The 55502-nt window shown below is 74.2% G+C and carries 54 protein-coding genes (1 of these 54 running past the window's edge); 28 read left to right on the top strand and 26 right to left on the bottom strand.

What is annotated here, in order from left to right; translation table 11 throughout:
• From ACZ501_RS05415 to ACZ501_RS05400, 4 genes are all read right to left on the bottom strand, one after another.
• Positions 1–862: the 5' end (the start) of an N-acyl-D-amino-acid deacylase family protein gene (locus ACZ501_RS05415; RefSeq protein ID WP_468792803.1), read on the bottom strand. 875 nt of this gene lie to the left of the window's left edge; 862 of the gene's 1737 nt are visible here — the first part of the coding sequence; it begins with the start codon at positions 860–862; its stop codon lies beyond the left edge, outside the window.
• 351 nt (positions 863–1213) lie between these two features.
• Positions 1214–2347: an LLM class flavin-dependent oxidoreductase gene (locus tag ACZ501_RS05410; RefSeq protein ID WP_362458732.1), complete on the bottom strand. Its 1134-nt coding sequence runs from the start codon at positions 2345–2347 to the stop codon at positions 1214–1216.
• A 125-nt stretch (positions 2348–2472) separates the two neighbouring features.
• Positions 2473–3270, bottom strand: a complete 798-nt coding sequence (locus ACZ501_RS05405; RefSeq protein WP_468792800.1) for an SDR family NAD(P)-dependent oxidoreductase — start codon at positions 3268–3270, stop codon at positions 2473–2475.
• A gap of 9 nt (positions 3271–3279) precedes the next feature.
• The gene (locus ACZ501_RS05400; protein ID WP_468792797.1) at positions 3280–4227 is read right to left on the bottom strand and encodes an LLM class F420-dependent oxidoreductase; all 948 of its coding nucleotides are present in this window, start codon (positions 4225–4227) and stop codon (positions 3280–3282) included.
• A 135-nt stretch (positions 4228–4362) separates the two neighbouring features.
• Here ACZ501_RS05400 and ACZ501_RS05395 point away from each other — a divergent pair, with 135 nt between their 5' ends.
• Positions 4363–5058, top strand: coding sequence for a transmembrane-type terpene cyclase (locus ACZ501_RS05395; protein ID WP_468792795.1), 696 nt, complete (start codon positions 4363–4365; stop codon positions 5056–5058).
• On the opposite strand, the gene ACZ501_RS05390 is transcribed toward ACZ501_RS05395, so the two are convergent.
• The 3 genes from ACZ501_RS05390 to ACZ501_RS05380 are packed head-to-tail and all read right to left on the bottom strand — an operon-like array spanning position 5030 to position 7991.
• Positions 5030–5965, bottom strand: coding sequence for a L,D-transpeptidase family protein (locus tag ACZ501_RS05390; protein ID WP_468792792.1), 936 nt, complete (start codon positions 5963–5965; stop codon positions 5030–5032). The two genes, ACZ501_RS05395 and ACZ501_RS05390, sit on opposite strands and share 29 nt — an antisense overlap.
• A gap of 23 nt (positions 5966–5988) precedes the next feature.
• Positions 5989–7299 carry a sensor histidine kinase gene (locus ACZ501_RS05385; RefSeq protein ID WP_468792789.1) on the bottom strand — a complete coding sequence of 437 codons (1311 nt, stop codon included), beginning with the start codon at positions 7297–7299 and terminating at the stop codon, positions 5989–5991.
• Positions 7296–7991 carry a response regulator transcription factor gene (locus ACZ501_RS05380; protein ID WP_361609269.1) on the bottom strand — a complete coding sequence of 232 codons (696 nt, stop codon included), beginning with the start codon at positions 7989–7991 and terminating at the stop codon, positions 7296–7298. Before ACZ501_RS05380 ends, ACZ501_RS05385 begins: the two co-directional genes overlap by 4 nt.
• A gap of 90 nt (positions 7992–8081) precedes the next feature.
• Here ACZ501_RS05380 and ACZ501_RS05375 point away from each other — a divergent pair, with 90 nt between their 5' ends.
• The 6 genes from ACZ501_RS05375 (at position 8082) to ACZ501_RS05350 (ending at position 13240) form a co-directional block, all read left to right on the top strand.
• On the top strand, positions 8082–8549 hold the full coding sequence (locus ACZ501_RS05375) for a hypothetical protein (protein WP_468792786.1): 468 nt from the start codon (positions 8082–8084) through the stop codon (positions 8547–8549).
• The gene (locus ACZ501_RS05370) at positions 8534–9676 is read left to right on the top strand and encodes a peptidoglycan-binding protein (protein WP_468792784.1); all 1143 of its coding nucleotides are present in this window, start codon (positions 8534–8536) and stop codon (positions 9674–9676) included. The genes ACZ501_RS05375 and ACZ501_RS05370 overlap by 16 nt, the downstream gene beginning before the upstream one ends.
• Complete coding sequence (locus tag ACZ501_RS05365; RefSeq protein ID WP_468792782.1) at positions 9673–10380, top strand: ABC transporter ATP-binding protein; 708 nt, start codon at positions 9673–9675, stop codon at positions 10378–10380. The genes ACZ501_RS05370 and ACZ501_RS05365 overlap by 4 nt, the downstream gene beginning before the upstream one ends.
• The gene (locus ACZ501_RS05360) at positions 10377–11594 is read left to right on the top strand and encodes an ABC transporter permease (protein WP_468792780.1); all 1218 of its coding nucleotides are present in this window, start codon (positions 10377–10379) and stop codon (positions 11592–11594) included. Before ACZ501_RS05365 ends, ACZ501_RS05360 begins: the two co-directional genes overlap by 4 nt.
• Before the next feature lie 113 nt (positions 11595–11707).
• Positions 11708–12148 (top strand): NUDIX hydrolase, encoded by a 441-nt coding sequence (locus ACZ501_RS05355; protein WP_361605675.1) that lies wholly within the window; start codon positions 11708–11710, stop codon positions 12146–12148.
• A 186-nt stretch (positions 12149–12334) separates the two neighbouring features.
• On the top strand, positions 12335–13240 hold the full coding sequence (locus tag ACZ501_RS05350; RefSeq protein ID WP_468792778.1) for a hypothetical protein: 906 nt from the start codon (positions 12335–12337) through the stop codon (positions 13238–13240).
• 64 nt (positions 13241–13304) lie between these two features.
• Here the strand turns inward: ACZ501_RS05350 and ACZ501_RS05345 are convergent, their stop codons facing one another.
• Entirely contained in the window at positions 13305–14156 is an 852-nt protein-coding gene (locus ACZ501_RS05345; protein WP_468792775.1) for a trypsin-like serine peptidase, read from the bottom strand.
• 140 nt (positions 14157–14296) lie between these two features.
• Entirely contained in the window at positions 14297–15517 is a 1221-nt protein-coding gene (locus tag ACZ501_RS05340; RefSeq protein ID WP_361605684.1) for an amidohydrolase family protein, read from the bottom strand.
• A gap of 154 nt (positions 15518–15671) precedes the next feature.
• Here ACZ501_RS05340 and afsR point away from each other — a divergent pair, with 154 nt between their 5' ends.
• The 3 genes from afsR to ACZ501_RS05325 all read left to right on the top strand — a co-directional run bounded on the left by afsR (position 15672) and on the right by ACZ501_RS05325 (position 20066).
• Positions 15672–18686, top strand: coding sequence for an SARP-family global regulator AfsR (afsR, locus tag ACZ501_RS05335; protein ID WP_468792773.1), 3015 nt, complete (start codon positions 15672–15674; stop codon positions 18684–18686).
• A gap of 191 nt (positions 18687–18877) precedes the next feature.
• Entirely contained in the window at positions 18878–19087 is a 210-nt protein-coding gene (locus ACZ501_RS05330) for a hypothetical protein (RefSeq protein WP_361605690.1), read from the top strand.
• A 253-nt stretch (positions 19088–19340) separates the two neighbouring features.
• A complete protein-coding gene (locus tag ACZ501_RS05325) occupies positions 19341–20066 on the top strand; it encodes a class I SAM-dependent methyltransferase (protein WP_361605693.1) in 726 nt (241 codons plus the stop codon).
• 28 nt (positions 20067–20094) lie between these two features.
• Here ACZ501_RS05325 and ACZ501_RS05320 read toward each other — a convergent pair whose 3' ends face one another.
• From ACZ501_RS05320 to ACZ501_RS05310, 3 genes are all read right to left on the bottom strand, one after another.
• Positions 20095–21984 (bottom strand): exo-alpha-sialidase, encoded by a 1890-nt coding sequence (locus tag ACZ501_RS05320; RefSeq protein ID WP_468792770.1) that lies wholly within the window; start codon positions 21982–21984, stop codon positions 20095–20097.
• Positions 21985–22118: 134 nt separating this feature from the next.
• Positions 22119–22853 carry a hypothetical protein gene (locus ACZ501_RS05315; RefSeq protein WP_468792768.1) on the bottom strand — a complete coding sequence of 245 codons (735 nt, stop codon included), beginning with the start codon at positions 22851–22853 and terminating at the stop codon, positions 22119–22121.
• A 65-nt stretch (positions 22854–22918) separates the two neighbouring features.
• Entirely contained in the window at positions 22919–24667 is a 1749-nt protein-coding gene (locus tag ACZ501_RS05310; protein ID WP_468792766.1) for a FadD3 family acyl-CoA ligase, read from the bottom strand.
• Positions 24668–24761: 94 nt separating this feature from the next.
• Here ACZ501_RS05310 and ACZ501_RS05305 point away from each other — a divergent pair, with 94 nt between their 5' ends.
• The 3 genes from ACZ501_RS05305 to ACZ501_RS05295 are packed head-to-tail and all read left to right on the top strand — an operon-like array spanning position 24762 to position 27144.
• Entirely contained in the window at positions 24762–25913 is a 1152-nt protein-coding gene (locus tag ACZ501_RS05305) for a lipid-transfer protein (RefSeq protein ID WP_361605705.1), read from the top strand.
• Between the two features lie 11 nt (positions 25914–25924).
• Positions 25925–26371 carry a Zn-ribbon domain-containing OB-fold protein gene (locus ACZ501_RS05300; protein ID WP_468792764.1) on the top strand — a complete coding sequence of 149 codons (447 nt, stop codon included), beginning with the start codon at positions 25925–25927 and terminating at the stop codon, positions 26369–26371.
• Positions 26368–27144 (top strand): enoyl-CoA hydratase/isomerase family protein, encoded by a 777-nt coding sequence (locus ACZ501_RS05295; RefSeq protein WP_468792761.1) that lies wholly within the window; start codon positions 26368–26370, stop codon positions 27142–27144. Before ACZ501_RS05300 ends, ACZ501_RS05295 begins: the two co-directional genes overlap by 4 nt.
• Here the strand turns inward: ACZ501_RS05295 and ACZ501_RS05290 are convergent, their stop codons facing one another.
• A complete protein-coding gene (locus ACZ501_RS05290) occupies positions 27145–27798 on the bottom strand; it encodes a hypothetical protein (RefSeq protein ID WP_468792758.1) in 654 nt (217 codons plus the stop codon).
• A gap of 261 nt (positions 27799–28059) precedes the next feature.
• Here ACZ501_RS05290 and ACZ501_RS05285 point away from each other — a divergent pair, with 261 nt between their 5' ends.
• Positions 28060–28503: an SRPBCC family protein gene (locus tag ACZ501_RS05285; RefSeq protein WP_468792755.1), complete on the top strand. Its 444-nt coding sequence runs from the start codon at positions 28060–28062 to the stop codon at positions 28501–28503.
• Positions 28504–28575: 72 nt separating this feature from the next.
• Positions 28576–29076, top strand: a complete 501-nt coding sequence (locus ACZ501_RS05280) for a hypothetical protein (protein ID WP_361605720.1) — start codon at positions 28576–28578, stop codon at positions 29074–29076.
• Between the two features lie 31 nt (positions 29077–29107).
• On the opposite strand, the gene ACZ501_RS05275 is transcribed toward ACZ501_RS05280, so the two are convergent.
• From ACZ501_RS05275 to ACZ501_RS05265, 3 genes are all read right to left on the bottom strand, one after another.
• Complete coding sequence (locus ACZ501_RS05275) at positions 29108–29602, bottom strand: peptidylprolyl isomerase (RefSeq protein WP_361605723.1); 495 nt, start codon at positions 29600–29602, stop codon at positions 29108–29110.
• 182 nt (positions 29603–29784) lie between these two features.
• Entirely contained in the window at positions 29785–32241 is a 2457-nt protein-coding gene (afsK, locus tag ACZ501_RS05270; RefSeq protein WP_468792753.1) for a protein serine/threonine kinase AfsK, read from the bottom strand.
• A 98-nt stretch (positions 32242–32339) separates the two neighbouring features.
• Positions 32340–33173, bottom strand: coding sequence for a VOC family protein (locus ACZ501_RS05265; RefSeq protein ID WP_361610797.1), 834 nt, complete (start codon positions 33171–33173; stop codon positions 32340–32342).
• Positions 33174–33582: 409 nt separating this feature from the next.
• Between ACZ501_RS05265 and ACZ501_RS05260 the strand changes: the two genes are divergently transcribed.
• Positions 33583–34230 (top strand): TetR family transcriptional regulator, encoded by a 648-nt coding sequence (locus tag ACZ501_RS05260; RefSeq protein ID WP_362459352.1) that lies wholly within the window; start codon positions 33583–33585, stop codon positions 34228–34230.
• Positions 34231–34296: 66 nt separating this feature from the next.
• On the opposite strand, the gene ACZ501_RS05255 is transcribed toward ACZ501_RS05260, so the two are convergent.
• Both ACZ501_RS05255 and ACZ501_RS05250 read right to left on the bottom strand, forming a co-directional pair.
• Positions 34297–34770, bottom strand: coding sequence for a nitroreductase family deazaflavin-dependent oxidoreductase (locus ACZ501_RS05255; RefSeq protein WP_468792750.1), 474 nt, complete (start codon positions 34768–34770; stop codon positions 34297–34299).
• A complete protein-coding gene (locus tag ACZ501_RS05250) occupies positions 34770–35969 on the bottom strand; it encodes an acyl-CoA dehydrogenase family protein (RefSeq protein WP_468792748.1) in 1200 nt (399 codons plus the stop codon). The genes ACZ501_RS05255 and ACZ501_RS05250 overlap by 1 nt, the downstream gene beginning before the upstream one ends.
• Positions 35970–36258: 289 nt before the next feature.
• On the opposite strand from ACZ501_RS05250, the gene ACZ501_RS05245 reads away from it, so the two are divergent.
• From ACZ501_RS05245 to ACZ501_RS05230, 4 genes are all read left to right on the top strand, one after another.
• Positions 36259–37458 carry a thiolase C-terminal domain-containing protein gene (locus ACZ501_RS05245; protein ID WP_468792745.1) on the top strand — a complete coding sequence of 400 codons (1200 nt, stop codon included), beginning with the start codon at positions 36259–36261 and terminating at the stop codon, positions 37456–37458.
• Positions 37459–37783: 325 nt separating this feature from the next.
• Positions 37784–38317, top strand: a complete 534-nt coding sequence (locus ACZ501_RS05240; RefSeq protein WP_468793805.1) for an NUDIX hydrolase — start codon at positions 37784–37786, stop codon at positions 38315–38317.
• A gap of 643 nt (positions 38318–38960) precedes the next feature.
• Positions 38961–39467, top strand: coding sequence for a DinB family protein (locus ACZ501_RS05235; RefSeq protein ID WP_361601024.1), 507 nt, complete (start codon positions 38961–38963; stop codon positions 39465–39467).
• Between the two features lie 41 nt (positions 39468–39508).
• On the top strand, positions 39509–40174 hold the full coding sequence (locus tag ACZ501_RS05230; protein WP_468792742.1) for a pyridoxine/pyridoxamine 5'-phosphate oxidase: 666 nt from the start codon (positions 39509–39511) through the stop codon (positions 40172–40174).
• On the opposite strand, the gene ACZ501_RS05225 is transcribed toward ACZ501_RS05230, so the two are convergent.
• The 3 genes from ACZ501_RS05225 to ACZ501_RS05215 all read right to left on the bottom strand — a co-directional run bounded on the left by ACZ501_RS05225 (position 40123) and on the right by ACZ501_RS05215 (position 41924).
• On the bottom strand, positions 40123–40638 hold the full coding sequence (locus ACZ501_RS05225; protein WP_468792740.1) for a Zn-ribbon domain-containing OB-fold protein: 516 nt from the start codon (positions 40636–40638) through the stop codon (positions 40123–40125). The genes ACZ501_RS05230 and ACZ501_RS05225 overlap by 52 nt on opposite strands.
• The gene (locus ACZ501_RS05220) at positions 40635–41087 is read right to left on the bottom strand and encodes a DoxX family membrane protein (RefSeq protein ID WP_468792737.1); all 453 of its coding nucleotides are present in this window, start codon (positions 41085–41087) and stop codon (positions 40635–40637) included. Before ACZ501_RS05220 ends, ACZ501_RS05225 begins: the two co-directional genes overlap by 4 nt.
• 66 nt (positions 41088–41153) lie before the next feature.
• Positions 41154–41924, bottom strand: a complete 771-nt coding sequence (locus tag ACZ501_RS05215; RefSeq protein ID WP_361601012.1) for a maleate cis-trans isomerase family protein — start codon at positions 41922–41924, stop codon at positions 41154–41156.
• A 159-nt stretch (positions 41925–42083) separates the two neighbouring features.
• On the opposite strand from ACZ501_RS05215, the gene ACZ501_RS05210 reads away from it, so the two are divergent.
• The 3 genes from ACZ501_RS05210 (at position 42084) to ACZ501_RS05200 (ending at position 46810) form a co-directional block, all read left to right on the top strand.
• Positions 42084–43235: a flavin-containing monooxygenase gene (locus tag ACZ501_RS05210; RefSeq protein ID WP_468792734.1), complete on the top strand. Its 1152-nt coding sequence runs from the start codon at positions 42084–42086 to the stop codon at positions 43233–43235.
• Between the two features lie 162 nt (positions 43236–43397).
• Entirely contained in the window at positions 43398–45632 is a 2235-nt protein-coding gene (locus ACZ501_RS05205; RefSeq protein ID WP_361601006.1) for an acetate--CoA ligase family protein, read from the top strand.
• A 362-nt stretch (positions 45633–45994) separates the two neighbouring features.
• Positions 45995–46810 (top strand): enoyl-CoA hydratase/isomerase family protein, encoded by an 816-nt coding sequence (locus ACZ501_RS05200; RefSeq protein WP_468792732.1) that lies wholly within the window; start codon positions 45995–45997, stop codon positions 46808–46810.
• Positions 46811–46862: 52 nt separating this feature from the next.
• On the opposite strand, the gene ACZ501_RS05195 is transcribed toward ACZ501_RS05200, so the two are convergent.
• The gene (locus ACZ501_RS05195) at positions 46863–47657 is read right to left on the bottom strand and encodes a VOC family protein (RefSeq protein WP_468793802.1); all 795 of its coding nucleotides are present in this window, start codon (positions 47655–47657) and stop codon (positions 46863–46865) included.
• 124 nt (positions 47658–47781) lie between these two features.
• Entirely contained in the window at positions 47782–48393 is a 612-nt protein-coding gene (locus ACZ501_RS05190; RefSeq protein WP_468792729.1) for a hypothetical protein, read from the bottom strand.
• Between the two features lie 118 nt (positions 48394–48511).
• Here ACZ501_RS05190 and ACZ501_RS05185 point away from each other — a divergent pair, with 118 nt between their 5' ends.
• Positions 48512–49126, top strand: a complete 615-nt coding sequence (locus tag ACZ501_RS05185) for a flavin reductase family protein (RefSeq protein ID WP_468793799.1) — start codon at positions 48512–48514, stop codon at positions 49124–49126.
• Between the two features lie 53 nt (positions 49127–49179).
• The gene (locus ACZ501_RS05180; protein WP_468792727.1) at positions 49180–50079 is read left to right on the top strand and encodes a hypothetical protein; all 900 of its coding nucleotides are present in this window, start codon (positions 49180–49182) and stop codon (positions 50077–50079) included.
• 18 nt (positions 50080–50097) lie between these two features.
• Here the strand turns inward: ACZ501_RS05180 and ACZ501_RS05175 are convergent, their stop codons facing one another.
• From ACZ501_RS05175 to ACZ501_RS05165, 3 genes are read right to left on the bottom strand one after another with little or no spacing between them, the layout of a single operon-like run.
• Complete coding sequence (locus tag ACZ501_RS05175) at positions 50098–51165, bottom strand: Zn-dependent alcohol dehydrogenase (RefSeq protein ID WP_468792724.1); 1068 nt, start codon at positions 51163–51165, stop codon at positions 50098–50100.
• Entirely contained in the window at positions 51162–52364 is a 1203-nt protein-coding gene (locus ACZ501_RS05170) for an acyl-CoA dehydrogenase family protein (protein WP_468792721.1), read from the bottom strand. The genes ACZ501_RS05175 and ACZ501_RS05170 overlap by 4 nt, the downstream gene beginning before the upstream one ends.
• Before the next feature lie 12 nt (positions 52365–52376).
• On the bottom strand, positions 52377–53288 hold the full coding sequence (locus tag ACZ501_RS05165) for an SDR family NAD(P)-dependent oxidoreductase (protein WP_468792719.1): 912 nt from the start codon (positions 53286–53288) through the stop codon (positions 52377–52379).
• Positions 53289–53376: 88 nt separating this feature from the next.
• On the opposite strand from ACZ501_RS05165, the gene ACZ501_RS05160 reads away from it, so the two are divergent.
• The 3 genes from ACZ501_RS05160 to ACZ501_RS05150 form a co-directional block, all read left to right on the top strand.
• Positions 53377–54303, top strand: a complete 927-nt coding sequence (locus tag ACZ501_RS05160; protein WP_361600982.1) for a cyclase family protein — start codon at positions 53377–53379, stop codon at positions 54301–54303.
• Between the two features lie 266 nt (positions 54304–54569).
• Positions 54570–55097 (top strand): hypothetical protein, encoded by a 528-nt coding sequence (locus ACZ501_RS05155; RefSeq protein ID WP_361600979.1) that lies wholly within the window; start codon positions 54570–54572, stop codon positions 55095–55097.
• A gap of 177 nt (positions 55098–55274) precedes the next feature.
• Positions 55275–55502: hypothetical protein (locus ACZ501_RS05150; protein WP_468792716.1), on the top strand; the 228-nt coding region annotated here is incomplete at its 3' end.

Below are 55502 nucleotides of genomic sequence, written 5' to 3'. Positions count from 1 at the left end.
GCACCAGCTGGCGCGGGACGCGCTCGGGGACGGCGGCGTCGATGGTGAGGACGTTCCAGTTGAGGGGCCGGCCGGCGGCGGCGCTCATGTCGACGAAGAGGTCGATCTCCTCGTCGGAGAACTGGTCGAGGCAGCCGGCGACGATGGCTTCGAGCTGGGTGCCCTCGTGTTCGCCGACGGCGCGGGAGAGGGCGAGCAGCTCGGCGGGTCCGGCGTGGCGGGAGGCGACGGGGGCGCCGGCGCCGTCGGAGTGGGTGGAGGACTGGGTGGTGGACAGGCCCCAGGCGCCGGCGTCCATGGCCTCGTGGAGGAGGTCGGTCATCTCCCGCAGCTGCTCGGGGGTGGGCTGTCCGCCGGTCGCCTCCTCGCCCATGACGTGGCGGCGCAGGGCGCAGTGGCCGACCATGAAGCCGGCGTTGACGGCGATGCGGCCCTCCAGGGCGTCGAGGTACTCGCCGAAGGTGGACCAGGTCCAGTCGACGCCTTCTTCGAGGGCCTTGAGGGCCATGCCCTCGACCTTGCTCATCATGCGGCGGGTGTAGTCGGCGTCCTCGGGGCGGGCGGGGTTGAGCGGGGCCAGGGTGAAGCCGCAGTTGCCGCCGGCGACGGTGGTGACGCCGTGGTTCATGGAGGGGGTGGCGTAGGGGTCCCAGAAGAGCTGGGCGTCGTAGTGGGTGTGCGGGTCGATGAACCCGGGGGTGAGGACGAGGCCGGCGGCGTCCTCGGTGGTCACCGCCGCCGCGTCCGTGCCGGGCTCGGCGATGAGGGCGATGCGGCCGTCCTTGATGCCGACGTCCGCGGTGTACGCGGGGGCGCCGGTGCCGTCGACGACGGTCGCTCCGCGGATGAGGTGGTCGAGCATGACGGTCCCCTCCTGGGTGGTTCCTGTCGCCCTGGCCCGTTGCCCTGGCCGGGCGTGTTCCGTATCCCCTGCCGGGGTGTCTCCCCCCGCCCCTCCCCCGGCCCTGCGGGGCCCCTCCGGGGGCGGTCATGCCGTTCGAGCGCCGGGGCGGTGCGGGGCCGTGCCGGGCGTCGCGCCCTGCGGGGCCGTCCCCTACCCGCCCTTCCACCGTTCCCAGGGGCGCTGCCCCTGACCCCGCACGGGCGCTCCGCGCCCGTCGCCTCGAACGCCGGCGGGGCTGTTGCAGCCCCGCCGGCGTTCGAGGCGCGGAGCCGGTGAGGCGCCCCGGCGCTGCACCGCGCGAGCGGCGCGTCAGGAAGAGGTGGCGGCGGCCTGGCGGAAGCGGGTCGTGCGGTGGACCGGGTCCGTGTCGATGTGCGGGATCACGTGTTCCCCGATCAGCTTGATCGTGGTCATCGTGTCCTCGTACGACACCCCCGTCGGCAGTCCGAAGGACAGCTGGTCCGCCCCCGCCTGCTCCCACCGCTTGCACTGCGCCCTGACCTCCGACGGGTCCCCGCAGATCAGCAGCTCCTCCGCGATCAGCAGCTCGATGATCTCCGCGTTGTACTCCGGCAGCGTCTCCGGCCACTGCGGGATCGCCTCCGGCCGCGGGAAGGTGTCGTGGTAGCGGAACACCAGCGACTGGAAGCGGTTCATGTTCGCGTTGACCGCGATCTCCACCGCCTTGTCGTGGGTCTCCGCGCAGATCGCGGTCGAGGTGACCATCACGTTGTCGTTGACGAAGGCCCCGATCGCCTTCGCCTCCCGGATCGCCGTCTTGTACTGCTCCAGCACCCACTCCATGTCGGAGACCTTCTGGACGCTGAAGCCCAGCACCCCCAGGCCCTTCTTCGCCGCCATCGCGTACGAGGCGGGCGAGCCGGCGGCGTACCACATGGCGGGGTGGGCCTTGCCGTACGGCTTGGGGAAGATCTTCCGGGGCGGCAGCGACCAGTGCTTGCCCTGGAACCCCTCGTACTCCTCCTGGAGGAACATCTTGGGGAATTCCGCGATGGTCTCCTCCCAGATCTCCTTGGTGTGGTTCATGTCCGTGATGCCCGGCAGGAAGCCGAGGATCTCGTGGCTGCCGGCGCCGCGCCCGGTGCCGAACTCGAAGCGGCCCTGGGAGAGGTGGTCGAGCATGGTGACCTTTTCGGCCACCTTCACCGGGTGGTTGACCGGGGCGAGCGGGTTGAAGATGCCGGAGCCGAGGTGGATGCGCTCGGTGGCGGCGGCGAGGTAGCCGAGGAAGACCTCGTTGGCGGAGAGGTGGGAGTACTCCTCCAGGAAGTGGTGTTCCGAGGCCCAGGCGTACTTGAAGCCGGACTGGTCGGCCTGGATGACGTACTGGGTCTCCTCGAGCAGCGCCTTGTGCTCCGCCTCGGGGTCGACCTTGGACCGCGCCTCAGGCACGTATCCCTGCACGAAGAGCCCGAATTCCAAGGGGTTCACCGTCCTTAGGTTTCTGACGTTCCGTCAGATTTGATGGGTCCGACTGTTCCACCGCCGGGGCGGGACCGTCAAGAGAGCCGGAAGGCCTTGTCTGACGTACCGTCAGACAAGGGGGGTCAGAGCACGCTCACGCCCGCCATCCAGCCGCCGTCCACCACGAACGGCTGCCCGGTGATGTAGGAGGAGTCCTCTCCCGTCAGGAAGAGGGCCAGCTTCGCGACCTCCTCCGGCCGCCCCACCCGCCCCAGCGGGACCACCCGCTTGTACAGCTCGGCCATCGCGTCCCGGGCCTCGTCCGTCATCCCCGCCGGGTCGAGCAGCCCGGGGTTGGCCATGGGGGTGTCCACCGCGCCCGGGCACATGGCGTTGACCCGGATGTTCTTCGCCGCCAGCTCCAGCGCCGCCACCCGGGTCAGCCCGAGGATCGCCGCCTTGGTCGCCGCGTACGCCCCCACGTACGCCATGCCCGTCAGCCCGGTGTAGGAGGAGGTGTTGACGATGGTCCCGCCGCCGGCCGCCTCGATCTCGGGGGCGGCCGCCCTGATGCCGAGGAAGGCGCCGATCTGGTTGACCTCGACCACCTGGCGGAATTCCTCCAGCGGGGTCGAGGCCAGCTCGTTGAAGCGCAGGATGCCCGCGTTGTTCACCAGCCCGTCCACCCGGCCGAAGGCCTCCTTCGCCGCCGCCATCGCGGCCGCCCAGTCCTCCTCCCGGCTCACGTCCAGCCGTACGTACCGCACCCGGTCCGCGCCGGTCTCCTCGGCGATCTCCTCGGCGACAGCGGCGCCCTGCTCGTCCAGTACGTCGCCCAGCAGCACCCTCGCGCCCTCGGCGGCGAAGAGGCGGGCCTCCTGCTCGCCCTGGCCGCGCGCCGCGCCCGTGATGACGACGACGCGCCCGTCCAGCTTGCCCATGGGGTACCCCTAGTCGTTGAGGAGCGGGGCCACCTCGGCCCCGAAAGCGGTGATCTGGTCCACGAGCTCGCCGCGGTCGCGGCTGCGGAAGCGGACCTGGATCTGGTCCGCGCCCAGCGCCCGGTACTCCCGGAGCGACTCGGCGAGCGCCTCCGCCTTGCCGGTCAGGGTCCGCCGGCCGGTGTCCCAGCCGGGCTCGCCCACGTAGAGCGCCTCGGTGATCGCTCCCACCTCGAAGGGGCCGGTGACGCCCGCCGCCTCCCGCAGCCCGCGGATGCGGGCGACCTGCTCCGGGATCCGCTCGCGCGGGTCTCCCTGCGGGAGCCAGCCGTCCCCGCGCACGGCGGCCCGGCGGACGGCGGCGGGCGAGGAGCCGCCGACCCAGACGGGGATCCGCGCCTGCGCGGGACGGGGCAGCTGCCCGAGGTCCCGGAAGGCGAACCGCTCCCCCTCGAACCGCGGGAACTCCTCGGGCCCGAGCGCCGCGCGCAGGGCGTCCAGGCTCTCGTCGAGGACGGCCCCGCGGCGCTCGAAGTCGACGCCGAGGACGTCGAACTCCTCCCGGACGTGCCCGGCCCCGACCCCGAGGACCAGCCGGCCCCCGGAGAGGTGGTCGAGGGTCGCGTACTGCTTGGCGGTGAGCAGGGGGTGGCGCAGGCCGACGATCGCGACGTGGCTCAGCAGCCGTACCCGCTCGGTGATCCCGGCGAGGAAGGCCAGGGTGGCCACCGGGTCGTACCAGACGGTGCCCATGGGCCCGGCGAGCCGGCGCGGGATGGCCACGTGGTCGCAGGTGGCCAGGTAGCCGAAGCCGGCCCGGTCGGCGGCGCGGGCCACCTCGGCGAGGTCGGCCGCGCCGGCCCCGGCCTCCCAGGGCTCGGCGTAGAGGGTGCTCTGCGACTGGACGGGGAGCTGCATCCCGTACGCCAGCCGGCCTTGCGGAAACACGCGTGCCATGCCGGGCCCGCCTCGCCTTCGTATGCCGATTCGTCGTGCGGTGCCGGGCCATCGTCGTAGCTGACGGACCGTCAGGCAAGGGGTCGGCGGGACGCACCCGGTCGGACGGCGGCGACACGAACTAGGGTGCGGGGCGTGGAACTGACACTCACCCTCGTGAGCGGGCTCGCCTGGACCCTCGTGTACGTCGAAGCCGCCCGGATCGGACTGCGGGACCGGACGTACGCGATGCCCGTCGCCGCACTCGGGCTGAACCTCGCCTGGGAGGCCACCTACGCCGTCAACGACTTCCGCACCGGGGTGTCCCCGCAGGGCGTCGTCAACGTGGTGTGGGCCGTCGCGGACCTGGTGATCCTGTACACCTACCTGCGCCACGGGCGCGCCGAGCTGCCCGGCTTCGTCACGCGGCCGCTGTTCGCCGCCTGGAGCGCCCTCGTCCTGGGCGCCGGCTTCGCCGTGCAGTGGCTGTTCCTCGCGCACTTCGGGGCGCACGACGCCAGCCGCTACTCGGCGTTCCTCCAGAACCTGCTGATGTCGGGCCTGTTCATCGCCCTCTACGCCGCCCGGCGCGGCCCGCGCGGGCAGTCGCTGCTCATCGCGGTCGCCAAGTGGCTCGGGACCCTCGCGCCGACCGTGCTCTTCGGGGTGCTGGAGGGATCCGGCTTCGTCCTCGGGCTGGGCGTGCTGTGCTGCGTCTTCGACCTCGCCTACATCGGGCTGCTGGTCCTCGGGCCCGCCACCGGCGGGCCCGATGCGACCGGGCCCGATACGACCGGGTCCGGTACGTCCCGGCCCGGTACGGTCAAAAGCCCGCCGGCCCCATCGCGATGACCGGCTTCGCCGCCGGGTCCAGGGTCCGCAGCAGCTGCTCCATCGCCTCCTTCGGGAGGCCGACGCAGCCCTGGGAGGGGCCGTCGTGGTCCACGTGGAGCCAGATGTTGCCGCCCTTGTCCTCGCCCTCCGGCATGGCCGGGTCCAGCGGGGACACTGCCGTGCGGCGGTTGTAGTCGATCGCCACGACGTAGTCGAAGGAGCCGTCCAGCGACTCGCCGTTGACGCCCAGGCCCGACGGGACGAACGCCCGGTCCTGGTCGTAGGGGAGCTTCGTACCGGGCGGGGCCGGGAGCAGTCCGCCCGCGTCGGTCAGGGAGAACACGCCCTGCGGGGAGGTCAGGTCCCCGTACTCGCGCTCCGTGGACCAGCCCTTGGCGCCGTTGCGGGCCGGCCAGTGCCCGGCCGGGGACCAGTCGGCGCCGGCGCCGGTCCGGGTGAAGAAGGTGACGGTGGAGTCCGAGGAGTCCGGGGCCTTGCCGGTGACCAGGACGAGCTGGCGGGCGCTCCCCGGGATCCGGGCGCGGGTCGCGGCACTGAGGGTGTCCGGCAGCCCGTGCAGGGCGTCGGCGCGGGGCGTGCCGCGCGCGGCGTGCCCGGGGCTCCCCTGCGCCTGGGGCCGCACCGGCCGCGCAGCCGCGGCCGGGCTTGGGGTCCGGTCCTGGGCCTGGCCCCGGGGGCGGGCGTCGGAGCGGGCCGCCGGGACGGGCGCGCCGGGCTGCTCGTGCAGGGCGTGCAGCCAGGCGGCGGCGAAGGTCAGCAGGCCGAGGACGGCCACGGCGATCAGGGCCCTCGGCGGCCGGCCGGCCGAAGCGGAACGCCGACGGCCGGCAGCGCGGGGGCCCGTACGGGGCTGCGTACGGCCACCGGTCCGGAAGCGGGAGCGGGCTCGGGCGTGCTTGCTCATCCCCCTGAAGGTACATCAGCTGATCATCGTTCCGGGTGAAGCGCGGTCTCTCGCCGTCCCTGCGGCGCGGGAAAGCGGACCCGGACGGTCAGCCCGCCGTCGGGCTCCGGATTGGCCTCGGCGAGGAGGCGCGCGCCGTGCGCCCGCGCGATCGAGGCGACGATCGACAGCCCCAGGCCGGCGCCCTCACCTGCGGTGTGACGGCGTTCCGCGCGGCGGCGGAAGGGCTCCAGCAGGCGCGGCACGTCACCGGGATCGATCAGCGGGCCGGTGTTGGACACCGTCAGCACCCCCTCGGCGGAGGTCGTCACGCGCACCCGGCCGCCCGGGCGGTTGTGGCGCACGGCGTTGGCGAGGAGGTTGCGCACCAGGTGCCCGAGCAGTGCGGCGTCGCCGCTCACCGTCACCGGCACGAGGTCCCGTACGACGGTCAGCGCGGGAGCGGGCTCCGCCCCCGGAAGCGGAACCGGCGGGGAGGCGGGGGCCGGGGCGGCGGCGGCCGGGGCCGGGGCCGGGAGGGCCGTGGAGAGTTCCCCCGCCGTCAGGGACGCCAGGTCCACCGGGGCGGCCGACTCAAGCCCCTCCTCCGACACCGCGAGCAGCAGCAGCGACTCCACGAGGTGCTCACTGGAGTCGGCCACCGCGATGAGCCGCTCCCGGATCCGCGCCACCTTCGCCGGCCCCGGATCCCCCGCCAGCCCGATCTCGGCGGCGGCCCGCTGCACGGCGAGCGGGGTGCGCAGCTCGTGCGCGGCGTTGGCGGCGAACCGGCGCTGCGCCCCGACCAGGTCCTGGATCCGGTCGAGCATCCCGTCGAAGGTGTCCGCCAGCCGCTTGAGCTCACCCGGCGGGGCCTGGAGCCCGATCCGCTCGTGCAGGTTCGCCCCCGACAGGCGGCGGGCCGTCTCGGTGATCACCGCGACGGGGCGCAGGACGCGGCCCGCCATCCACCAGGCGAGCCAGACCGACAGGACGGCGAAGAGGGCGAGGGCGACGAGGGAGACCAGGGTCAGCTCCTGGAGGGCGGCCCGGGCCGCGGCGTCGGAGAGGTTCTGGGTGACCCGCCACTGCTCGATCTGCTCCTGGGTCGGTGCGGTGCCGGGCGGCAGTTTGTGCGCGGGTTCGAAGGTGCGGTCGGCGGGGAGGGGCGTGGCGCCGTCCGAGGCGACGGGCAGGCCCGGCATGACGGTGGTGACGGCGCCGTTGATGCGGGAGTAGAGGCCGGTGCGCAGCAGGACGTTGACCAGCGCGACCAGGCCGCCGCCCGCGAGGAGCAGCAGCGCGCCGTACAGCGCGGTGAGACGGGTGCGCTCGGAACGGAGCACCGCTCTCATCGCGGAACACCGCTCTGGAGAGGGGTGTCCGGGGCGTCCGTGATGCGGTAGCCCGCTCCCGGCACCGTCTCGATCAGCGGCGGCTCGCCCAGCTTGGCGCGCAGCTTGCTGAGCGTGACCCGCACGGCGCTGGTCCGGTAGCCGGCCTCCTCCTCCCACACCCGCTCGATCAGGTCGTCGCTGCTCAGCACCGCCCCCTCGGCCCGCAGCAGCGCCTCCAGCACCGCGAACTCCTTGCGCGAGAGCGCCAGGCGGTGCCCGTCGCGGGAGGCGGAGCGGCGCGCGGTGTCCAGGGCGATCCCGGCCCGCTCCAGGACCGGCGGCAGCGCCGGGTGGGCGCGCCGGCCGAGCGCCAGGACGCGCGCGAGGAGCTCGTCGTACGCGAAGGGCTTGGTGAGGTAGTCGTCGGCGCCCAGACCCAGGCCCTCCACCCGGTCCCGTACGGTCCCGGAGGCGGTCAGCATCAGCACCCGGGTCAGCAGCCGCTCCCGCACCACCTGCCGGCACACCTCGTCGCCGTGCAGGCCCGGGAGGTCCCGGTCGAGGACGAGGACGTCGTACTCGCCCAGGCGCAGCCGGCGCAGCGCCTCCAGCCCGTCGCCGGCCTCGTCCACGGCGAGCGCGTCGCCGCGGAGCCCCTCGGCGATCATCTCCCGCAGGAACTCCTCGTCCTCCACCACCAGAACTCGCATGCCGTCCTCTCTACAGGAGGCGCACGTTTCGCCGTTGTAAGCGGCCTGCGGGAGAGAAGCGAAACACCGCTTCCGCGCACGCTTCGCCCCATGAAGCGATCCCTGACCATGACCACGGCCGCGGCCCTCACGGGCCTGGCCCTCTTCGTCACCGCCTGCACGAACGACGGCTCAGCCGGCGGGGGCAGCGGCAGCAGCGGCGGCGGCGGGGCCGACGCCGACAACGCCGTGAAGACGCGCCAGTGCCTGCGCGAGCACGGGATAGACGCCCCCGACCCGAAGCCGGGCCAGAACCCGAACGCGATGACGGTCGGCGGCGGTGCGGACCCGCAGAAGATGGAGGAGGCCATGAAGGCCTGCGGCATGCGCACCGGCTCCGGGGAGGGCCCCACGCAGGAGCAGAAGGACAAGGAGCTGCGCTGGGTCCGCTGCATGCGCGAGAACGGCGTGGACCTGAAGGACCCCGAGTACAGCGGCGGCATGAAGAGCGGCATCGAGGTCCCCAAGGGGCAGGAGAAGGCCTTCGAGGAGGCCCAGAAGAAGTGCGAAGCGGCCTGATGGCGGCCCGGCGGCGGCGCGCGGCGTGGCTGGTCGGCTCGCTGGCGGCCGTCCTGGCCGTGTCGGGCGGGGGCTACGCCGTCCTGGCCCCGCCCGCGCGGGACGGCGAGCGGCGACACGGCGCCGATGCCCTGCCGCCGGCGACGGCCCCGGTGCAGCGCGGCGACCTCAGCTCGGGCCTCCAGGTGGACGGCACCCTCGGCTACGCGCAGGAGCGCCGGCTGGGCGCGCCCGGGGCGGGGGTCCTCACCTGGATCGCCGCCGAGGGTTCGGCCGTCGAGCGGGACGGGCGGCTCTTCGAGGTCAACGGGAAGGCGGTCCGGCTGATGTACGGGGCCACGCCCATGTACCGGCCGCTGAAGAGCGGGGACAAGGGTGAGGACGTCCGGCAGCTGAAGCGGAACCTGATCGCCCTGGGGTACGGGACGGGGCTGGACGCGCAGGACGCCACCTTCACGGCGGGTACGGCGGCGGCGGTCAAGCGCTGGCAGAAGGCGCACAGGGCGCCGGAGACGGGCGAGGTCGCCCGGGAGGACGTCGCCTTCGCCCCGGGGCCGCAGCGGGTGAAGCGGTCCGACGCGGCGCTCGGCGACGAGCCCGGGCCGGGCAAGCCGGTGCTGACCGTGACCGGCACCGAGCGGATCGTCCGCTTCCAGCTGGACGCGGCGAAGGCGGGCGCGGTGAAGGCGGGGGACGGGGTGACGGTACGGCTGCCGGGCGGCGGCAGCGCGACGGGGAAGGTCGATGCGGTGGGCGGCACGGCGGGGACGGACGGCCCGGGCGGCCCGGACGGATCGGGTGCGGGAGCCGGCGGGGGCGGCGGGGGTGGCGGGGACAAGAAGGCCAAGGTCGACGTGAGCGTCGTCTTCGACCACCCCGGCGAGGTCAAGGGCCCCGAGCAGTCCCCCGTGTCGGTGGAGCTGACCGGAGAGACCCGCACCGGCGTGCTCTCCGTACCGGTCGGCGCGCTGCTCGCGCTGCCCGGCGGCGGCTTCGGCGTGCAGGTCGTCGAGAACGGCCGGGCCCGCGAGGTGCCGGTGGAGCTGGGCATGTTCGGCAAGGGCCGCGTCGAGGTCAGCGGCGGCGGCCTCGCGGAGGGCATGCGGGTGGGGGTGCCGAAGCTGTGAGGGAGCACGCACGGCCGGTCGTCGAGCTGGCCGGGGTCACCAAGGAGTACCCGGGCGGGGTCGTGGCCCTGCGCGGGGTCGGCATGACCGTCCTGAGCGGGGAACTCCTCGCCATCGTCGGCCCCTCGGGATCCGGCAAGTCGACGCTGCTGCACGTCGTCGGCACCCTGGACCGGCCGAGCGCGGGCACCGTGCGGATCGCCGGCCACGACGTCGCCGCCCTGTCGGACCGCTCGCTGTCGGCGCTGCGCTCGCGCCACATCGGCTTCGTCTTCCAGTCCTTCCACCTGGTGCCGGGGCTCAGCGCCCGGGCGAACGTCGCCGAGGGACTGCTGTACTCCGGGCTCTCGCGCGCCGAGCGCGGCCGCCGGGCGGCGCGGGCGCTGGAGCGGGTCGGACTCGGCGACCGGATGGAGCACCGGCCCCACGAGCTGTCGGGCGGGCAGAAGCAGCGGGTGGCCATCGCCCGGGCGGTGGCGGGCGAACCGGACCTGCTGCTGGCCGACGAGCCGACGGGGGCGCTGGACACGGCGTCCGGGCGGTCGGTGATGGAGCTGCTGCACGAGCTGAACGAGGACGGGGCCACCATCGCCGTGATCACCCACGACCAGGAGATCGCGTCGAGCCTGCCCCGGCAGGTGCGCATCCGCGACGGTGAGATCGTCGCGGACGTCCGCGGTGCGGATACGGCGGGGGCGCTGTGACGGGCGGCCGGACGAGGACCCGTACGCGGCTCAGACCGCCCAGGCTCACGCCGCGCGACGTCCTGCACGCCGGGTCGGCGGGGCTGCGCTCGCGCCCCGTACGGGTGTTCCTGTCGGCGCTCGGGATCGCGATCGGCATCGCGACGATGATCGCGGTGGTCGGCATCTCCTCCTCCAGCCAGGCCAAGCTCCTGCGGGAACTCGACGCCCTGGGCACGAACATGCTCGTGGCCACCCCGGGGGCCGCCATGTTCTCGGGGCAGGACACGAAGCTGCCCCCGGAGGCCCCGGGCATGATCTCCCGCATCGAGGGGGTGCGGTCGGTCGGCACCACGGGTGACGTCGGGGAGTCCGTCCGCCGGTCGGAGAACATCCCGAAGGAGGAGACCGGTGGCATCGTGCTGAAGGCCGTCAAGGACGACCTGCCGGGAACCCTGCGGGCCTCCGTCGCCCGGGGCGGCTGGCTGAACGGGGCCACCGGCCGCTACCCGTCGGTGGTGCTCGGGCACGTCGCGGCGAGGCGGCTGGGCATCACGGAGCCGGGGCAGCAGGTGTTCGTCGCCGGACGCCACTTCACGGTCGTCGGCATCCTGGACCCGGTCCCGCTCGCTCCGGAGATCGAACGCGCGGCCCTGGTCGGCTGGGAGGCGGCCGAGCGGCTGCTGGGCTTCGACGGCCACCCGACGGCGGTCTACGAGCGCTCGGCGGACGACCGGGTCGCCGCCGTCCGGGCCCTCATCCCCCGGACGGCCAACCCCCGTACGCCGAGCGCGGTTTCGGTGACGGACCCTTCGGCGGCGCTCCAGGCGAAGGCGGCCACGGAGGGCGCGTTCAGCACCCTGCTGCTCGGCCTGGGCGGGATCGCCCTCCTGGTGGGCGGGGTCGGCGTCGCCAACACCATGATCATCTCGGTGCTGGAGCGCCGCCACGAGATCGGCCTGCGCCGCTCGCTCGGCGCCACGAAGGGGCAGATCCGGATCCAGTTCGTCACCGAGTCCCTGCTCCTTTCGGGCCTCGGGGGGCTGGCGGGCATCGCCCTGGGCGGGGCGGCCACGGGGGTCTACGCCCGGGCCGGCGGCCTCCCCTGGGTGGTCCCGCCCTGGGCGGTCTCGGGCGGCTTCGCGGCCACCCTGGCCATCGGCACCCTGGCGGGCCTCTACCCGGCGGCCCGCGCCGCCCGCCTGAGCCCGACCCTGGCTCTGCGGGCGGGGTAGGGGGCGGGTGGGCGGGAGGGGTCGGGTGTGGGCGGGATCCCGTTCAGGGGGTCAGTGTCCCGCCCACCACCGACCCCTCCCGCCCGCCCACCTCGCCGACTTACTCTGATCTGATGAGAACTCCACGTCAGGCAGCCCGCATTGTCGTCCTCTCACCCAGCGGATCCGTGTTCCTGTTCCGCGAGAACAACGTCGAAGTCGGCATCCACTGGCTCCCCCCGGGCGGCGGCATGGATCCCGGCGAGACCCCCGAGGAGTGCGTGCGGCGCGAGCTGCGCGAGGAGACCGGGTGGACCGACCTGGAGCCGCAGCGGCTGCTGTGCACCTGGGAGCACGACTTCACCCACCAGGGCATCCCGGTCCGCCAGCACGAGCACATCTACGTCACCACGGGCCCCCACCGCGAGCCGGTGCTCGAAGCCCCCGGCATCCACTGGCAGTGGCTCTCCCCGCAGCGCCTCGCCACCCTCGGCGAGCCCCTGTGGCCGCCGCGCCTGGCGGACCTCCTCGCCCGCACCCCGGCCGAGCCGGTCCACTTCGGGCTGCTCGCCTGACTCCGGCGCCGAGATGCGGGGCGCCCGCGGGCAGCGCAGGATGAACGGGGACGTTCGACCGGCGGCGAGCGGCCGGAGCCGCGGCTGCCGACCGGCCGGGCCGGGCGGTACCGGCGTCCTCCTCCAGACCGCACTGCTGCGGCGCGCGCCCCGAGCGGGCCGGCCGTGGAGCGAAGGGGAGCATCCATGAGGAAATCCCTGGTGGCCGCACTCGCCACTGCCACGTCCGCGACGGCCGCCCTGCTGGCCGGCCCGGTCACGCCCGCGAGCGCCGCCGCGGCGTTCTGCGACCGGACGACGCCGAGCACCTCGATCCTGTTCTACAAGGCCGGCACCGGCGAAGCCGCCACGGGCACGCTCTCCGGCGGTCACTGGCGGGCCAGGGCGACGCTGCGCCTCCCGGCCGGCTACACGCACGCCGCCGCGAGCCGCGACTCACTGCTGCTGTACGACAAGAGCACCGGGGCCGGCGAGTCCGGCACCTTCACGGGCGGCACGTACACCCGTACCAGGCACCACGCCTTCGCCCCGGGCTGGACCTTCGTCGAGGCCTCCGGCGACTCCGTCCTCTTCTACGACGGGACCAACGGCCACGGCTCGACGGGCACCCTCAAGAACGGCGCGTTCCGCCAGGTGCGCGCGTACGACAACTTCAGCCCCAACTGGGGGACGATGGCCGCCTCCTGCGACACGCTGGTGTCCGCGGCCCGCCACGGCGGGCCCGAGTTCCCCTGGAGCAACCTGGGCGCCGGGACCCTCACGGGCGGCGTCTACAGGCACAGGAGCGAGATCCCGCGGGGCGACTTCCTGGGCGAGCTGACCGCGACGGACGACTCGGTGCTGTCCTGGGCGCGGGTGGGCCGCGAGCTCCGGTTCGGGGTGTCCGAGGCCACCGACGGCACCGGCATCTCCTTCCGCCGGGCCGGCACCTCCGGCATCTGGGACAAGGTGGGCCGGACCTCGGACAGCCTGCTCTTCTACAAGAACGACGGGACCGCCTGGACCTCGACGCTCGTCGGCGGCGCGTACACCAACGTCGGCCCGCTCCCCCACGTCTCCTCCGGCTGGACCCTCATCGAGGGCGGTGTGTGACACCGCCGCCCAGCGGCCCCGCCGCCGCCCCGCAGCCCCGCCCCGCCCGCCCTGCGGCCCAGGTTCAGCGCGGGGCGGCGGTGGCCCTCGCGTAGAGCTTGGCCGCGTAGTCGCCGAGGACCGTGCTCGTGGAGACGTCGTCCGTGTCCCCGCCGGTCAGGATGCCGATGATCTTGCCGTCGCGGCCGATCCAGGCGCTGCCGCTGGTGCCGCCGGGGAAATCGGCGCAGTCGAAGCGCTGCTCCCGCTCGCCGGTGCGCACGGCGACCGCCGTGCAGGTGCGGGAGACCTTGCGGTCGGCGGGGTAGCCCGTCACCGTGACCTCCTCGCCCGCACGGCCGGTGGTGTCCAGGGGCGCGCCGCCGGTGACGTCCTCGATGGTGCGGCCCTTGGCGTCGGGGGCGAGGCGGGCGAAGGCGAGGTCGTAGTCGTCGTCCGTGCCCTCGGCCCAGCGCTCGTCCTCGTAGACCTCCTCCAGCTTCCACACGCCGTACGGGGCGACGCCGTTGGCGTACGCGGGGACGAAGACGGCGCCGCCGCCACCGGTCTGCTTGCCCTCCATCAGGCAGTGGCCGGCGGTGACGATCAGGTTCTTGCCGGGGCTGCGCACGACGGTCGCGGTGCAGAAGTGCTCCCCGTCCAGGCCGCCGGTGAACAGGGCGCCGGTGAACGTGGCGGGTCCGCCGGGCACGCCGGGCCGGGGGGCCACGGGGGACGGCGGGGGCGAGGCGAGCTGGGGCTTCGACGCCTGCGACCGCGCGGGCCCGGTCGCCGAGGCGGAGGGCGCGGCCGACTTGGCCCGTACGGGAGCGGCCCCCTCGGGCGGCGGCACCAGCTCCGCCACCGCCGCGGAGGCGCCCAGCGCCGCCAGCGCGCACAGCACCCCCGTCACCACGGACCGTTTGTCCACCGCCATGATCCCTCCCGCTTCGCCCTGGCGAGCATGCCTTGGCGGTGGGCGGGGGTGCAAGGCCCGGAGGGCGGCAGGGGCGGGGTTGGCGGGATCCGGGTGGCCGGATGGGGTGGTCCGCGGCCGGGGGCGGGGCCGGACACCCCCTACGCCCCCGCCCAGAGGCCCTCCGCCGTCAGGCCCAGCAGGTCGATGGCGTTGCCGCGCACGATGCGGTCCACCACCTCCGGGTCCAGGTGGCCCATCTGGGCCTCGCCCACCTCGCGGGACTTCGGCCAGGTGGAGTCCGAGTGCGGGTAGTCCGTCTCGTAGAGGACGTTGCCCGCCCCGATGGCGTCGAGGTTGCGCAGCCCGAACGCGTCGTCGAAGAAGCAGCCGAAGACGTGCTCGGCGAAGAGTTCCGACGGCGGGCGGTGGACCTTGTCGGCGACCCCGCCCCAGCCGCGGTTCTCCTCCCAGACCACGTTCGCGCGCTCGAGGATGTAGGGGATCCATCCGATCTGGCCCTCGGCATACATGATCCGCAGGTTGGGGAAGCGCTCGAACTTGCCGCTCATCAGCCAGTCGACCATCGAGAAGCAGCAGTTGGCGAAGGTGATGGTGGAGCCGACGGCCGGCGGCGCGTCCGCCGAGGTGGACGGCATGCGCGACGAGGAGCCGATGTGCATGGCGATGACCGTGCCGGTCTCGTCGCACGCCGCCAGGAACGGGTCCCACTCGTCGGTGTGGATCGAGGGCAGCCCCAGGTGCGGGGGTATCTCGGAGAAGGCGACCGCGCGCACGCCCCGGGCGGCGTTGCGCCGGACCTCGGCCGCGGCGAGGCGGGCGTCCCACAGGGGGATGAGGGTCAGGGGGATGAGGCGGCCCTGCGCGAGGGGGCCGCACCACTCCTCCACCATCCAGTCGTTGTAGGCGCGTACGCCGAGCAGCCCCAGCTCGCGGTCCTCGGCCTCGGTGAAGGTCTGGCCGCAGAAGCGGGGGAAGGTGGGGAAGCAGAGGGCGGACTGGACGTGGTTGACGTCCATGTCGGCGAGCCGCTCGGGAACCGAGAAGGAGCCCGGGCGCATCTGCTCGTAGGTGATGACTTCCAGCTTGATCTCGTCACGGTCGTACCCCACCGCGGTGTCGAGGCGGGTGAGCGGCCGGTGCAGGTCCTCGTACACCCACCAGTCGCCGATGGGGCCGTCGTCGCCCTTCGCACCCATGACGGGGGCGAACTTGCCGCCGAGGAAGGTCATGTCCTTCAGGGGGGCGCGGACGACCCGGGGGCCGGTGTCGCGGTACCTGGACGGGAGCCGGTCCCGCCAGACGTGGGGGGGCTCCACCGTGTGGTCGTCCACCGAGATGATCTTCGGGAAGGTCTCCATGCGCTCTACCGTAGCGCTGGACTGACGAACCGTCAGCTATTCCCGCGGCAGTCGCCCGGCGGACAGGAGCCACCGACTCCGCTGCGGGCTGACGTGTACGCGCAAGACAGGGCAGACTGACCCTCAAACCGACGGAAGGCAGGGGGGACCACAGATGGACGGCGTACCGCCCATCCCGCACCAGCGGAACCACCCCGAAGCGGCCCGGCCCCGGACCGGCACCCGCACAGCGCCCGACACGCCCGTGTCCGGCCCCGCAGGCGCCGGCCCCGTCCCCGCCGGCAACCGCTTCGCCGTCCTCGGCCCCGTCCGCGCCTGGCGCGGCGACGAGGCCCTGCCGTCCGGCAGCCCCCAGCAGCGCGCCCTGCTCGCCGTACTGCTGCTGCGCGACGGCCGCACCGCCACCGCGCCCGAGCTGATCGACGCCATCTGGGGCGAGGACCCCCCGCAGCAGGCCCTCGCCACCATCCGCACGTACGCCTCCCGGCTGCGCAAGGTGCTCGAACCCGGGCTGCTCGTCAGCGACGCCGGCGGCTACGCCATCCGGCTGCGCCACCAGGAGGACCTGGACCTCGGCATCGCCCGCAGCCTGGCCGCCGACGCCGAGAAGGCCCGCGCCGCCGGCGACCGCACCCTCGCCCGCGCCCTGCTCGCCCGTGCCCTGGACCTGTGGGACGGCGAACCCCTCGCCGGGGTCCCCGGCCCGCACGCCGAGACCGAGCGCACCCGCCTCGCCGAATGGCGCCTCCAGCTGCTGGAGACCCGCCTCGACCTCGACCTGGAGGTCGGCCACCACGCCGAGGCCGTCTCCGAACTCACCGCCCTCACCGCCGCCCACCCCCTCCAGGAGCGGCTGCGCGAGCTGCTCATGCTCGCCCTCTACCGCAGCGGCCGCCAGGCCGAGGCCCTCGCCGTGTACGCGGACACCCGCCGGCTCCTCGCGGAGGAACTCGGCGTCGACCCCCGCCCCGAGCTCTCCGCCCTCCAGCAGCGGATCCTGAACGCCGACACCGAACTCGCCCGCGCCGAGGACCCCGTACCGGCCGCGGCGCCCGTACCCGTGAGGCCCGCCCAGTTGCCCGCCACCGTCCCCGACTTCACCGGCCGCGCCCCCTTCGTCGCCGAACTCGGGGAGATCCTCGCCGGCGCCGGCGGCCAGGTCATGGCCGTCTCCGCACTGGCCGGCATCGGTGGCGTCGGCAAGACCACCCTCGCCGTGCACGTCGCCCACGCCGCCCGGCCGCACTTCCCCGACGGCCAGCTCTACGTCGACCTCCAGGGCACCGAACCCCGCCCCGCCCTCCCCGAAGCCGTCCTCGGCTCCTTCCTGCGCGCCCTCGGCACCCCCGACAGCGCCATCCCCGACTCCCCCGCCGACCGGGCCGCGCTCTACCGCTCGACCCTCGACGGCCGACGCGTCCTGGTGCTGCTCGACAACGCCCGCGACGCCGCCCAGGTCCGGCCGCTGCTGCCCGGCACCGCCGGCTGCGCCGCCCTCGTCACCAGCCGGGTCCGGATGTCGGGCCTCGCCGGAGCCCATCTCGTCGACCTCGACGTGATGAGCCCCGAGGAGGCCCTGCAGCTGTTCACCCGCATCGTGGGCGCCGAACGGGTCGGCGCCGAACGCCAGGCCGCCCTCGACGTCGTCGGCGCCTGCGGGTTCCTGCCGCTCGCGATCCGCATCGCCGCGTCGAGGCTCGCCGCCCGCCGCACCTGGACCGTCTCCGTCCTCGCCGCCAAGCTCGCCGACGAGCGCCGCCGCCTCGACGAGCTCCAGGCCGGCGACCTCGCCGTCAAAGCCACCTTCGAGCTCGGCTACGGCCAGCTGGAACCCGGCCAGCAGCGGGCCTTCCGCCTCCTCGGCCTCGCCGACGGCCCCGACGTCTCCCTGGCCGCCGCGGCCGCCGTGCTCGACCTGCCCGAACACGACACCGAGGACCTCCTGGAGGCTTTAGTCGACTGCTCCCTGCTGGAATCGGCCGCGCCCGGCCGCTACCGCTTCCACGACCTCGTACGGCTCTACGCGCGTGCGTGCGCCGAGCGCGACGAGCCGAGCGGCGGCCGCGAGGACGCCCTGGACCGGCTCCTCGACTTCTACCTCGCCACCGCCGCCCGCGTGTACGCGGTGGAACGCCCCGGGGACCGCCTCCCCGCCCACCTCAGCACCACCCGCCACCCGGGCCTGGTCCTCACCGACCCCCGCGCCGCCCTGGACTGGCTCTTCGCCGAAGCCGACCCGCTGCTGGCCTGCGCCCGCCAGTCCGCCGGACGGCCGGGCGCCCTGCGGCGGGCCGTGGACCTGCTGTGGGCGGCCAAGGACCTCGCCGAGTCCGGTGCCAACTCCAAGCAGTACGAATCGGCCGCGCTGACGCTCTGCGAGGCCGCCCGGGCCGCGCGGGACCCGCGCGCGGAGGGCCGGGCCCGCACCACCCTCACCATGGTCCACCTCTTCGCCGGCCGCTTCGCCGAGGCCGACGACCAGGCCCGCCAGGCCATGGACCTGGCCCGCGCGGCCGGCGACCCGCTGCCCAGCTGCTGGGCGCCCAACGACCGGGGGATCATCGCCCTCTACCAGAACCGCCACGAGGACGGCGAGCGGTACCTGCTGGAGGCCATAGAGAACTTCCGCGCCGACGACAACCACATCGGCGAGGCCAGCGCCCTGTGCAACCTCTCCCGCATCCACGTCGGCATGGGCCGCCTCACGAGCGCCATCGACCTCGCCCGGCAGGGCATCGCCGTCTACGACCGCATGGGGCTGACCTTGCGCCTGGCCAACGGCCGCTACGCGCTGGGCATCGCCCTCACCCAGGCCGGCCGGCTCGGCGAGGCGCTGGAACAGCTCGGCGAGGCCCTCTCGCTGTTCCACGACAACCGCCAGCCGCTGTGGGAGGGCGTCACGCACTTCCGGCTCGCCGAAGCCCACCTGGCGGCCCTGCGGCCCACCCTGGCCGCCAAGCACGCCGAGCAGGCCATCGCGCTGCGCGGCATCGGCGGGGAGTGGCGCCGGGCCACCGTGCTGACCGTCCTGGGCAAGGCGCTGCGCCGGCTGGGCCAGCCGGACCGGGCGCGGGCCTGCTGGCGGGACGCGGAGAGCGTCTTCGCGCAGCTCGGTTCCGCGGAACTGGCCGAGGTGCGCTCCCTGCTGGCGTCGGAACTGGCCGCCTGACCGCTCTGACCTGCGGCGTTCGCGGATGGACGGAGATGGACGGGGACGTTCATCGTTCGTTTATCGCCGCGCGTCACGATAGGTGCATCGACCCGGCGCGACGGGGGGCATCCGGGCCGGTTGGAGGACCACCCGTTCGGCGGTCCACGGGGGAACCGCCGAACGGGCCCGACACACCACCAGGAGATTCGATGACGACGAACGAGAACAGCCTGCCGCTCGACGGCGACATCAGACCGTTCGACAACCACGCCTCGGGTGCGGACATCGGCCTGGAGCCGCCGGCCCAGGCGCCTGCCCAGCCGCCGGTGGTCGCGCCCGGGGAGGAACCGCTCGACCACCGCGCTTCCGGCGAGGAGATCGTCTCGCTGGACAACCACGCGTCCGGCCCGCTCCCGTAGGACCGGGAGCACGGCACGACGTACGGGGGACGTACGGGGGACGTACGGGGGGCCCTTGAGCGGTCGTACGGGGGACGTACGGGGGGACCGCTCGGGGGGCGTACGGGGGAAGAACGCAGGAACGGACGGCCCACGGGGGATTCGGGGGAATTCGGGGCCGTCCGCACGGGGGAACGGAAGCGGTGGCCGCGGTGGCCGGAGGGGGACCACCGCGGCCACCGCACGTCCGCGTCCGGACCACTAGGGTGTGGGCGTGTTCACCTCCCAGGGACCCAGCCTGCGCGAACTGGCCGTCCAGGCCCTCTCGTCCGTCGAGCACGGCTACGACCTGCTCGCCCCCACGTTCGACCGGACCCCGTTCCGCACCCCCGACCGGATGCTCGACGCCGTCGAGGAGACCCTCGCGGGGCGGGAGGGCTCCTTCGGCTCCGGCCTGGACGTCTGCTGCGGCACCGGCGCCGGCCTGGGGATGCTGCGCCGGCTGTGCCGCGGCCGGGTCACCGGGGTCGACCTCAGCGCGGGCATGCTGGCGCAGGCCGAGCGGGCGCATCCCGAGGGCGTGGACCTCGTGCGGGCCGACGCGCTCGCGCTGCCGCGGGAGCTCGGGGACGCGTACGACCTCGCGGTGAGCTTCGGGGCCTTCGGCCACTTCCTGCCGTCCGAGCGGCCCGCCCTCTTCGCGGAGGTGCACCGCGCGCTGCGGCCCGGCGGGGTCTTCGCCTTCCCCGTCGGCGCGCCGATCCCGCTCACCTCGCCGCTGTGGTGGGCGGTGGCCGGCTTCGACGCGGCGATGCGGGTGCGCAACGCGGTGTGGCGGCCGCCGTTCGTGATGTACTACCGCACCTTCCCGTTCGGCCCCGTCCGCGCGGACCTCGCGGCGGCCGGCTTCCGGGTGGAGACGGTCCCCCTGGAGCACTTCGGGCGCCGCGCGGACGGCAGCCCGCGCTGGCGGCTGGTCCTGGCCCGCAAGCCCGCCTAGACCGCCCGGACCGCCCCGGCCTCCCGGGTCACCAGACGCGGTCGAAGGGCAGGTGGACCCGTTCCTGGTCGGTGACGTCGTTGCCGGCGCGCAGGCGGGCCTTGTCGTTGCCGGACAGGGCGCGGCCGTAGATCCGTACGTCGTCCAGGGCGCCCGCGTAGAAGGCCTTGTAGTCGGGCTGCGTGCCGAGGTGGATGGTGAAGGCCCCGGCGGGCCGGAAGTCCATCTGGTCCGGGCCGAGCGCGGTGGTGGCGGGCGGGGCGTCGTCCACGGACAGTTCGAGGCGGGTGCCCCGGCGCTGGAGGACCACGTGGTGCCAGGCGTCGTCGTCGACGCGGCCGCGGGTGGCCACGGAGGCGGGGCCGGTGCCGGCGTTGACGGTGGCTTCGAGGCGGCCGGTGGCGGGGTCGGCCTCGATGCGGAACTGTCTGGCGGCCGGCCCCTGGCCGTAGCCCCAGATCAGGGGCAGGCGCAGGCCGCTGTCGCGGTCCTGGCCGCGGGTCTTGTACTTGACCCAGGTGGCGACGGCGAAGTCGCCGTCCCCTATGCGCAGTTCGGCGGGGCAGTTGATCAGGCGCAGGAAGTCGTCCTTGCCGTCGAAGCGCAGGGTCCTGCCGCCGCCCGGGCGGTTGCCCGCTTTCGGGGCGCCGTGCACGACGGCGTGGTTGCCGTAGGGGCTGGTGTCGGAGGTGTGGCGCGGGGTGAGGTCCTCGGTGGCGGCCTGGAGCTCGTGCGGGCCGAAGGCGGTGAACTTGACGTAGCCGTGCGGGGTGCCGTTGGCGGTCTCGTAGAGCAGGCCGACGCGGCCGCCGGGCAGGACGGTCATGTCCGAGTAGCCGGCGCGTTCGCGCAGGACGACGGCGCCGCCCTTGGACCAGGTGCGGCCGGTGTCCTGTGAGGTGCGCACGGCCAGGGTCCAGCGGTCGGAGAACTCCGTGCCGGGGCGGCTGGGCGCGGACAGCAGCAGGGGCCCGCCGGGCAGCTGGAGCACGGAGCCCGCGGCGGGCGGGGCCGGGAGGTCGGTGACGGGGACGAAGCCGGGCTCGGGGACGGCGGGTGCGGCGGCGTCCTCCACGATCGCCGCCACGCGGTGGTCGGCGGTGCCGCAGGTGGCGGTGGAGCGGGCGTTGACGTAGATGCGGCCGTCGGGGAGCTGGGTCAGGGCGGGCTCGTTGGGGGCGGGGGTGCCTTCGGGGGCGCCCCAGCGGGCGCCGGGCCGCCAGCTGAGGCCGCCGTCGTCGCTGTAGAGGAGCTGGGCGCCGGATTCGTTGTCCTCGGTGCGGTAGTCGGCGCTGACGACGAGGCGGCCGGGCCGGTCGGGGCGGGTCGGGGTGAGCTGGATGCCGTGGCCGGGGCCGACCGACACCCAGGCCCAGTCGGCGCCCTTGAGCTGGGGCTGCGGGGCGGGGTCGGTGGTCCAGCCGGCGCCGTCGTCGGTGCTGTGGGCCAGGCGCAGTTCGCGGGGGCCGCGTACGCGGTTGCCGTCGGCGTCGGGCGTCCAGGTGCTGTAGGCGTGCAGCAGGGTGATCCGGCCGGATGCGGAGTCGACGACGGGGACGGGGTTTCCGTAGGCGCCGGGGTCGCCGGCGCCGCGGACGACCTGGAGGGGGCCCCAGGTGCGGCCCTCGTCGGTGGAGCGCTTGAGCACGATGTCGATGTCGCCGATGTCGTTGCAGCTCGCGGTGCGGGCCTCGGCGAGGGCCAGCAGGGTGCCGTCCTTGGTGGTGACGAGGGTGGGGATGCGGTAGCAGTCGTAGCCCTCGGTGAAGGCGCTGAAGGGTGCGGAGACGGCGGCGGTCAGCCCGGGTGCCTTCTTCGGTGTCGCGGGGGTGCCGCCGCCGGCCGGGCCGGGCGTCGGGACGAGGGTGAACCAGCCCAGGGTGCACAGGCCCAGCGCGCCGGTGACGGCCCAGGCCACGCCCGCCGCCCGGACCGGGCGACGGGACCGGAAGCGGAATCGGAATCGGACGCCTGACTGATTCGACCTCATCCGTGCAGGCTAACGCCCTCCCGGTGCCTGCCCGTCGGTCGGCCCGGCCGGTTCCGGTTCCGTCACTTGCCCCATACGACGACGTCGAACGTGCCGTTCGTGGTGCCGCCGCCCCCGGCGAACCGCTTGACGGTCAGCCGCACGACGCGGCCCTCCTTCGTCTTGCCGCAGAAGACCCTGCCGGTCTTGAGATCCGCCTCCTTGGTGGTCCCGAGGGTGTCGACGACCCCGGCGCAGTCCTCGTACGAGGGCACCTTCGACGGGCCCTCCCACACCATCAGCTTGGCTCCGCCTTCGGGACGCAGACGCTCGTTGCCGAAGGAGTAGACGGAGAAGTCGTTGTCGCTGTTGACCTCGGACTCCTCCGGGGGCGCCGCGTCCAGGTCCTTGGGGCCGGCGTACTCGATCACCAGGGCGCCCTCCCACTGGACGGTGCCGGGCGGCTTCCCGGAGGGCGTCCGGGGGGCCGACGCGGCCGGGGACGGCGAGGACTGCGGCGGGGCGGGGTCCGACGGGGCGGCGGCCGCGCCCGGGGCCTGCGCCGCGGGGGTCGCGGCGGCGGCCGCCGGGTTCTTCGCGGGGGACGCCGGGCTGTTGTTGCCGGCCACCATGTAGGTGCCGACGACGCCGATCACGGCGGCCACCAGGGTGGCTCCCGCGCCGATCCAGGCGCCCCGGTGCGAGGAGGCGCTCGGCGGGGCGGCCGACGGCGGTGTGCCGGGGGCCCCGTACGCCGGGCCGGGCGGCGGGTACCCCGGGGGTGTCGGCCAGTCCTGACGGGGTGCGTCGCTGCTCATCGTGCCCATCTCCATACGATCCGATCTTCGGAGGGCACAGCGTACTGACGGTGGCCGACGGGGCGTCATGCAGGGTTTGGCCCACCCCCGTTGGCCGTTTCCTCCGCCGGTCCGCGGCGGGCCCGCAGTTCCGTCTTCAGGACCTTGCCGCCGGCGTTGCGCGGGAGGGCGGGGAGGAACTCCACTTCCCTGGGGACCTTGTAGTTGGCCATCTCGCGGCGGGACCAGGCGATCAGGTCGTCGGCGGTGAGGGTGGAGCCCGGGCGGCGGACCGCGTACGCCTTGCCGACCTCGCCGAGCCGGGGGTCGGGGATGCCGACCACGGCGACGTCGGCGACGTCCGGGTGCAGGCCGAGGAGCTGTTCGATCTCGGCGGGGTAGGCGTTGAAGCCGCCGACGATGAACATGTCCTTGATCCGGTCGGTGATGCGCAGGTTGCCCGCCGCGTCAAGGACGCCGATGTCACCGGTGCGCAGCCAGCCGTCGGGGGTGATCGCGGCGGCCGTGCCCTCGGGGTCCTCGAAGTAGCCGCGCATGACGTGGTGGCCGCGGACCCGTACCTCGCCGGCCTCTCCGGCGGCCAGGGCGGTCCCGTCGGGGCCGGTGACGCGCACCTCGGTGTCGGGGATGGCCCGCCCGGAGGTGGCGGCGACGGTCTCGGCCGGGTCGTCGCGCCGGCACATGGTGACGATGCCGCCCGCCTCGGAGAGCCCGTACGCGGTGAGGACAGTGGCGATGCGCAGTTCGGCGCGCAGCCGTTCGACGAGCTGGAGGGGGACCACGGCGGCGCCGGTGACGACCAGGCGCAGGGCCGACAGGTCGTGCCGGGCGCGCTGGGGGTGGTCGAGGAGGGACTGGTGGAGGGTGGGCGGGCCGGGGAGGACGGAGATCCGCTCGGCGGCGATGTTGGCGAGGACGGTGTCCACGTCGAACACGGGCTGGGGGACCATCGTGGCGCCGCGCATCAGGCAGGCGATGATCCCGGCCTTGTAGCCGAAGGTGTGGAAGAAGGGGTTCGCGATGAGGTAGCGGTCGCCTTCGCGCAGTCCGGCGAGCTCGCTCCAGACGGCGTAGCAGCGCAGGGTCTGGGCGTGGGTGATGACGGCGCCCTTGGGGCTGCCGGTGGTGCCGGAGGTGTAGATGATGTCGGAGGGGGTGTCGGGGCGTATCGCGTCGGCGCGTGCGCGGACGGTCCGGGCGGGTACCGCGTCCCCGCCGGCGAGGAAGTCCTTCCAGGTGCGGAAGGTCTCGGGGGCGTCGTCGGCGAGGACGACGACCTGCTCCAGGTGGGGCAGCGCGGGCAGGGGCCCGGTGCCGGGTCCTTCGGCCGCCGCACGGCGCAGTGAGGCGACGTAGGAGGTGCCGAGGAAGGTGCCGGTGACGAACAGCAGGCGGGCCCGGCTGCGTCGCAGGACGTACGCCGCTTCCGCGCCCTTGAAGCGGGTGTTGAGGGGGACGAGCACCGCGCCCGCGGAGACGGCGCCGAGGGCGGAGACGATCCACTCCAGCGTGTTGGGCGCCCAGACGGCGACCCGGTCGCCCGCCGCGACGCCGGCGGCGAGGCAGGCGGCGGCGGCCCGCTCGACGCGGGCGCCGAGCTCGGCGTAGGTGATGCGGACCCGCCCGTCGGCGACGGCCTCGCGGTCGCCGTACCGTTCGGCGGCGTCCCGGACGAGCCCTGCGACGGTCCCCCAGCGCAGGTCGCCCCGGGGGTCGGCGGGTGCGCCGGCGGGGGCCTGCGGGGGCGGGTCCTCCTGGCCGGTGCCGCCTTCCGAGCCGTGGTCGAGACCGTCCGCGCCCGTGCCCTCGTACATCCGCCCGCCCTCCCTGGATCCCAGTAGCTGACTATCCGTCAGATTAGCTGTAGCCTTCGCGGCTGTCAGTACTGGCGCACCCCCGGAGGTGGCGATGGCGGCAACGCTCAAGGACGCTACGGCAATCGTCGGCATCGGCCAGACCGCCTTCGCCAAACGGCTGCCGGCGTCCGAGAAGGAACTGGCCTGCCGGGCCGTCCTCGCGGCCCTCGCCGACGCCGGCATCGATCCGTCCGAGGTCGACGCCTTCGCCTCCTACACGATGGAGGAGACCGACGAGGTCGAGGTCGCCAAGGCCATCGGCGCCGGCGACGTCACCTTCTTCTCCAAGGTCGGCTACGGCGGCGGCGGCTCCTGCGCCACCGTCGGCCACCTCGCCGCCGCCATAGCCGCCGGCCAGGCCACCGTCGGCGTCGCCTGGCGCTCCCGCAAACGCGGCTCGGGGCCCAGACCCTGGAAGAACACCGCCGTCCAGCTGCCCACCCCCGGCCAGTGGACCCGCCCCTTCGGACTCCTGCGCCCCGCCGACGAGATCGGCATGCTGGCGCGGCGCTACATGCACGAGTACGGGGCCACCCGCGACCACCTCTTCAACGTCGCGATGGCCTGCCGCAACCGGGCCAACGAGAACCCCGCGGCGATGATGTACGAGCGCCCGCTGACCCGCGAGATGTACATGACCTCCCGCATGATCAGCGACCCGCTCTGCCTGTTCGACAACTGCCTGGAGACCGACGGAGCGCTCGCCTGCGTGGTCGTCTCCGCCGAACGCGCCCGCGACTGCCGCCAGAAGCCCGTCTACGTGCACTCCGTCGCCCAGGGGCTGCCCTCCCAGCACCACGGGATGGTCAACTACTGGAACGACGACCCGCTGTCCGGCCCCGCCTGGACCGCCGCCCGCCACCTGTGGAAGCAGGCCGACTTCGGGCCCGCCGACGTGGACGTCGCCCAGATCTACGACGCCTTCACCCCCCTGATCCCGCTCTCCCTGGAGGGCTACGGCTTCTGCGGGCGCGGCGAGGGCGCCGCCTTCACCGAGGGCGGGGCGCTGGAGACGGGCGGCCGGCTGCCGATCAACACCGGCGGCGGCGGGCTCAGCGAGGCCTACGTCCACGGGTTCAACCTGATCAACGAGGGCGTCAAGCAGCTGCGCGGCACCTCCACCGCCCAGGTGCCGGACGCCTCGACCTGCCTGGTGACGGCGGGCGAGGGCGTGCCGACGTCCGCGATCCTGCTGCGTGCGTGAGGAGCCGACCGATGACCACCGCCGAAGAGTCCCTCCTGCTGCCCGTGCCCGACGAGGACGGCGCCCCCTTCTGGGAGTACGCCGCCCGCGGCGAACTGCGCGTCCAGGCCTGCGCCGCGTGCGGCCGGCTGCGCTTCCCGCCCCGGCCCTGCTGCCCGCACTGCCGGTCCTTCGACTCCGAGTGGCGCCCGATGAACGGCCGGGGCCGGATCTGGTCCTACGTCCGGCCGTACCCGCCGCTGCTGCCCGCGTACGCCGCGCAGGCCCCGTACAACGTCATCCTCGTGGAGCTGGCGGACGCGCCGCGGATCCGGCTGGCCGGGAACCTGGTCGCCTCCGCCGACGCCCCGCTCGACTCCGTGGACCCGGCCCGGCTGCGCATCGGCGCCCGGGTGCAGGTGGTGTTCACCGAGACCGGCGGGATGAGCGTGCCGCGCTGGATCCTGGAGAAGCCGTGACGCTGCGCGTGGAGCGGGACGAGGGGGCCGGGGTCGCGGTCGTCACCCTGGACCGGGAGCACCGGCACAACGCGATCGACCTGGAGACGGCCGCCGCGCTGGCCGCGGTGTGGCGCGAGCTGCGCTTCGACGCCGGCGTGCGGGCGGTGGTGCTGACCGGTGCGGGCACCGCCGCCTTCTGCACGGGCATCGACCGGTCGGCGCGGGTGCCGCAGCCGGCGTCCCCGTACTCCGTCGACGACCCGCTGACGGCGATCGGGCCCAAGGCGAACGACCTGTGGAAGCCGGTGATCGCCGCCGTCAACGGCATGGCCTGCGGCGGCGCGTTCTACCTGCTGGGCGAGGCGGAGTTCATCGTCTCCTCCACGAGCGCCACGTACTTCGACCCGCACACCTCCTACGGCATGGTCAGTGCCTACGAGGCCGTGTACATGACGCAGCGGATGCCCTTCGGCGAGGCCGCCCGGATATCCCTGATGGGCACGGCGGAACGGCTCTCCGCGCGGCGGGCGTACGAGATCGGACTGGTCAGCGAGCTGGCGGAGCCCGGGGAGCTGCTGGAGGCGGCGCTGCGCTCGGCGCGGACCCTGGCGGGGTTCCCGACGGAGGGCGTACAGGGCACCGTGCGGGCCCTGTGGTCGGCGAAGCGGGCGGCGCTGAGCCAGGCCCTGGACCAGGCGCCGGCGCTGATCGCGCTGGGCAACCTGCCGCCGGAGCGGCAGGCGGAGCTCTTCGCGTCCCGGCGGCCGGGGGCGGAGTTCCGGCTGCGCTGATCAGCGGGTGCGGGTGGGCCTGGGCGCGCCCGGCTTCGGGGCTCCCGGCTTCGGCACGGTCGGCGGGGCGGTCGCCTTCGGGGCGTCCGGCTTCGAGGCGTCGGGCGTCGAGGCGTCCGGCTTCGAGGTGTCCCGCGTCGGCCGGGTCGGCTTCGGGGAGGCCGTGCCCGCGGCGGTCGACACCGGCCCGATCCGGCAGTTCTTCACCTCGCCGGCCTTCTCGGGCGCGGTCATGGCGATGACCAGGTCGCCCCGTCCGCGCGCTTCGAGGGTCAGCTCCCCGCGGGCCGACTCCACGGTGACGCCGTTCGCGTCCTCCCGGTACAGCACCACCTCGAAGGCCGCCGGCCGGTCCAGGCGGGAGGTGACCGCGATGACGGTGGAGCGGCCGTCGGCGCCGCCGAGGCACGAGGTCACGACGGCCGTGGCCGGCTCCTGGGTGCGGCGGGGGGCGGGTGTGCTGTCGCCGCCCTTGCCGCTGCTGACGTGGCTCTTCTTCTTCGCGCTCTTCGAACTGGAGCAGCCGCCCCCGCCGCTGCTCTTCCCCTTGCTCTTCCCGCTGCTCCCGCCGCTGGTGGAGAACCCGGTGAGGGCCAGCACCACCGCCACGAGCACCGTGGCGAACCTGAGCCGTCTTCCACGTCCGGACATCATGACCTCGACCCCTCCCCGGGCGGCAAAGGCGGTCACCGTAGCAGGCGGCCCCGGCGAACGGCACTGCCCGACGTGTCGGCATTCACCACCCGACACCCGGAACGCACTCCTCCACTCTCTGCGCCACCAGCGAAGACGCCCCCCAGCCGGCGTTCGGGCCACGGAAAGCGTGGTTGCATCCCGAGCACCGAACCCGGCGGCGAACCGCACCTGCCCGCGTCCCTTCGGTGGCCGCCAACCACCACGAGGAGCACGCCACCAGTGCGCACCATCGCCACCGAGATCGCCATCGACGCACCCCCCGAAGAGGTCTGGGCGGTTCTCACCGACTTCCCCCGCTACTGCACCTGGAACCCGTTCATCCGGGCCGCCGCCGGCGAGGCGGTGCCCGGGGAGCGGCTGACCCTCACGACGTACCCGCGGTCGGGCAGGCCGACGACCTCCCGGCCGACCGTCGTCGTGGCCGTTCCCGGCACGGAGCTGCGCTGGACCGGCCACTTCCTCGTCCGCGGCCTCTTGGACGGCGAGCACTTCCTGCGCCTGTCCGAGGGCCCCGGCCGCTCGACCCGGCTGCAGCACGGCGAGCGCTTCCGCGGTCTGCTGGTCCCCTTCCTCGGCCGGCTGCCGGCGGGGACCGCGCGCGACCTCACCGCGATGAACGACGCCCTGCGCGCCCGCGTCGAAGCGGCCCGCGCCACGTCCTGACGCGCCCCGCGTGCGACGCCCGGGGGCCGGGCGTAGCGTCGGGATCATGACCCCCACCCCCGAGGCCCGGACATGATCCGCAACGTACTCGGCTCGCTCATGGGCCTGATCGGAGCGGCGGCCGCCGTCTGGAGCCCCTTCCGGGCCTGGTACGACGGCCGTCGCGGGCGCGACTACCGGGTCGAGGAGCTTTTCTCCGGCCCGGGCATCACCGGGGACGGGGCCGCGCTGTGGGGGTCGCTGCTGCTGCCGTCCCTCGTCGCGGCGCTGCTCGTGCTGTTCGCGATCGTGCGGCGCTCGCGGCTGCTGATGGCGCTCGCCGGGGTCGTCGTGCTGGGCTTCGCGGTGCTCTGGGCGGTCCGCCAGGGGCAGGCGGCCGGGGGCCTGTCGGTCGGCTCCGACGGGACGGGCATCGGCGACGGCGTCGCCAACGCCTTCGGCGCGGGCGCGCTGCTCCTGCTGGCGGCGGTGGTCATGCGCGGCCGCCCCCGGCGGGCCCGCCGCGCGCTGCCGAGGGACACGACGGGCCCCGGGCCGGAGTACGGGAACGGCGGCGGCCCCGCACCCCGGTGAGGGGAGCGGGGCCGACCGGCGCGTGCGTGGATCAGGCCTCGACGGTGCCGGAAGCGGCGATCTCGATCTTGCCCTTGGTGGAGCCGGACGGGGTGCCCAGCTTCTCGATCTTGTCGACGATGTCCTGGCCCTGGACGACCTCGCCGAAGACGACGTGCTTGCCGTCCAGCCACGGGGTGACGACGGTGGTGATGAAGAACTGCGAGCCGTTGGTGTTGCGGCCGGCGTTCGCCATCGACAGCAGGTACGGGCGGTCGTGCTTCAGCTGGAAGTTCTCGTCCTCGAACTTCGCGCCGTAGATGCTCTTGCCACCGGTGCCGTTGTGGTTGGTGAAGTCACCGCCCTGCAGCATGAACTGCGGGATGACGCGGTGGAAGCCCGAGCCGGCGTAGCCGAAGCCGTTCTGGCCGGTGGCCAGCTCGCGGAAGTTCCGGGCGGTCTTCGGGACGACCTCGTCGAAGAGGGCGAAGACGATGCGGCCGGCGGGGGCGCCGTCGATGTTGATGTCGAAGTAAACGTTGCTCATGGGTCCCATCCTGTCACTCCCGGTACGAACCGCACCCCGCCGGGGGCCGCAGACGCCCCCGTGGCGCGCCCGGCGACCCGTCCGGGTCACTCCGGAGGATCCGCCGGGACGCCTCGTGCCCGGGGCCGGCCCCGGGCACGGCGGCGGGCCCCGGCCGCCGTGCCCGGGGCCGTTCGCGCGGGTCAGGCGCCCGTACGGGTGCCCGTGCCCTTGGCGGCGTCCAGGGCGTAGACGCAGCGGTCCTTGCTGCACGCGTAGACCACGCCCGCCTCCGCCACCGGGGCGCCGGTGATCTCGCCGCCCGTCGCCAGCTTCCAGCGGAGCTGCCCGCCGGCCGCGTCCAGGGTGTACAGGCAGTGGTCGGCCGAGCCGAAGTGGACCCGGCCGTCCGCGACCACCGGGGGGCCGGTGATCTCGCCGCCCGCCGCGAACCGCCACTTCGGGGTGCCGGTGACCGCGTCGAGGGTGTACAGGGCGCTGCCGGCGCCCAGGTGGACGTTGCCGTTCGCCACCAGCACCGGGTCCACCGCCGGGCGCGGCTCGGTGGCGATGCGCCAGCGGTCCTTGCCGGTGGCGGCGTCCAGGGCGTAGACGGTGCCCAGGTAGTCGGCGAGGTAGACCCCGCCGCCGGTGACCGCGGGGCCCGGGGCGAAGGCGGGCGGCGCCAGGAAGACCGCCGGGGCCTCGAAGTGCCAGCGGACCCGGCCGGAGGCCCGGTCCACGGACAGCACCCGCGTGCCGGCCGCGACGTAGACGTTGCCGTCGGGGGCGGGGGTCACGCGGACCGGGACGTTGCCGCAGGAGGCCGCGTCGCCGACCGGGTACGACCAGGCCTCCTGGCCGGAGCGGGCGTCCAGCGCGCGCAGCCGGGCGTCCTGCCAGACGTAGACCGTGCCCTCGTGGAGGACGGGGGCCGCCTCCGGGGTCTCGAAGTCGGACTGGGCGCCGCTCAGCTCCCACAGCTTCTGCCCGCTCGACGCCTCCCAGCCCTGGACGCCCCCGCCGCGCGTGGCGGTGATGACGGTGCCCCGCTCGGCGCGCAGCGCGTACACCCAGGCCTCGGTGGACAGCCGCCACCGCTCGGAGCCGTCGGTGGCGTCGAGCGCGTACAGGGAGGGCCCGTCGGAGGCGTGGATGCGGCCGTCGGCGACGGCCATGGACCAGGCGACGTCCCGCGTCTTGAACTGCCGTCGGCCACTGCCGACGTCCAGGGCGTGCACCTCGAAGGAGGTCACGTACAGCAGGTCGCCGGCGACGGTCGGGGTGCCCCACACCTCGTTGGACATGCGGAAGCGCCACGGCCGCCAGCGGCCGCTGTCCGGGGACGGCCCGGGCGCGGGCACGGACGGGGTGGCCACCGGGGCCGCGGCGGCAGCCGGGGTGCCGGCCGGCGGGCGCACCCAGCCGGTCGCCGAGTCCGCTGCGGCGAGCCCCGCCGGGGCGGAGGCCGTCGCGCGCGGGCCGGGCCCGATCGGCACCGGCGAGCCGCCGAGCCGTACGGGCATGCCGGGCATGGAGGACACCGGCACCGGGGCGGGGCTCTGGACCGGCACGGGAGCGGGGCCCTGCACCGGGGCCGGGGTCAGCGGCGGCCGGTCCGGCCGCGGCGGCGCGGCCTGCCCGGTCCGCGGGTCCACCCACGGGTCGGCGGCGCCGCGCGGGGGCCGGCGGTGCGTGGCGGGGCCGGCGGGCGGGGCCGACGAGCCGCCGGGGGCCCGGACCGCCGGGGCCGGGGTGGTCCCCGTACGGTTGCCGGCCCGCCGGGCCTCGATCATCGCGACGGCCCGCTCCGGGAGCCACGCCGAGGCCGTCCCGCTGTCGTCGCCGCCGTCGAACAGGTGCGGGGCGAGCTGCGCCTGGAGGTCGGCGGGGGTCGGGCGCTGGGTGGCGTCCATCTGCATGCACGAGTCGATCAGCGGCCGCAGCTCGTCGGGCAGGCCCTCCAGGTTGGGGCCCTCGCGCAGCAGCATGAACACCGTCTCGACCGGGTTCGCCCCGTGGTACGGCGGGTGCCCGGTCGCGGCGAAGACCAGGGTCGAGCCGAGCGAGAAGACGTCGCTGGCGCCCTTGACGCTGCGCGAGTCCTTCGCCTGCTCGGGCGACATGTACGCCGGGGTGCCGACGGCGACGTTCGTCATGGTCAGGCGGGTGTTGGACACCCCGCTCGCGATGCCGAAGTCGATCACGCGGGGGCCGTCCTCTACGACGAGCACGTTGGACGGCTTCAGGTCGCGGTGCACCAGGCCCGCGCCGTGGATCGACTGCAGCGCCTCGGCGATGCCGGCCGCGAGCCACCGTACGGCCTGCGCGGGCATCGGCCCGCACTCGTTGACGATCTCCTCCAGCGAGGGCGCGGGGACGTACGCGGTGGCCAGCCAGGGCACCGCCGCGCGCGGATCGGCGTCCACGACGGCCGCCGTGTAGAAGCCGGACACGGCGCGCGCCGCCTCGACCTCGCGGGTGAAGCGCACCCGGAACAGCTGGTCCTCGGCGAGTTCGGTCCGCACCGTCTTGATCGCGACCCGGCGCCCGGATGCCGACCGTGCGAGATAGACCAGCCCCATGCCGCCGGCGCCGAGCCGTCCCAGCACCTCGAAGGGGCCGATCCGTCTCGGGTCGTGCTGCGTCAGCTGCTCCACCACTCGCCTCCACTACCTCCCCGTACGGGCCCCTGCCGGACCCGCTTCCACCCGTGCGCGCCTGCCAGCCGCGCGCGCACCGGTACGACCCGATTCTGTCAGGCCCGCGCCTGGTCCGGCCCCGGCTGCGGGTGTGCGTTCGCGCGCGGCTCCGACAGGAGGGCGAACACGGCCCCCTGATTGTCGGCGACGACCGCGATCCGCCCGTACGGCGTGTCGAACGGGTCGGCGGTGACGCGCCCGCCGAGCCGCTGCACCGTGCCGACGGCGCGGTCGCAGTCGGCGACGGCGAAGTAGACGAGGAAGTGCGCCGGCATGATCTCCGGGAAGGCGTCGGTGATCAGGCTGCGCCCCAGGACGGCCGTGTCGGGGCCGGGCGCGCTGCCGGGCGGGGACCAGACGCGGTACTCGACGCCGCTCTCGGAGTCGTCCTGGTCCTGGGGGACGTAGCCGAAGACGTTGGCGTAGAAGACGTCGACGGCGTCGCGGGCGCGCGTGTAGACCTCGGCCCAGCAGTACGTGTTCGGCTCGTCCTGGGCGTCGAAGCCGTGGTGGGTGCCGGGCTGCCAGAGGCCGAAGACGGCGCCGCCGGGGTCGGCGGCCATGGCGGCGGTGCCGTACGGGCCGACGGGCTGCGGGTCCATCACCATCTGGCCGCCGGCGGCGCGGATGCGGGCGGCGCAGGCGTAGGCGTCGGAGGTGTACAGGTACACCCCCCAGACGGTGGGCATGCGGCCGTCGGGCTTGGGGGCGAGGGCGGCGACGTTGCGGCCCTGGCTGTAGGCCTGGGTGTAGTGGCCGTACTCGGGGCCCGAGCTGCCGCCGAAGGTCCACCCGAAGAGCTCGCCGTAGAAGCGCTTGCCCGCCTCGACGTCCGGGAGCGAGGCGTCGACCCAGCAGGGCGAGCCTTCCGCGAATGCGGCTGCGGCCATGGGGCGGGTTCCTTCCGTCGTGCGGGGCGGTGCGCGTGGTGCGGTGGGCGCCGGGTGGTGCGGGTGCCGGCCGGGGAGGCCGGGGGCGGGTTGGACCGGTTACGCGCCCTCCGTACCGCTTCGGGCTGCTTGTCCCGGCAGCACGCCTTTCATGCCTGCGTTCCATGGTCCGCCCGAAAACTTGTCCACAGCCTGTTGACAAGACTATTCGGGGGATACGCCACGATACGGAGCGGCCCGGCCCGGCCCCCCGGGCGGGGACGGCGCGCGTCCGGCGCCACCGGTCCGGTTCGGCCGGAATCCGCCGCCGAGGCCGCCCCGAGGGCCCTTATGGGCAGGTCGGCGGCCCCTTGACCCCATTTGCAGGCGGCCGAATAGCGCGCCGATCCCCCCTCGGTAAGCTGACGGCATGACAGGACAAGTACGCACCGTCGACGGGCGTGTCGCCGGCCGGCGCGGCCAGGCGACGCGGCAGAAGCTGCTCGACTGCCTCAGCGAGATGCTCAGCTCCTCGCCGTACCGCGACGTCAAGGTGATCGACGTCGCTCGCAAGGCCGGTACCTCCCCCGCGACCTTCTACCAGTACTTCCCGGACGTCGAGGGCGCCGTCCTGGAGATCGCCGAGCACATGGCCACGGAGGGCGCGCAGTTGACGGCGCTCGTCGAGGGCCGCAACTGGGTCGGCAAGGCCGGCTGGGCGGCCGCCGAGGAACTCGTGGACGGGTTCCTCGAGTTCTGGCGCAGCAACGACGCGATCCTGCGAGTCGTCGACCTCGGCGCGGCCGAGGGCGACAAGCGGTTCTACAAGATCCGCATGAAGATCCTGAACTCCGTCACCAACTCCCTGACGGAGTCGGTGAAGGAGCTCCAGGCCAAGGGCAAGGTCGACAAGGACCTCAGCCCGGCGGCGATGGCGGGCTCCCTGGTCGCGATGCTGGCCGCGGTCGCCTCGCACCAGAAGGGCTTCCAGACCTGGGGCGTCAAGCAGGCCGAGCTCAAGCCGAACCTGGCGCTGCTCGTGCACCTGGGCATGACCGGCAAGAAGCCGACCAGGTGACGGCGGACCCCCTGGAGGGTCCGCCACCGGCCTCGTACGGCCGTCCTCCCGCGGGACGGGCCGTGATCAGCGCCGCTCCAGGCGGAACAGCCTGATCTCGCGCTCGATGCGCGCCTGGTACGTCGCGTACGGCGGCCAGAACCCCAGCACCGCCCGCCACGCCGCCGCCCGTTCGTCGCCCTCCAGCAGCCGGGCCCGTACGGCGATGTCCTGCCCCTGCCAGCTCACGTGCGCGTCCGGGTGCCTGAGCAGGTTCCCGGTCCAGGCCGGGTGGCCGGGCCGGCCGAAGTTGGAGCCGATCAGCAGCCAGCTCGTGCCCCCGTCCTCGGGCAGGCACGCGAGCGGGGTGGTGCGCGGCTCGCCGGTCCTGGCGCCCTTGGCGGTGAGGACGACCCCGGGCAGCATCCGTGCGCTGAGGAGCACCTTTCCCCGGGTCAACCGGTGCACCGCCTTGTCCATGGCGGGGATGAAGTGCGGTGCGATCTTGGCGAAGAGGAGGGTCGAGGAGACCTTCTGGATCAACGTGACGCCGGGAGCCATCAGACGGCCGCCCTCTCTGGGGTCGCGGACGGGCCGAAGAGGCCCGCGTGGTGCGCGGCGTGCGCGCGCAGGCGGTGGACGGGGCCGAAGAGCAGTTCGTCGGCGGCCGCCCGCTTGAAGTAGAGGTGGGCGTCGTGCTCCCAGGTGAAGCCGATGCCGCCGTGCAGCTGGATCGCCTCGCCGGCGGTGGTCCGCAGGGCTTCCAGGGCCTGGGCGAGGGCGAGACCGGCCTGGGCCGGGTCCCAGGCGGCGTAGTAGGCGGCGGAGCGGGCCGCCTGGACCTGGACGTAGAGGTCGGCGAGCCGGTGCTTGACCGCCTGGAAGGAGCCGATGGCCCGGCCGAACTGCTCGCGCTGGCGCACATACTCCACGGTGCGGGCCAGCGCCCGGTCGGCCGCGCCGACCGCCTCGGCGGCGAGTACGGCGGCCGCGGCCCGGCCGGTGGCGGCGAGGGCGGCGAGGGTGGCGCCGGGGGTTGCGCCGCCGTCCGGGCCCAGCAGTTCGGCGGGTACGTCGCGCAGCTGGAGGCGGCCCTGCGGGCGGGTCTCGTCCAGGGTGGTCTGCCGGACCCGTACGAGGCCGGGGGCGTCCTCCCGTACGAGGAAGAGCAGGGTCCGGCTGCGGGCGAAGCCGCCGGTGTGCGCGGCGACGACGAGCAGGCCCGCGCTGTGCCCGTCGAGCACCTGGGGCACCTCCCCGTACAGCCGCCAGCCGTCCCCGGCCGGGTGCGCCTGCACCCCGCCGGCGCGGCCCCCGCCGGCCCAGTCGCCGGGGGTGTTGTCGCCGGTCAGGGCGAGTGCGGTGGCCAGGGCGGTGCCGGGGACGGCGAGGGCGGCCGTCAGCTCGCCGGCCGCGAGCGGCGGCAGCAGGGCGGAGCGCTGGCCGGGGGTGCCGAGGGCGGCGACCAGCGGCGTGGCGAGGGCGGCGGTGGCCAGGAGCGGCGAGGGCAGCAGCACGCGCCCGGTCTCCTCGCAGGCCAGCGCGAGGTCGCCGGGACCGCAGCCGACACCGCCGTACTCCTCGGCGACGGCGAGGCCCGGAAGCCCGAGCCGGCGGGAGAGCTGCTGCCACAGCTCGGGGTCGTGTCCCTCGGCGGTGCGGACGGCGGCTTTGACCTCGTCCGGGCCGCTGCGTTTGGCCAGGATCTCGCGCAGGGTACGGCGCATCTCGTCCTGCTCCGCGGTGAAGGCGGCATCCATCGTCGGGCTCCTCCCCGTATCTGACGGGGCGTCATGTTAGGGCGGCGGGGATGAGATGCACAGGGGGCGGGGGCCCGGGGGTTCCGGGGGCGGGGCGGCTGTCGCGGTGCGCCGTGGGCCCGGGGGTTCCGGGGGGCGGGGCGGCTGTCGCGGTGCGCCGCGGGCCCGGGGGTTCCGGGGGGCGGGGCGGCTGTCGCGGTGTGCCGTGGGCGCCGGGCGGCAGGGCTCCGGCGCATGCGGGCCGACGGCGGTCTGGCTTCTGACGTACCGTCAGATGTACCGTCCCCCCATGCCTGGACCCCTGTCTGCACCCCCGCCCCCCGCCGCACCCCGCCGCCGGGTCGCGGTGGTCGGCGTCGCCCTCTCGGACTGCGGCCGGGTCGACGGCCCGACCCCCTACGCCCTCCACGCGCAGGCCGCCCGCCGCGCCCTCGCCGACTCCGGCCTGGACCGCTCCGTCATCGACGGCTTCGCCTCGGCCGGCCTCGGCGTCCTCGCCCCGGTGGAGGTCGCCGAGTACCTCGGGCTGCGTCCCACCTGGGTCGACTCCACCTCCGTCGGCGGCTCCACCTGGGAGGTCATGGCCGCCCACGCCGCCGACGCCATCGCCGCCGGCCACGCCAACGCCGTCCTGCTGGTGTACGGATCCACCGCCCGCGCCGACATCAAGGCGCGCCGCCGCACCGCGAACCTCTCCTTCGGCTCGCGGGGGCCGCTGCAGTTCGAGGTGCCGTACGGACACACACTGGTCGCCAAGTACGCGATGGCCGCGCGGCGGCACATGCACGCGTACGGGACGACGCCGGAGCAGCTCGCCGCGGTGGCCGTGCAGGCCCGGGCGAACGCCGCGACCAACCCCGACGCGATGTTCCGCGACCCCCTCACGGTGGACGACGTCCTCTCGTCGGAGCCGATCGCCGAGCCCTTCACGAAGCTGCACTGCTGCATCCGCTCGGACGGCGGCTGCGCGGTGCTGCTGGCGGCGGAGGACTACGTACCCGACACGGCGAAGGAGCCGGTCTGGGTCCTGGGGACGGGCACGTCCGTCTCCCACACGACGATGTCGGAGTGGGAGGACTTCACCGTCTCCCCGGCGGCGGTCTCGGGCCGCCTGGCCTTCGAACGCGCCGGCCTGACCCCGGCCGACGTGGACGTCGCCGAGATCTACGACGCCTTCACCTACATGACCCTGGTCACCCTGGAGGACCTCGGCTTCTGCGCCAAGGGCGAGGGCGGGGCCTTCGTGGAGAAGGGCCGCCTGCTCCGGGACGGCGAACTGCCGGTCAACACCGACGGCGGCGGCCTCTCCGCCTGCCACCCCGGCATGCGCGGCCTCTTCCTGCTGGTCGAAGCCGTCCGCCAACTCCGCGGCGAAGCGGGCCGGGGCCAGGTCACCAAACCCGGCGGCCGACGGCCGCAGGTGGCGCTGGCGTCGGGCACGGGAGGGTGGTTCTGCTCCTCGGGGACGGTCCTGCTGGGCCGGGGATAGGGGCCCGCCCCCTGGACCGGGCCGGAGGGGGTATGGGGGCTTCCCGTCAGTCCCATCGTCATTCCGTGTCGGGCCGGTCCCTCAAGGGCGCTCCTTCGTCGCGTCGCTTCGCGATTTCGCTGCGCTCAACCCTTGACCGCCCGACCCGCCCCGGAAAGCCGAAAGACTGCCGGGAAGCCCCCAAAAGAACGGTCACCAGGGATACGTCCGAGGAGCGGCTCCCTCAGGGACGAGGCGAGGGGTCAGGGGCCATGACCCCTTCCCGTCTCAGCGACTGGCGGACGTCCAGGGGTGCATGCTGGGGGCCGAGGAGAGGGGCATGGACATGCAGTGGAAGATCCACGGGGAACGTCCGATCTACGAGAACCACTGGTTGAACCTGTGGTTCGCCGACGTGGAGACGCCCGATGGAAGCCGCTTCGAACACCACGTCGTCAAGTTGCGGAACCTGGCGGTGGCCGCCGTGGTCAACGACCGGCGAGAGGTCCTGATGATGTGGCGCCACCGCTTCATCACCGACACATGGGCCTGGGAGCTCCCCATGGGCCTGGTCGAGGCGGACGAGACCCCGGGTGAGGCCGCCGCCCGCGAAGTCCTCGAAGAGACCGGCTGGCGACCGGGTCCGATGAAGCCCCTCGTCTACGCCGAACCGGCAGCCGGGATCACCGACTCCCAGCACCACCTCTTCCGTGCCGACGGCGCCACGTACGCGGGACCGCCGACCGAGCTGAACGAGTCGGACCGCATCGAATGGATCCCCTTGGCGGACATCAGGGGCATGATCGACCGTCGTGAGATCGTCAGCAGCGGCTCACTCGTCCCCCTGCTCTACGTCCTGATGGACGAAGGAATCCGCTGACCCCATCACCCCGGACAGCGATCTGATACCTCTACCGGTCCCAGACGCGCTCCTGATCGTCATTCGGTGCAGGTATCAGCCCATGTCGGCCGCCGGTCGCCGAGACGGGAGGAGCGCGCAGCGGTCTGTCGCCTCTGCTGCTGCCGGATGGGCTTCGGGTCGTGCTCCGGGCCCGTGCAGGTGGTTGCCACCGGTCCGGAATCACTGATGTGGGGGCCGGATGCCCGAGGGGTCATGGCCCCTGACCCCTCGCCTCGTCCCTGAGGGAGCCGCTCCTCGGACGTGTCCCTGGTGACCGTTCTTTTGGGGGCTTCCCGGCAGTCTTTCGGCTTTCCGGGGCGGGACGGTCGGTCAAGGGTCGCCGAAGGCGATCGCGAAGCGACGCGACGAAGGAGCGCCCTTGACGGACCGGCCCGACACGGAAGGACGATGGGACTGACGGGAAACCCCCGAACCAACGGTGAGCCCGCCCCACCGCACCCCTGCTCCCCCGCCCCCCTACCATGACCCCGCACCCTAGGTGCTGTCCGGCGGATCGTGGCCGGCGGCCGCCCCGCTGGAGCGACCCGCCGGGCACCAGCTAGACCAGGTCCGCCGGTAAATACCTCGACATCGCGCGCAGTGATCGGCGACGCTTCGCGCGATGACGAAAATCGACGACACGCCGCCCGCGTGGGACGAGCGCACCCAGCTCACCACGTTCCTCGACTACGCACGCACCACCGCCCGCGCCAAGTGCGACGGCGTCTCCGCGGAGAACGCCCGCACGGCGCTGCTGCCGGGCTCACCGCTGATGACCATGAGCGGAGTGATCAACCACCTGCGCTGGGTCGAGTACTACTGGTTCCAGGTGGTCTTCCTCGGCGAGGAAGACCGGGGACCCTGGACCGAGGAGGACCCCGACCGCGAGATGCGCATCGCCGTCGACTTCCCCCTCGCGCAGTTGCTCGACGAATACGCCGAACAAAGCGCCCGCTACCGCGAACTCGTCGCCGGCAACGGCCTGGACGAGCGGGCCCGGCGAGCCGTCCGCAACGGCCTCCACGTCGACCTGCGCTGGATCCTCCTCCACCTCACCGAGGAGACGGCCCGCCACAACGGCCACCTGGACATCCTGCGCGAGATGCTCGACGGCACGACCGGCCCTTAGGCCGCTCGGCGGCCTCCCGGCACGGCACTAGCCTGGGGCGCATGAGCGACAGCAGCGCATTCCACGAGGTCCTGCACTCCCTGCGGGTGTGGGACGTCCCGCTTCCCGGCTTCGATCCGGCGGCCGCGCCCGGTGAGCCGCTGGAGCTGTTCCGGGAGTGGTTCGTCCACGCCGCCCGGGCGGGGCAGGCCGAGCCGCACACGATGAGCCTGGCGACGGTGGACGCCGAGGGGCGGCCCGACGTGCGCGTGCTGATGCTGCACGACGCCGACGAGCGGGGCTGGCACTTCGCCTCGCACTCCACGAGCGCCAAGGGCCGTCAGCTGGCCGGCCGGGCGGACGCGGCGCTCGGCTTCTACTGGCCGGCGGTGGGCCGGCAGGTGCGGATCCGGGGACGGGTCGTGGCGTGCGGGCCCGACGAGAGCCGGGCTGACCTGGCGGTGCGCTCGCGCGGGGCGCTGGCGGCCGCCCTGACGGGCCGGCAGAGCGAGGTGCTGGACTCCGCCGACGAGCTGGCGCGGGCGTCGGCGGCGTCGTGGGAGCGGGCGGGGGCGGAACCGGACGCGCCGGCGCCGACCTGGACGCGGTACGTACTCAAGCCCGCCGAGGCGGAGTTCTTCCAGGGTGACGCCGCCCGCCGGCACGTCCGCCTGCGCTACCGGCGCACGGACGGCGCCGCCTGGCTGCGGGAGCTGCTCTGGCCGTAGGCCGCCTCTTCCCGGGAACTCCAGGCGTCGGCCGCACGAGCCGAGCCCTGCTCCCGCGGCCGGAAGACCGCCACCCACACGCCCTCCGCCGCCTCCCGGAAGGCGACCCGCAGGGGCATGCCGATGCGCAGGTCCCCGTGCGGGCAGTCGACGACCTCGGTCATCATCCGCGGTCCCTCCGCGAGGTCGACGACGGCCGCCGCGTAGGGCACGCGCGTGCCGAAGGGCGGCAGGTCGTTGCGGTGGACGACCGACCAGGTGTAGAGCGTCGCGCGGCCGCTCGCCGGCTCCCACGTCACCCGGTCCTCGCCGGCCCAGCAGAAGGGGCAGAACTCGCGCGGGTAGTGGTGGGCGCGCCCGCAGTCGGCGCAGCGGCGCAGCAGGAGGCGGCCTTCGGCCGCGGCGTCCCAGTAGGGGCGGGTGAACTCGTCCGCGTCGGGGAGGTCGTACCGTACGGCGCTCACAGCAGGATTCCGATCGTCGCGTCGAGGGACCAGGTCTGCCAGGACACCGCGAAGAGGGCGACGAGCGAGATGAGCGCCATCATCGAGTTCTGTCCCTGCTCGGCCCAGTCGTGGATCATCAGGACGAGGTAGAGCAGGTTCAGCAGCAGCCCGCCGACCAGGGCCACCGGGGTGAGGAGTCCGAGCACCAGGCCGAGTCCCAGAGCGAGTTCGGCGTAGACGACGACGTACGCCATCAGCCGGGGCCGGGGCTGGACGACCTTGCGGAAGCCGCCCCGCACGAAGGTCCAGCGGTGCTTCCCGGCGACGTCGGCGGCCCAGGCGATGCCGGTGCCGCGCTGGAACCAGGCCTTCTTGTCCTTGTGCCGCCAGCTCTCCAGCCACCACAGGCCGAGGCCTATGCGGAGCACGGCGAGCCATTCGGCCCCGGTGAGCCAGACGGTCTGCATGGGGGCGCCCTCCTCGATCTGACGGTACGTCAGTTCAGCGGATGGCGGCCGATCCCGCAAGGGGCCTCACACGCCCGAGAACAGGCGCCCGTACCCCTTCACCCCGTCCACCGGCTCGCCCGCCGCGCGCAGGGCGGCCCACAGCAGCACCTGGTTCGCGGTCAGCACCGGCCGTTCCAGCTCCGCCTCCAGGGCCGCGATCACCCCGACGGCGCGGAAGCCGTTGCCGCCGACGACCACCGCCTCGGCCGCGTCGGGAACCTGCTCCAGCACCCAGCCGTACAGCGCGTCCGGGCGGATCAGCGCCTGCCCGCTGGGCAGCCCGCACGGGGCGGCGTACACGACCTCGAACCCGGCCTCCTCGTAGTAGCCCCGCCCCAGGTCGCTCAGGGTGGCGTCGAACCACGGCGGATCGACCAGCGCGAGCCGCCCGGCCCCGAGCGCCGCCAGGGCCTCGACGGCGGCGGCGCAGGTGGCGACCACGGGCCGCCCGCCGGCCCGCTCGCGCAGCCGGTCCAGCATGTACGCCTCCCCGCGCGCGCCGATCACGTACGCGGAGCTGGTGAAGGCGTACGCGATCGCCGCCACCGGCGCGGCCGCCAGCAGCTCGGCGGCGTCGTCCACGTGCGGGGGCTCGGCGAAGGCGCGCACCGGGGCGAGCGGCACGGTGAGCCCCATCGCGCCGCCGGGCCCCATCGCCGCGAACGGCACCCGGGCCACGTGCAGGCCGACGTCCGCCGGGGCCATGGCGCGCAGCTCCGATTCGGGGCCGACGTCGGCGTGGGGGGTGAGGACACCGAGGCGGACGCGTACGTCCCACCCGTCGGGCTGCCACATCGCACACTCCTCTCGGGGGCTGAACGCCCCACTTTGTCAGCATCCGCCCCGTCCGCACGACGGGCCGCGCCGGACCGGCCCCCGCCCGTGATCGATCCGCAATCGATTCCCTCCTCGACCGAGACCCATCAACGCTCGGTGTCGATACGCTCACTCCCCATGTCCGAGCCCGCGCCCGACCTGACCTCCACCCAGCCCCGCCCCGTGTACGTGATCGGCGCGGGCCCCGGCGGCCTCGCCGTCGCCGCCGCGCTGCGCGCCCGCGGGGTGCGCGCGGTGGTCGTCGAGCGGTCCGGGGCGGTCGGCGCCTCGTGGCGCGGCCACTACGAGCGGCTGCGGCTCCACACCACCCGGCGGCTGTCGGCCCTGCCCGGGCTGGCGATCCCGCGCCGGTTCGGGCGCTGGGTCGCGCGCGCCGACGTGGTGCGGTACCTGGAGCAGTACGCCGACTTCCACGAGCTGGAGCTGGTGACCGGCGTCGAGGTGTCCCGGATCGAGCGCGCCGCCGACGGGCAGGGCTGGACCCTGCACGCCTCGGGCGGGCGCCTGCTCGCGGCCCGCGCGGTGGTGGTGGCGACGGGCTTCAACCACACCCCCGCCCTCCCGGACTGGCCGGGCCGCGCGACGTACACCGGGCAGCTGCTGCACGCCCGCGACTACCGCGAGCCGGCCCCGTACGCCGGCCGGGACGTGCTCGTCGTCGGCGTCGGCAACACCGGCGCCGAGATAGCCGTGGACCTCGCCGAGGGCGGGGCGCGGCGGGTGCGGCTCGCCGTGCGCACCGCCCCGCACATCGTGCGCCGCTCCACCCTGGGCTGGCCGGCGCAGCGCACCGGGATCCTGGTGCGCAGGCTGCCGGTGCGGTGCGTGGACCGGCTCGGGGCGCTCGCGGCCAAGGCCGTGCCGGACCTGTCGGCGTACGGCCTGCCGCGCCCGCGGACCGGCCTGTACAGCAGGGTGCGGGAGGGGGCGGTTCCGGTGCAGGACGTCGGCCTGATCAGGGCCGTGCGCTCGGGCCGGGTGGAGCCGGTGGCCGCCGTGACCGGCTTCGACGGCGCCGAGGTGGTCCTGGCGGACGGTACGCGGATCACCCCGGACGCGGTGGTCGCGGCGACCGGCTACCGGCGAGGGCTGGAGGGCCTGGTGGGGCACCTGGACGTGCTGGACGAACGCGGCCGCCCGATCGCCCACGGCCCGCGCGCGCCCCGGAACGCCCCGGGGCTGTACTTCACCGGATACACGAACCCGATCAGCGGCATGTTCCGCGAGCTGGCCCTGGACGCCGTACGCATCGCCAGGGCGCTGTCCTAGAGGGCCGAAACCAGCCCTGTACCGGAACGAACACCTCTGCCACCGTTCAAGCACACCACCTCCACCACCTTTCCTGCGCATCCCTGTTCCTGACGGCGTGTCAGTTCAGTAATCTGACTACGCGTCAGTTAGGGATTCTTCGAGCAGGGAGCGGGCGAAGCGATGCTTGGATCTACTCACGGCACCCTCACCACCGACTTCCGCGCACGCGTCGAGGCCTGCGGGGAGTCCCCCAGGACGGCCGTCCACTCCACGGCGGCCCCCTCCGCCGAGGACTCGGCCGCCCTGGACGTCAGCGGACGGCCCCTGCACTCCGACGTGCCCGACCTGGACCGGTTCTTCCGGCCCGAGTCCGTGGCGGTCATCGGCGCCTCCGACACCGACGGCCGGCCCAACACCGGCATCACCCGGCAGCTCATCGCCTGGGCCGAACGCGTCGGCGCCCGCGTCCACCCCGTCCACCCGACGCGCACCGCCGTCTTCGGCCTGCCCTGCCACCCCTCGGTGGCCGAGCTGCCCGAACAGGTCGACCTCGCGGTGCTCCTCGTGGCCGACCCGCTCCCGGTGATCGAGGAACTGGCCGACACCAAGGTCAAGTTCGCCGTCGCGTTCGCCTCCGGCTTCGCCGAGACCGGGGACGCCGGCGCGGCCGCCCAGGCACGCCTGGCCGCCGCCGTCCGCCGCTCCGGGCTGCGCCTGCTCGGCCCGAACACCAACCTCAACGCCTTCCAGGAGTTCCGCGACGACCTCGACGGCCCGGCCATCGCCCTCATCACCCAGTCCGGCCACCAGGGCCGGCCCGTCTACACCCTCCAGGAGCTGGGCATCCGCCTGTCCCACTGGGCGCCGACCGGCAACGAGGCCGACCTGGAGACCTCCGACTTCATCTCCTACTTCGCCGAGCGGCCCGAGGTCGGGGCCATCGCCTGCTACGTGGAGGGCCTCAAGGACGGCCGGTCCTTCCTGCTCGCCGCCGACCGCGCGGCCCGCAACAAGGTCCCGGTCGTCGCGGTCAAGGTCGGCCGCACCGAGACCGGCGCCCGCATGGCCGCCTCCCACACCGGCAAGCTCACGGGGGCCGACACCGTCGTGGATGCCGCCATGCGGCAGTTCGGGGTCATCCGGGTAGACGGGCTGGACGAACTCCAGGACACCGCCGCCCTCCTGGCCCGGGCCCGCCCGCCGCGGGCCGACGGGGTCGTCGTGTACTCCATCTCCGGCGGCACCGGCGCCCACTTCTCCGACCTCGCCACCGAAGCCGGCCTGACCCTGCCCACCCTCTCCGAGGCCAAGCAGGCCGAGCTGCACCAGTGGATCCCGCCGTACCTCAACGTCGCCAACCCCGTCGACAACGGCGGACACCCCGTCGGCGACTGGCGCGGCCGGAAGATCATCGACGCCCTCCTCGCCGATCCCTCCGTCGGCGTGCTGATCTGCCCGATCACCGGCCCCTTCCCCCCGATGAGCGACAGGCTCGCCCAGGACCTGGTCGACGCCGCCGAAGCCACCGACAAGCTGGTCTGCGTCATCTGGGGCTCCCCCGTCGGCACCGAGGAGGCCTACCGCACCACCCTGCTCGGCTCCTCCCGCGTGGCCACCTTCCGCACCTTCGGCAACTGCATCACCGCCGTCCGCGCCTACCTCGGCCACCACCGCTTCACCGCCTCGTACCGCTCCCCCTTCACGGACGCCCCCCGCACCCCCTCCCCCTCCCACCGCAAGGCCCAGGCCCTCATGCGCCCCGGCCAGCAGCTCAGCGAACACGCGGCCAAGCAACTGCTGCGCGCCTACGGCATCCGCGTCCCGCGCGAGCAGCTGGTGACCAGCGCGGCGGCCGCCGTCCGCGCGGCCGGCCTGGTCGGCTACCCGGTCGTCATGAAGGCCTCGGGCCCGCAGCTGGCCCACAAGACGGAACTCGGCCTGGTCAAGGTCGGCCTCACCTCGGCGAGCCAGATCCGCGACGCGTACCGCGAGCTCACGGACACAGCCCGCTACGAGAACGTCCCGCTGGACGGGATCCTGGTCTGCCAGATGATCGAACGCGGCGTCGAGATGGTCGTCGGCGTCACCCAGGACACCCTCTTCGGCCCGACCGTCACCGTGGGCCTGGGCGGCGTCCTGGTGGAGGTGCTGGGCGACGCGGCGGTCCGCGTCCCGCCCTTCGGGGAGGACCAGGCCCGCACGATGCTCCGCGAACTGCGCGGGCACGCCCTGCTGGAGGGCGTACGGGGGGCACCCCCGGCGGACGTGGACGCGCTGGTGGAGGTCATCCTGCGGGTCCAGCGGATGGCGCTGGAACTGGGCGACGACCTGTCCGAACTGGACATCAACCCCCTGATGGTCCTCCCCCGGGGCCAGGGCGCGGTGGCCCTGGACGCCCTGGCCGTATGCCTCTGACTCCTCACGGCTCGTACGGGACGGAGCCGGATCCCCTCCCCGCCCTTCGCCCGTTCCCCGGACTCCGCCCGGACCCGCGCCTCAAACGCCGGCGAGGCTGGGTTGTACCAGCCAGGCCGGTGATGCCCGTGAGGCGGGGCGAGGTGCACTCAACGGAGGGGGCGGGGGCGGGGTGGGGTGTTGGCCGGGACTAAAACGAGATGAATTCGGCGCGCGGTACCGCTTCCCCACGGGATCCGGAACAGGCGCCGAACATCGAAGCCCGTCCCGGACGACACCCCACCCCGCCCCCGACCCCGGCCCACCCGAACGCCGTCCCCCACACCACCCATGCAGCGCAACGCTGTCTCCCAGGAGCCCCCATGGACGAGATCCTGCACCGCGTCGACGCCGGCGTCAGCTGGATCACCCTCAACCGCCCCGACGCCATGAACGCCCTCACCCCGGACCAGCGCGAGCGCGTGATCGCCCTGCTCGACGCCGCCTCCGCCGACCCCGGCATCCGCGCCGTCGTCCTCACCGCCACCGGCAAGGGCTTCTGCGCCGGCGCCGACCTCCGCAGCAGCGGCACCACCGGCCCCGGTCCCAACAGCGGCAGCGCCCCGGCCGACCGCGTCGCCGGCGACGTCGCCCGCCTGATCCGCCTCGGCGCCCAGCGCCTCGTCACGGCGGTCCTCGACTGCGAGAAGCCCGTCATCGCGGCGGTCAACGGCACCGCCGCCGGCATCGGCGCCCACCTCGCCCTCGCCTGCGACCTCGTCATCGCCGCCGAAACCGCCCGCTTCATCGAGGTGTTCGTCCGCCGCGGCCTCGTCCCCGACGGCGCCGGCGCCTACCTCCTGCCCCGCCTCCTCGGCCCGCAGAAGGCCAAGGAGCTGATGTTCTTCGGCGACGCCGTCCCCGCCCAGGAGGCCGCCCGCCTCGGCCTCGTCAACAAGGTGGTCCCGGACGGCGAGCTGGAGGCGGCCGCCCGCGACTGGGCCGAGCGTCTGGCCCAGGGCCCCACCCGCGCGCTCGCGCTCACGAAGCAGCTGGTCAACGCCTCCCTGGACGGCGACCGGGCGACCGCCCTGGCCGCCGAGGCCACCGCCCAGGAGCTCAACATGACCACCATCGACGCGAACGAGGGCGTGGCGAGCTTCGTGGAGCGCCGCACCCCGAAGTACGTGGGCCGCTGACCGTCCCCCCGCCCCGGGGACCGGCCGGGCCCCGGGGAGCAGCCCCCGGCCCCTACATCCGCGGGTCCGGCTTCAGCAGCGCGAACACCGCTCCCGCCGGGTCGGCGCCCCACGCGATGCGGCCGACCCCGGGTACGTCCGCCGCCGGCATCAGCACCGCGCCGCCGTTGTCCTCGACCACCGAGACGGTGGCGTCGACGTCCGCCACGTGGAAGTACGGGACCCAGCGCGGCACCATCGTGGACGCGCCGCCCGCCCCCTCGCCCTGCGGCGCCACCCCGCCGAAGGACCCCTCCTGCTGGTCGCCGTCGCCGACGCTCAGCACCCGGTACGTCATCCCCGGCACCTCCCTCTCGGTGGACCGCCAGCCGAACACCCCGGCGTAGAACCGGATCGCCGCGACCGGGTCCGGTACGTGGAGCTCCACCCACACCAGGCTGTTCTCGGCGGAGGCCAGCTCCAGACCGCCGGTCTTCCCCGGCTGCCAGGAGGCGAACTCCGCCCCCTGCGGGTCGGTGAACTGCGCCAGCCAGCCCTCTCCCATGACGTCCATGGGTTCCATCCGCACCCGCCCGCCCCCGGCCCGCACGGCCTCGGCGGTGGCCCGTACGTCGGGGCTCTGGAAGTGCACCATCCACGCCGAGCGCGCGCCCTCGTCGGTGAGCGGGCCGAGGGCGGCCACGGTCCTGCCGCCGAGCCGGAAGAACCCGTACCCGCCCGCCTCGGGGCCGGCGGAGACGAACTCCCAGCCGAAGACCGCCCCGTAGAACGCGGCGGCCGCGCCGGTGTCGGGGCTCCCGAGGTCGAGCCAGTTGGGCGATCCGGTACGGAAGGCGGTGCCGAGCATGGGGTCCTCCAGCGGGTGGGGCGACACGGTCGGTGGCCACCATGCCCACCCCTCGGGCGGAGGGCGGCGTACGGCCGCCCGGGCCCGGGCGGATTCACCCGTTCGGTGGTCGCAGGTCAGGCCCTCAACCGCCCACGGCGAGCCCCACACCCACGAGCAGCAGCACCATCAGCCCCGCGCCCGTGACGGCGGCGGCCCGAGCGAGCATCTCCAGGGGCCGCGCGTCCCGGGCCCGCGCGTACAGCGCCCCGGCGACCGGCAGTACCGCGAGGCCGGCGGTCCACGCCCAGGCCGGCCCGAAGGGCAGCCCGCGCGACCGCCCCCAGGCCGCGTACAGCGCCGCGAGGGCCGCGCCCAGCAGGACGGCCGGGCCGGCGGCGGGCAATCCGGTACGCCGCCCCAGGGACCGGGCCGCGGCCGCGACCGGCAGGGCGAAGAGGACGGCGTGCACCAGCCCCAGCAGCGGCAGCAGTACGGGCCCGAGGACGAGCAGCAGCAGGATCCCGAAGGCTCCGCCGGCGGCGGGGTCGTAGTCCTCGTGCCGGGAGGCGATCAGCACCGAGCCCGCCGCCAGCAGCAGCGGCTGCCCGGCCGCCAGGGCCAGGGCCCCGGGCAGCTCCCGGGCCCACACGCTCGCGGGCTGACGCGGCTGCGGCTCTCGCACGTGCGGCCCCCGCACCTCCGGCTCGGCCACCTCCGGCTCCCGCACCAGCGGCCCCCGCACCTCGTGTGCCATCGCGCCCCACCCCCGCCACTTGAACACGTTCAACCAGCCCGCACCCTACACCCGCACCCCGACCCGGCCTCCGCGCCCCTTCCCATCTGACGTATCGTCAGCTTCAATCGGGAGGGTGATGGGACACGCAGGGATGGCGGCCACCGTCGTCCGATACCTCAGGTCAGCCGGCTCCCCCACCTCCGCCGGACACGTCGACGCCCTGCCCCGGCCCGACCTGCGGGCCGTCGGCGAGGACGAGCGCGCGCCCGTCGATCCCGCCGAGTTCCGGGCCGTCCTGGGCAACTTCGCGAGCGGGGTCACCGTCATCACCGCCCCGGCCGCCGAGGGCGAAGAGGGCCCGGCCGGCTTCGCCTGCCAGTCCTTCGCCTCGCTCTCCCTCGACCCGCCCCTGGTCACCTTCATGGTGGCCCGTACGTCGACCACCTGGCCGCGGATCGCCCGCGCCGGGGTGTTCTGCGTCAACGTCCTCGGGGCCGCACAGGGCGAGCTGTGCAGGGCCTTCGCGGTCAGCGGCGCCGACAAGTTCGCCGGGGTCCCCCACCGGCCCGCCCCCGTGACCGGATCCCCGCAGCTGGACGACGTACCGGCCTGGATCGACTGCCGCATCCACGCCGTCCACACCGGCGGGGACCACCTCATCGTCGTGGGCCGCGTCGAGGCCCTGGGCGCGGCCGGCGAGGACGGCCCGCTCCTCTTCCACAAGGGCCGCTTCGCCCGCCTGGCCGACTGACGCCCCCGCCCCGCCCGCCGGTTATCCTGCGGGCGACGTCAGGGCGGGGGGCCATGGGGAACACGTACGGGCCGGGTCGGACCCGGTGGACCACCACCACCGGATGGCTGATGCTGGCGAGCGCCGTGGCCGCCGTCCTGTGCGCCCTCGTCGGAGTGAGCCCGTACCCGCCGCTGACCACGGAGACGTCCCTGGCCGGCGCATCCGTCCTCTTCGCGGCGTGCTGGGTCGCGGCGTCCCTCCACGCCCGCCGCCTCCCGCCGAAGGCCGACCTGCGCAAGCGGCCGCCGGGCCGGCGGAACCGCGCGTTGATCCACGTGATCGCCTTCGGCGTCCCCCTCGCCACCTTCGCCGCCCTGATCATGTGCTTCACCGAGTCCGGCGAGGAGGGCAGGCGCACGGAGCGGCTGGAGCGGGCCGGCTACGACCGCCACGAGGCCCGGATCGTCCGGCTGGCCGGCGAACCGGAGCACACCCCGGCCACGGACGACGGCAACGAGCACTACACCACCGACGTGATCGTCCGCGTCCCCTACGACAGCGGCCCGCGGGACGTCGCCGTCGCGGGTGTGCACACCGGGAAGCGCCCCGAGCCGGGCGCCACGGCCGAGGTCTACTTCGCCCCCGCCCACCCCGAGGTCGGCGTGGGCACGTCGCCGGTCCGCGCCCCCGCCGGTCTGCTGGTCACCGCGATCTTCCTGATCACCCTCGGGCCGTGGCCCTTCGTCGCGGGCGCCGCGATCAAGTCGTCCATGGAACCTGAGTACGTGGACCGGCTGCGCCGCTTCGACGCCCGGACCCACCTGCCCGCCCTCGGCCTGCTGCTCCTCGGCGTCCTCGCGCTGCTGCCGGTGGCCCTGGGCGTGCCGGTGGCGGGCTTCACCCGCCTCTGGGCCCCGCTCGCCCTCCCCGCGCCGGCCCTGGCGCTGACCTGGGTGGTCCGGCGCGCGTAGTGCGGCCGGGCCACCGGCTCAGAAGGTGAGCACCCCGCGTGCGATCCGCCCGTGGCGGGCGTCGTCCACGGCCTTCGCGAAGTCCTCCACCGGGTAGACCTCCGTCACCAGCTGGTCCAGCAGCAGCCTGCCCTGCCGGTACAGGTCGGCGTAGAGGGCGATGTCGCGCTGGGGGCGGGAGGACCCGTACCGACAGCCCATGATCGTCTTGTCCAGGTACAGGGAGGACACGAGGAACGACGCCTCCTCCGCGAAGCCCGGCACTCCGAGCAGCACCGCCTGTCCGTGCCGGTCGAGGAGGTCGACGGCCTGGCGGATCAGTGCGACGCTGCCCACGCACTCGAAGGCGTGGTCCGCGCCCGTCGGCAGGATCTCCCGTACGGCGGCCGGGGTGTCCTCGACGGCCGAGGCGTCGATGAAGTGGGTGGCGCCGAACTGCCGGGCCACCGCCTCCTTCGCCGGGTTCGCGTCCACCGCGACGATGGTGGCGGCGCCCGCGATCCGGGCGCCCTGGAGGACGTTCAGGCCGATCCCGCCGGTCCCGATGACCACGACGGTCTCGCCGAGGCCGACCCTGGCCCGGTTCAGCACGGCGCCCACCCCGGTGAGCACGCCGCAGCCGATCAGCGCGGCCGAGGTCAGGGGGATGCCGTCAGGGATCTTCACCGCCTGCACGGCCTTGACGAGGGTCCGTTCGGCGAAGGCCGAGTTGGAGGCGAACTGGAACAGCGGCTTGCCGTCCCGCGAGAACGGCCGGTCCGGCATCCCGATCGCCTTGCGGCACATCGTCGGCCGGCCCCGGTCGCAGTCCGCGCACGTCCCGCAGTTGGCGAGGGTGGACAGGGCGACGTGGTCCCCGGGCGCCACGTGCGTCACACCCGCCCCCACCGCCTCGACCACGCCCGCGCCCTCGTGCCCGAGCACCACGGGCGGCGGGAAGGGGATCGTCCCGTCGATCACCGACAGGTCGCTGTGGCACAGCCCGGCCGCCGCCATCGCGACCAGCACCTCCCCCGGCCCGGGGTCCCGGATCTCCAGGTCCCCGACCACCTGGGCCTGCTTGCCGTCGAACACGACGCCTCTCACCTGGGCTCCTTAGGCAGGCCGAGCACCCGCTCGGCGATGATGTTCCGCTGGATCTCGTCCGAGCCGCCGTAGATCGTGTCGGCCCGCGTGAACAGGAACAGGCGCTGCGTCTCGTCGAGCCCGCGTTCGTACGGCGCTCCGCGCGCCCACGGCCCCGGCCCGGCCGTCGCCGCCGCCCCCCGCACCGCCACCGCCAGCTCCCCGAGCCGCCGGTGCCACCCGCCCCACAGCAGCTTCGCCACGCTGGGCGCGCCCGCGTCGCCCGCCGCCCCCAGGGTCCGCAGGGCGTTCCACCGCATGGTGCGCAGCTCCGCCCACTGCCGTACGAGGCGCTCGCGCAGGACCGGGTCCGTGGAGCCCGAGGCGGCGTGGTCCCGGACGACGCGCTCCAGTTCGGCGGCGAAGCCGATCTGCTGGACGAGGGTGGAGACGCCCCGCTCCAGGGCGAGCAGGCCCATGGCGACGGCCCAGCCGTTGCCCTCGCCGCCGACGACCTCCTCCGCGAGGGCCCCGTCGAAGAAGACCTCGTTGAACTCCGCCGTCCCGGACATCTGCCGGATCGGGCGGACCTCCACCCGCCCGGGCTGGTCCATCCGTACGAGCAGGAAGGACAGGCCCCTGTGGCGGCGGGACCCGGCCTCGGTGCGGGCGAGGACGAAGCACCAGTCGGCCTCGCGGGCCAGGGACGTCCAGATCTTCTGCCCGGTGACGCGCAGCCGCCCGGACGCGCCGCGCCCGGGTTCGCGTACGGCTGCCGTGCGCACCGCGGCGAGGTCGGATCCGGCGCCGGGCTCGCTGTAGCCCTGGCACCACAGCTCCTCGCCGCGGGCGATCGCGGGCAGGAAGCGGTCCTTCTGCTCGCGGCTGCCGTAGGCGATCAGGGTGGGCGCGAGGAGGTTCTCCCCGATGTGGCCGACGCGGGCGGGGGCGCGCAGCGCCGCGTACTCCTCGGCCCACACCACCTGCCCGGTGAGGGAGAGCCGGCGGTTGCCGTACCCCTGCTCCTGCCAGCCCTGGCCGATCCAGCCGCCGCGCCCCAGCTCCCGCTCCCAGTCGCGGCGGGCGTCGACGCCTTCGTGCTCGCTGCCCGGGCCGCCGAGGCCGGCGGCCTGCGCGTACGGGCCCACGAGGTGCGCGGTGAGCCAGGCGCGGGCGCGGGCGCGCAGTTCCTCGTCCTCGGCCCCGAAGCTGAAGTCCACGCGGCGCCCCTCTCAGGCGTTGGGCCGGTCCTTGGCGGCGGCGGCCCTGGCCATCGCCTCCAGTTGGCCCAGCATCGGCATGGGGTCGGTGCCCACCGTCCCGGGGAGGAAGTCGGCGATCTTCTCGGGCGTCCAGGGGCCTTCGGCGTAGCCGGCGCGCAGTTCGCGCGGCTGGGCCCAGACGGCGATCTTGGGGCCGGCGACCGTGTAGACCTGCCCGGTGATGCCCTCGCCCTTGGCGCGGTCGCTGAGCAGGTAGGTCACGAGCGCGGCGACGTCCTCGGGCTCGCCGATCTCCTTCAGCTCCATCGGCACGTTGGCGGACATCCGGGTGCGGGCGACGGGGGCGACGGCGTTCGCGGTGACCCCGTACTTGTGCAGCCCCAGGGCGGCGCTGCGCACCAGCGAGATGATCCCGCCCTTGGCCGCGCTGTAGTTGGCCTGGGCGACGGATCCGGTGTGGTTGCCGCTGGTGAAGCCGATCAGGGTCCCGGAGCCCTGCCGGCGCATCACGGCGGAGGCGGCGCGGAAGACGGTGAAGGTGCCTTTGAGATGGGTGGCGACGACGGGGTCCCACTCCTCCTCGGACATGTTGAACAGCATCCGCTCGCGCAGGATGCCGGCGACGCAGACCACCCCGTCGACGCGCCCGTACCGGGCGAGGGCGGTGTCGACGATGCGCTGGCCGCCGGCCATGGTCGAGATGTCGTCCGCGACGGCGACGGCCTCGCCGCCGGCGGCCTGGATCTCCTTGACGACGTTCTCCGCGACCTCGCTGGCCGGCTCACCGCCCTCGATGCCGACGCCGTAGTCGTTGACGACGACCCTGGCGCCCTCGGCGGCGGCGGCGAGGGCCACCGCCCGGCCGATGCCGCGGCCGGCGCCGGTGACGGCGACGACCTTCCCTGCCAAGAAGTTCCCCACGGACGACCCCTTCCCGTACTTTCTGACGGACCGTTAGATTCTATGACCTGTCCGATCCCTTCACACAAGCCCTAGGAGCTGATGGCCGGTGACGCTGCCCCCCGAGTTCCACGACATCGCCGAGCGGATCAACAACTGGGGCCGCTGGGGCGCCGACGACGAGATCGGGACGCTGAACCTCATCACCGACGAGGTGGTGCGGGCGGCCGCCGCGGAGATCCGTACGGGCCGCCGGGTCCCCCTGGCCCTCCCCCTCGAGGAGGGCGGGGTGCAGACCGGGATGATCCCGGGGCGCGTCAACCCGCTGCACACGATGGTGCAGATCAACCAGGAGATCTTCGGCCCGGGCACGGTCGCGTGCAGCGACGACGCGGTGACGATGGGACTCCAGGCGGCCACCCACTGGGACGCCCTGACCCACGTCTCGCACTCGGGCCGGATCTACAACGGCCGCCCCGCCTCCACCATCACCGCGCACACCCGCGCGCAGTTCAGCGGCATCGACAAGGCCCGGCACATCGTCTCCCGGGGGGTCCTGCTGGACGTGGCCCGCGCCAAGGGCCTGGACCGCCTCCCGGGCGACCACGCGGTCACGCCGGGGGACCTCGCGGAGGCGGAGGAGTTCGGCCGCGTCACGGTCCGCGCGGGGGACGTCGTCCTGGTCCGCACCGGCCAGATCCAGGTCTGCCTGGCGGGCGACCGGCACGGCTACGGCTTCCCCTCGCCCGGACTCTCCGTCCGCACCCCGGAGTGGTTCCACGCGCGCGACGTGGCGGCCGTCGCGAACGACACCCTCACCTTCGAGATCTTCCCGCCGGAGATCGAGAACCTCTGGCTGCCGGTGCACGCCCTCGACCTGGTCGAGATGGGCATGCACCAGGGCCAGAACTGGAACCTGGAGGAGCTGTCCACAGCCTGTGCGGAAGCGGGCCGCCACTCCTTCCTGCTGTCCGCGATGCCGGAACCTTTCGTCGGCGGCACCGGCACGCCGGTGGCCCCGGTGGCGGTCCTCTGACCCCCGCCATCACGCCACGCCCGCGGGGCCGGTCCCGCGGACCCGGGCCGGCCAGCGGAAACGGTGCATTGACCACACACCTGATCGGATACCCGTGCGGCTGGTGGGGCTGACGCGCTCGGAGATATCCCCCCAACTGCCGCGAACCGGCCGATTCCCCCCTTCATGCCGCGACTCGGCTTCGGAACGATGAGTCCCGCGACTCCCAGGCCGCCGCCCCGAACGGCCGGCCTGTCAGGCTGCCGAAGAAGAAGAGGGGAACACCCATGTCACCGCGCAGGATCCTGGCGATGATGACCGCGACCGCGGCCCTGATGGCGGGCCCGGTACTGACAGCCGAAGCCTCCACCTCGACCGCCTTCTCCCAGCAGACCCGCGCCGCCGGACTGACCGCCGCGCAGGCGGCCGAGCTCCAGCAGCGGGTCGACGCCGTACTCGCGTCGGACCCGCAGGCCCGCCAGACATCCGCGAACAAGCTGACCACCGCCGGCGGCGAGCTGGTCCTCAGGGCCCCGGGCCAGACCGAGACCCGCGACCTGGCCGCCCCGGGCGTGGCACTGGCCTGCAACGACGGCCACCTGTGCATCAGGGACGGGCAGGGCAACAACTACGACTACTACCGCTGCGGCTACTACAGCTTCAGCGGCATCGGCGACGGCACGTTCAACAACAACCAGACCCCGGGCACCCGGGCCCGCTTCTACAACCAGAACGGCAGCGAGCGCTGGTCCAACGTGGCCAAGGACTCCGGCACGGCGTCCTGGACCCCGGTCTACCACATCCGCCCCTGCTGACACCCCGACCCGGCGCCCGGCGCCCCGCCCCACCGGGCGCGGGCCCGGGCGCCCCGGCTTCCCTTCCCACCTCTCATGCGCCCCGCCCCCGGAACCAATCGCATTTGTGTTCGCGTCACCTGACGGGTAGACAAGGATGCTCGCGAAGGCAGCTCGACCTCGGGGGGCGGGTCAGAAGTGACCGACCACGTACCGATCAATCCGTGCACGATCCCGCAGTTCACGGGTGACCTGGACGCGTTGGAGCAGGACCATGCGGCCATCACGACGGCTGCGGGGACGTTCCGTGACGCGGGTGCGAACGTGGACTCGGAGTTCCAGGGCCTGTCGGCGTTCTACTCGGCTCCCGAGGCCGCGAAGCTGTTCGCGACGACGAAGCCGGTCAAGACGGACAGTGACTTCTTC

The organism is Streptomyces sp. NPDC034085, from assembly GCF_055575555.1.
This window is presented reverse-complemented; position numbering and strand designations above follow the sequence as displayed.

Bases quoted from the DNA above. Each gene is read 5' to 3' on its own strand.
- ACZ501_RS05405 (WP_468792800.1), bottom strand. From the start codon at position 3,270: ATGGGCAAGCTGGACGGGCGCGTCGTCGTCATCACGGGCGCGGCGCGC.
- ACZ501_RS05400 (WP_468792797.1), bottom strand. From the start codon at position 4,227: ATGGCACGCGTGTTTCCGCAAGGCCGGCTGGCGTACGGGATGCAGCTC.
- ACZ501_RS05390 (WP_468792792.1), bottom strand. From the start codon at position 5,965: ATGAGCAAGCACGCCCGAGCCCGCTCCCGCTTCCGGACCGGTGGCCGT.
- ACZ501_RS05385 (WP_468792789.1), bottom strand. From the start codon at position 7,299: ATGAGAGCGGTGCTCCGTTCCGAGCGCACCCGTCTCACCGCGCTGTAC.
- ACZ501_RS05380 (WP_361609269.1), bottom strand. From the start codon at position 7,991: ATGCGAGTTCTGGTGGTGGAGGACGAGGAGTTCCTGCGGGAGATGATC.
- ACZ501_RS05375 (WP_468792786.1), top strand. From the start codon at position 8,082: ATGAAGCGATCCCTGACCATGACCACGGCCGCGGCCCTCACGGGCCTG.
- ACZ501_RS05355 (WP_361605675.1), top strand. From the start codon at position 11,708: ATGAGAACTCCACGTCAGGCAGCCCGCATTGTCGTCCTCTCACCCAGC.
- ACZ501_RS05350 (WP_468792778.1), top strand. From the start codon at position 12,335: ATGAGGAAATCCCTGGTGGCCGCACTCGCCACTGCCACGTCCGCGACG.
- ACZ501_RS05345 (WP_468792775.1), bottom strand. From the start codon at position 14,156: ATGGCGGTGGACAAACGGTCCGTGGTGACGGGGGTGCTGTGCGCGCTG.
- ACZ501_RS05340 (WP_361605684.1), bottom strand. From the start codon at position 15,517: ATGGAGACCTTCCCGAAGATCATCTCGGTGGACGACCACACGGTGGAG.
- afsR (WP_468792773.1), top strand. From the start codon at position 15,672: ATGGACGGCGTACCGCCCATCCCGCACCAGCGGAACCACCCCGAAGCG.
- ACZ501_RS05330 (WP_361605690.1), top strand. From the start codon at position 18,878: ATGACGACGAACGAGAACAGCCTGCCGCTCGACGGCGACATCAGACCG.
- ACZ501_RS05315 (WP_468792768.1), bottom strand. From the start codon at position 22,853: ATGAGCAGCGACGCACCCCGTCAGGACTGGCCGACACCCCCGGGGTAC.
- ACZ501_RS05310 (WP_468792766.1), bottom strand. From the start codon at position 24,667: ATGTACGAGGGCACGGGCGCGGACGGTCTCGACCACGGCTCGGAAGGC.
- ACZ501_RS05305 (WP_361605705.1), top strand. From the start codon at position 24,762: ATGGCGGCAACGCTCAAGGACGCTACGGCAATCGTCGGCATCGGCCAG.
- ACZ501_RS05300 (WP_468792764.1), top strand. From the start codon at position 25,925: ATGACCACCGCCGAAGAGTCCCTCCTGCTGCCCGTGCCCGACGAGGAC.
- ACZ501_RS05290 (WP_468792758.1), bottom strand. From the start codon at position 27,798: ATGATGTCCGGACGTGGAAGACGGCTCAGGTTCGCCACGGTGCTCGTG.
- ACZ501_RS05280 (WP_361605720.1), top strand. From the start codon at position 28,576: ATGATCCGCAACGTACTCGGCTCGCTCATGGGCCTGATCGGAGCGGCG.
- ACZ501_RS05275 (WP_361605723.1), bottom strand. From the start codon at position 29,602: ATGAGCAACGTTTACTTCGACATCAACATCGACGGCGCCCCCGCCGGC.
- ACZ501_RS05265 (WP_361610797.1), bottom strand. From the start codon at position 33,173: ATGGCCGCAGCCGCATTCGCGGAAGGCTCGCCCTGCTGGGTCGACGCC.
- ACZ501_RS05260 (WP_362459352.1), top strand. From the start codon at position 33,583: ATGACAGGACAAGTACGCACCGTCGACGGGCGTGTCGCCGGCCGGCGC.
- ACZ501_RS05255 (WP_468792750.1), bottom strand. From the start codon at position 34,770: ATGGCTCCCGGCGTCACGTTGATCCAGAAGGTCTCCTCGACCCTCCTC.
- ACZ501_RS05250 (WP_468792748.1), bottom strand. From the start codon at position 35,969: ATGGATGCCGCCTTCACCGCGGAGCAGGACGAGATGCGCCGTACCCTG.
- ACZ501_RS05245 (WP_468792745.1), top strand. From the start codon at position 36,259: ATGCCTGGACCCCTGTCTGCACCCCCGCCCCCCGCCGCACCCCGCCGC.
- ACZ501_RS05240 (WP_468793805.1), top strand. From the start codon at position 37,784: ATGCAGTGGAAGATCCACGGGGAACGTCCGATCTACGAGAACCACTGG.
- ACZ501_RS05235 (WP_361601024.1), top strand. From the start codon at position 38,961: ATGACGAAAATCGACGACACGCCGCCCGCGTGGGACGAGCGCACCCAG.
- ACZ501_RS05230 (WP_468792742.1), top strand. From the start codon at position 39,509: ATGAGCGACAGCAGCGCATTCCACGAGGTCCTGCACTCCCTGCGGGTG.
- ACZ501_RS05220 (WP_468792737.1), bottom strand. From the start codon at position 41,087: ATGCAGACCGTCTGGCTCACCGGGGCCGAATGGCTCGCCGTGCTCCGC.
- ACZ501_RS05215 (WP_361601012.1), bottom strand. From the start codon at position 41,924: ATGTGGCAGCCCGACGGGTGGGACGTACGCGTCCGCCTCGGTGTCCTC.
- ACZ501_RS05210 (WP_468792734.1), top strand. From the start codon at position 42,084: ATGTCCGAGCCCGCGCCCGACCTGACCTCCACCCAGCCCCGCCCCGTG.
- ACZ501_RS05205 (WP_361601006.1), top strand. From the start codon at position 43,398: ATGCTTGGATCTACTCACGGCACCCTCACCACCGACTTCCGCGCACGC.
- ACZ501_RS05200 (WP_468792732.1), top strand. From the start codon at position 45,995: ATGGACGAGATCCTGCACCGCGTCGACGCCGGCGTCAGCTGGATCACC.
- ACZ501_RS05195 (WP_468793802.1), bottom strand. From the start codon at position 47,657: ATGCTCGGCACCGCCTTCCGTACCGGATCGCCCAACTGGCTCGACCTC.
- ACZ501_RS05190 (WP_468792729.1), bottom strand. From the start codon at position 48,393: ATGGCACACGAGGTGCGGGGGCCGCTGGTGCGGGAGCCGGAGGTGGCC.
- ACZ501_RS05185 (WP_468793799.1), top strand. From the start codon at position 48,512: ATGGGACACGCAGGGATGGCGGCCACCGTCGTCCGATACCTCAGGTCA.
- ACZ501_RS05180 (WP_468792727.1), top strand. From the start codon at position 49,180: ATGGGGAACACGTACGGGCCGGGTCGGACCCGGTGGACCACCACCACC.
- ACZ501_RS05155 (WP_361600979.1), top strand. From the start codon at position 54,570: ATGTCACCGCGCAGGATCCTGGCGATGATGACCGCGACCGCGGCCCTG.